This is a genomic window from Actinomadura sp. WAC 06369, assembly GCF_003947565.1.
Taxonomy (GTDB): domain Bacteria; phylum Actinomycetota; class Actinomycetes; order Streptosporangiales; family Streptosporangiaceae; genus Spirillospora; species Spirillospora rifamycini.
Map to the genome: position 1 here is coordinate 1 of NZ_QHJN01000035.1, position 55589 is coordinate 55589.

General features: G+C 74.2%; 45 protein-coding genes. 33 read left to right on the plus strand and 12 right to left on the minus strand.

Annotated elements, in window-relative coordinates:
- From DMH08_RS12250 to DMH08_RS12270, 5 genes are all read left to right on the plus strand, one after another.
- A partial coding sequence (locus tag DMH08_RS12250; RefSeq protein ID WP_125613819.1) for a protein kinase domain-containing protein occupies positions 1-1785 on the plus strand: 1785 nt, incomplete at its 5' end.
- A gap of 72 nt (positions 1786-1857) precedes the next feature.
- Positions 1858-4158 (plus strand): protein kinase domain-containing protein, encoded by a 2301-nt coding sequence (locus DMH08_RS12255; RefSeq protein WP_325052921.1) that lies wholly within the window; start codon positions 1858-1860, stop codon positions 4156-4158.
- A gap of 49 nt (positions 4159-4207) precedes the next feature.
- The gene (locus DMH08_RS12260; protein WP_125613824.1) at positions 4208-5557 is read left to right on the plus strand and encodes a hypothetical protein; all 1350 of its coding nucleotides are present in this window, start codon (positions 4208-4210) and stop codon (positions 5555-5557) included.
- A 299-nt stretch (positions 5558-5856) separates the two neighbouring features.
- Positions 5857-6636 (plus strand): electron transfer flavoprotein subunit beta/FixA family protein, encoded by a 780-nt coding sequence (locus DMH08_RS12265; RefSeq protein WP_034519400.1) that lies wholly within the window; start codon positions 5857-5859, stop codon positions 6634-6636.
- A 23-nt stretch (positions 6637-6659) separates the two neighbouring features.
- Entirely contained in the window at positions 6660-7610 is a 951-nt protein-coding gene (locus tag DMH08_RS12270) for an electron transfer flavoprotein subunit alpha/FixB family protein (RefSeq protein WP_125613827.1), read from the plus strand.
- A gap of 76 nt (positions 7611-7686) precedes the next feature.
- On the opposite strand, the gene DMH08_RS12275 is transcribed toward DMH08_RS12270, so the two are convergent.
- The 3 genes from DMH08_RS12275 to DMH08_RS12285 form a co-directional block, all read right to left on the minus strand.
- Positions 7687-9522 (minus strand): serine/threonine-protein kinase, encoded by a 1836-nt coding sequence (locus DMH08_RS12275; protein ID WP_125613830.1) that lies wholly within the window; start codon positions 9520-9522, stop codon positions 7687-7689.
- A 63-nt stretch (positions 9523-9585) separates the two neighbouring features.
- Positions 9586-10863, minus strand: a complete 1278-nt coding sequence (locus DMH08_RS12280; RefSeq protein ID WP_125613832.1) for an MFS transporter — start codon at positions 10861-10863, stop codon at positions 9586-9588.
- Positions 10864-11011: 148 nt separating this feature from the next.
- Positions 11012-11539 carry a TetR/AcrR family transcriptional regulator gene (locus DMH08_RS12285; protein ID WP_026403884.1) on the minus strand — a complete coding sequence of 176 codons (528 nt, stop codon included), beginning with the start codon at positions 11537-11539 and terminating at the stop codon, positions 11012-11014.
- 121 nt (positions 11540-11660) lie between these two features.
- Between DMH08_RS12285 and DMH08_RS12290 the strand changes: the two genes are divergently transcribed.
- Positions 11661-12836, plus strand: coding sequence for a cysteine desulfurase family protein (locus DMH08_RS12290; protein WP_026403883.1), 1176 nt, complete (start codon positions 11661-11663; stop codon positions 12834-12836).
- A 172-nt stretch (positions 12837-13008) separates the two neighbouring features.
- The gene (locus tag DMH08_RS12295; RefSeq protein ID WP_125613835.1) at positions 13009-13866 is read left to right on the plus strand and encodes a DUF1206 domain-containing protein; all 858 of its coding nucleotides are present in this window, start codon (positions 13009-13011) and stop codon (positions 13864-13866) included.
- Here the strand turns inward: DMH08_RS12295 and DMH08_RS12300 are convergent.
- Entirely contained in the window at positions 13854-14930 is a 1077-nt protein-coding gene (locus tag DMH08_RS12300) for a DUF695 domain-containing protein (RefSeq protein WP_026403881.1), read from the minus strand. The two genes, DMH08_RS12295 and DMH08_RS12300, sit on opposite strands and share 13 nt — an antisense overlap.
- A gap of 189 nt (positions 14931-15119) precedes the next feature.
- Between DMH08_RS12300 and mnmA the strand changes: the two genes are divergently transcribed.
- The 5 genes from mnmA to DMH08_RS12325 all read left to right on the plus strand — a co-directional run bounded on the left by mnmA (position 15120) and on the right by DMH08_RS12325 (position 22819).
- Positions 15120-16196, plus strand: coding sequence for a tRNA 2-thiouridine(34) synthase MnmA (gene mnmA / locus DMH08_RS12305; protein ID WP_026403880.1), 1077 nt, complete (start codon positions 15120-15122; stop codon positions 16194-16196).
- Positions 16197-16301: 105 nt separating this feature from the next.
- A complete protein-coding gene (locus tag DMH08_RS12310; protein WP_125613838.1) occupies positions 16302-17120 on the plus strand; it encodes an LLM class F420-dependent oxidoreductase in 819 nt (272 codons plus the stop codon).
- Positions 17121-17144: 24 nt separating this feature from the next.
- On the plus strand, positions 17145-18155 hold the full coding sequence (locus tag DMH08_RS12315) for a methionine synthase (protein ID WP_125613841.1): 1011 nt from the start codon (positions 17145-17147) through the stop codon (positions 18153-18155).
- A gap of 147 nt (positions 18156-18302) precedes the next feature.
- Positions 18303-20471 carry an NAD-dependent DNA ligase LigA gene (gene ligA, locus DMH08_RS12320; RefSeq protein ID WP_125613844.1) on the plus strand — a complete coding sequence of 723 codons (2169 nt, stop codon included), beginning with the start codon at positions 18303-18305 and terminating at the stop codon, positions 20469-20471.
- Positions 20472-20725: 254 nt separating this feature from the next.
- Positions 20726-22819 carry a putative bifunctional diguanylate cyclase/phosphodiesterase gene (locus tag DMH08_RS12325; RefSeq protein ID WP_026403876.1) on the plus strand — a complete coding sequence of 698 codons (2094 nt, stop codon included), beginning with the start codon at positions 20726-20728 and terminating at the stop codon, positions 22817-22819.
- Here DMH08_RS12325 and DMH08_RS12330 read toward each other — a convergent pair whose 3' ends face one another.
- Positions 22820-23059: a DUF6458 family protein gene (locus tag DMH08_RS12330; RefSeq protein WP_125613846.1), complete on the minus strand. Its 240-nt coding sequence runs from the start codon at positions 23057-23059 to the stop codon at positions 22820-22822.
- 158 nt (positions 23060-23217) lie between these two features.
- On the opposite strand from DMH08_RS12330, the gene gatC reads away from it, so the two are divergent.
- The 4 genes from gatC to DMH08_RS12350 all read left to right on the plus strand — a co-directional run bounded on the left by gatC (position 23218) and on the right by DMH08_RS12350 (position 27481).
- The gene (gene gatC, locus DMH08_RS12335) at positions 23218-23517 is read left to right on the plus strand and encodes an Asp-tRNA(Asn)/Glu-tRNA(Gln) amidotransferase subunit GatC (protein ID WP_026403875.1); all 300 of its coding nucleotides are present in this window, start codon (positions 23218-23220) and stop codon (positions 23515-23517) included.
- Positions 23517-25016 carry an Asp-tRNA(Asn)/Glu-tRNA(Gln) amidotransferase subunit GatA gene (gene gatA / locus DMH08_RS12340; RefSeq protein WP_125613849.1) on the plus strand — a complete coding sequence of 500 codons (1500 nt, stop codon included), beginning with the start codon at positions 23517-23519 and terminating at the stop codon, positions 25014-25016. Before gatC ends, gatA begins: the two co-directional genes overlap by 1 nt.
- Entirely contained in the window at positions 25013-26509 is a 1497-nt protein-coding gene (gene gatB / locus DMH08_RS12345; protein WP_267898538.1) for an Asp-tRNA(Asn)/Glu-tRNA(Gln) amidotransferase subunit GatB, read from the plus strand. Before gatA ends, gatB begins: the two co-directional genes overlap by 4 nt.
- An 84-nt stretch (positions 26510-26593) precedes the next feature.
- Positions 26594-27481 carry a class I SAM-dependent methyltransferase gene (locus DMH08_RS12350; RefSeq protein ID WP_125613851.1) on the plus strand — a complete coding sequence of 296 codons (888 nt, stop codon included), beginning with the start codon at positions 26594-26596 and terminating at the stop codon, positions 27479-27481.
- Between the two features lie 89 nt (positions 27482-27570).
- On the opposite strand, the gene DMH08_RS12355 is transcribed toward DMH08_RS12350, so the two are convergent.
- Positions 27571-28662, minus strand: coding sequence for a PQQ-dependent sugar dehydrogenase (locus DMH08_RS12355; protein ID WP_125613854.1), 1092 nt, complete (start codon positions 28660-28662; stop codon positions 27571-27573).
- 417 nt (positions 28663-29079) lie between these two features.
- On the opposite strand from DMH08_RS12355, the gene DMH08_RS12360 reads away from it, so the two are divergent.
- From DMH08_RS12360 to ilvC, 4 genes are all read left to right on the plus strand, one after another.
- On the plus strand, positions 29080-31923 hold the full coding sequence (locus DMH08_RS12360; protein ID WP_125613857.1) for a putative bifunctional diguanylate cyclase/phosphodiesterase: 2844 nt from the start codon (positions 29080-29082) through the stop codon (positions 31921-31923).
- A gap of 117 nt (positions 31924-32040) precedes the next feature.
- Positions 32041-33912: an acetolactate synthase large subunit gene (locus DMH08_RS12365; RefSeq protein ID WP_267898539.1), complete on the plus strand. Its 1872-nt coding sequence runs from the start codon at positions 32041-32043 to the stop codon at positions 33910-33912.
- A 5-nt stretch (positions 33913-33917) separates the two neighbouring features.
- A complete protein-coding gene (gene ilvN, locus DMH08_RS12370; protein WP_026403868.1) occupies positions 33918-34442 on the plus strand; it encodes an acetolactate synthase small subunit in 525 nt (174 codons plus the stop codon).
- A gap of 45 nt (positions 34443-34487) precedes the next feature.
- On the plus strand, positions 34488-35471 hold the full coding sequence (gene ilvC, locus DMH08_RS12375; RefSeq protein ID WP_026403867.1) for a ketol-acid reductoisomerase: 984 nt from the start codon (positions 34488-34490) through the stop codon (positions 35469-35471).
- A 117-nt stretch (positions 35472-35588) separates the two neighbouring features.
- Here the strand turns inward: ilvC and DMH08_RS12380 are convergent, their stop codons facing one another.
- Positions 35589-36398 (minus strand): hypothetical protein, encoded by an 810-nt coding sequence (locus DMH08_RS12380; protein ID WP_233617550.1) that lies wholly within the window; start codon positions 36396-36398, stop codon positions 35589-35591.
- Between the two features lie 141 nt (positions 36399-36539).
- Between DMH08_RS12380 and DMH08_RS12385 the strand changes: the two genes are divergently transcribed.
- From DMH08_RS12385 to DMH08_RS12435, 11 genes are all read left to right on the plus strand, one after another.
- Positions 36540-37160, plus strand: coding sequence for a PadR family transcriptional regulator (locus DMH08_RS12385; protein ID WP_125613860.1), 621 nt, complete (start codon positions 36540-36542; stop codon positions 37158-37160).
- A complete protein-coding gene (locus DMH08_RS12390) occupies positions 37157-37873 on the plus strand; it encodes an ABC transporter ATP-binding protein (RefSeq protein ID WP_026403865.1) in 717 nt (238 codons plus the stop codon). The genes DMH08_RS12385 and DMH08_RS12390 overlap by 4 nt, the downstream gene beginning before the upstream one ends.
- A complete protein-coding gene (locus DMH08_RS12395) occupies positions 37870-40491 on the plus strand; it encodes an FtsX-like permease family protein (protein ID WP_125613862.1) in 2622 nt (873 codons plus the stop codon). The genes DMH08_RS12390 and DMH08_RS12395 overlap by 4 nt, the downstream gene beginning before the upstream one ends.
- A gap of 48 nt (positions 40492-40539) precedes the next feature.
- Complete coding sequence (locus tag DMH08_RS12400; RefSeq protein ID WP_125613865.1) at positions 40540-42114, plus strand: DUF2079 domain-containing protein; 1575 nt, start codon at positions 40540-40542, stop codon at positions 42112-42114.
- A 274-nt stretch (positions 42115-42388) separates the two neighbouring features.
- Positions 42389-43048, plus strand: coding sequence for a hypothetical protein (locus DMH08_RS12405; protein WP_233617551.1), 660 nt, complete (start codon positions 42389-42391; stop codon positions 43046-43048).
- A 228-nt stretch (positions 43049-43276) separates the two neighbouring features.
- On the plus strand, positions 43277-44866 hold the full coding sequence (serA, locus tag DMH08_RS12410) for a phosphoglycerate dehydrogenase (RefSeq protein ID WP_125613868.1): 1590 nt from the start codon (positions 43277-43279) through the stop codon (positions 44864-44866).
- A 487-nt stretch (positions 44867-45353) separates the two neighbouring features.
- Entirely contained in the window at positions 45354-46061 is a 708-nt protein-coding gene (locus DMH08_RS12415; protein ID WP_125613871.1) for a (2Fe-2S)-binding protein, read from the plus strand.
- A 76-nt stretch (positions 46062-46137) separates the two neighbouring features.
- Positions 46138-47193: a 3-isopropylmalate dehydrogenase gene (locus DMH08_RS12420; RefSeq protein ID WP_125613873.1), complete on the plus strand. Its 1056-nt coding sequence runs from the start codon at positions 46138-46140 to the stop codon at positions 47191-47193.
- Positions 47194-47362: 169 nt separating this feature from the next.
- On the plus strand, positions 47363-48466 hold the full coding sequence (locus DMH08_RS12425) for a branched-chain amino acid aminotransferase (RefSeq protein ID WP_026403860.1): 1104 nt from the start codon (positions 47363-47365) through the stop codon (positions 48464-48466).
- A gap of 246 nt (positions 48467-48712) precedes the next feature.
- Positions 48713-50290: a citramalate synthase gene (gene cimA, locus DMH08_RS12430; protein WP_125613876.1), complete on the plus strand. Its 1578-nt coding sequence runs from the start codon at positions 48713-48715 to the stop codon at positions 50288-50290.
- Between the two features lie 33 nt (positions 50291-50323).
- Positions 50324-50605, plus strand: coding sequence for a GNAT family N-acetyltransferase (locus tag DMH08_RS12435; RefSeq protein WP_125613879.1), 282 nt, complete (start codon positions 50324-50326; stop codon positions 50603-50605).
- A 46-nt stretch (positions 50606-50651) separates the two neighbouring features.
- On the opposite strand, the gene DMH08_RS12440 is transcribed toward DMH08_RS12435, so the two are convergent.
- Complete coding sequence (locus DMH08_RS12440) at positions 50652-51011, minus strand: antibiotic biosynthesis monooxygenase family protein (RefSeq protein WP_125613882.1); 360 nt, start codon at positions 51009-51011, stop codon at positions 50652-50654.
- 43 nt (positions 51012-51054) lie between these two features.
- Positions 51055-52332: a Crp/Fnr family transcriptional regulator gene (locus DMH08_RS12445; protein ID WP_125613884.1), complete on the minus strand. Its 1278-nt coding sequence runs from the start codon at positions 52330-52332 to the stop codon at positions 51055-51057.
- Between the two features lie 344 nt (positions 52333-52676).
- Between DMH08_RS12445 and DMH08_RS12450 the strand changes: the two genes are divergently transcribed.
- Positions 52677-52940: a hypothetical protein gene (locus DMH08_RS12450; RefSeq protein WP_051301067.1), complete on the plus strand. Its 264-nt coding sequence runs from the start codon at positions 52677-52679 to the stop codon at positions 52938-52940.
- A 35-nt stretch (positions 52941-52975) separates the two neighbouring features.
- Here DMH08_RS12450 and DMH08_RS12455 read toward each other — a convergent pair whose 3' ends face one another.
- Together DMH08_RS12455 and DMH08_RS12460 are read right to left on the minus strand one after the other, a co-directional pair.
- Positions 52976-53656 carry a GNAT family N-acetyltransferase gene (locus DMH08_RS12455; RefSeq protein ID WP_125613887.1) on the minus strand — a complete coding sequence of 227 codons (681 nt, stop codon included), beginning with the start codon at positions 53654-53656 and terminating at the stop codon, positions 52976-52978.
- 133 nt (positions 53657-53789) lie between these two features.
- Positions 53790-54659 (minus strand): GntR family transcriptional regulator, encoded by an 870-nt coding sequence (locus tag DMH08_RS12460; protein WP_026403855.1) that lies wholly within the window; start codon positions 54657-54659, stop codon positions 53790-53792.
- Positions 54660-54886: 227 nt separating this feature from the next.
- Here DMH08_RS12460 and DMH08_RS12465 point away from each other — a divergent pair, with 227 nt between their 5' ends.
- Positions 54887-55072, plus strand: coding sequence for a hypothetical protein (locus tag DMH08_RS12465; protein ID WP_125613889.1), 186 nt, complete (start codon positions 54887-54889; stop codon positions 55070-55072).
- A gap of 323 nt (positions 55073-55395) precedes the next feature.
- Here DMH08_RS12465 and DMH08_RS40080 read toward each other — a convergent pair.
- On the minus strand, positions 55396-55589 hold a 194-nt coding region (locus DMH08_RS40080), incomplete at its 5' end, for a hypothetical protein (protein ID WP_158642296.1).

A 55589-nucleotide genomic window follows, 5' to 3' on the forward strand; every position in this document is an offset into this window, starting at 1 on the left:
CGCCGCCGGCTGGCCCGCGAGGTCGACTCGATGCGGCGCGTGCACAGCCCCCACGTCGCCGAGATCCTCGACGCCGACGTCACCGCCGAGCAGCCGTACATCGTCACCCAGTACGTCCCGGGCCGCACCCTCGAAGAGATCGTCGAGGAGCACGGCGCCATCGACGGGACCGACCTGCAGCGCCTCGCGGTCGGGCTGGCGTCCGCGCTGTCGGCCATCCACGGCGCGGGCATCGTGCACCGCGACCTCAAGCCCGCCAACGTCATGCTGATGGACGGCGGCGAGCCCGTCGTGATCGACTTCGGCATCGCGCAGGCGGCCGACGCGACGCGGCTCACCGCGACCGGCATGGTGATCGGCACGCCCGGCTACCTCGCCCCCGAGATCATCGAGGGCCACGAGGCGGGCCCGCACTCGGACGTGCACGCGTGGGCGGGCACGCTCGCGTACGCCGCGACCGGCCGTCCGCCGTTCGGCTCCGGCACCTTCGAAGCGATCTTCTACAAGATCATGTCGGGGAGCCCGGACCTGGAGGGCGTGCCCGCGCCGATCCTGCCGGTGCTGCGCGCGGCGATCGCCCGCGACCCGTCCGAGCGGCCCAAGGCCGTCGACCTCGTCCAGCTCACCCGGCGGCTGCACTTCGACTCCACCGTCACCGACCAGACCCGCGTCGACCGGCACTACCCCGGCGCGGCGGCGGGTGCGGCGGGGGCCGCGGGCGCGGCGGCGGGTGCGGCGGCCGCCGGCGCCGTCGGCGACGACCCCGACCAGGCCGGGCAGTTCACCATGCCCCCGGGCGCGGGGGAGGGCGCCGACCGGACGGCGACGCCGCCGCCGATGCCCGCGCCGGCGCCCGTCCACGCCCAGCCGAGCGACTTCGTCGGCCAGCTGCCCCCGGCGGCGCCGCCGCCCGCACCGCCGCCGCCCGAGTACGCGCCCGGACCGTACGACCGGTACGGGGCGCCCGACCAGTACGGGCAGTACGGGCCGCAGGGCGGGTACGCGCAGCCGTACCCGCCGCAAGAGGGCTACCCCGAGCCGTACCCGCCGCGCGGCCAGTTGCAGCGGCGGCCGCCCGAGCAGCCGCCGCAGCACGACCCGCGCGCGGCCCTGGACGAGCGCACCCGCGACGACCGCGCCCGCGAAGACCGTGCCCGCGAAAACAGGGAAGCGCGCAAGCCCTACGGCTGGTACCGGATCATCAGCTTCCTGGTCCTGGTCGCGCTGCTCGGCTTCGCGAACATCGCGCCGCTGCTCGCCGTCGGCGTCACCCTCGGCGGGGTGCTGGTGCTGCGGATGGCCGACAAGGCCGCCAAGGGCATGGAGGGACGGCAGACCCGGCGCGGCCCGCGCACCGGCGACGCGTTCGCGGCGGCGATGCGGACGCCGCTGCACCTGCCGGGCGCCCTCACCATGACCGCGCTGCTGTCGGCGCTCAGCCTGCTCGCGGGCGTCGTCCTGCTCGCGGTCCTGATCTTCGCGGATCCCGACATGACCGCCTCCCGGGCCATCGCCTGGTCGGCGATGCTGGTGATCGTGCTGATGTCGCTGGCCCCGGGCAGCGGCGCGCCGCGCCGGCAGCTCGCCCGGGTCTGGGGCGCGCTCATGCCGCGCGCCGAGGCCGCCCTCATCGGCGCGCTGATCATCGGGATCTTCGCGGCCGTGCTCGTCGGCCTGTCCCGCCAGCAGCCCCCGGACACCACACCGCTGGACGGAATGAGCCAGAACCTGGAGAGCCTGCGCAGCGATGTCCACGACCTCGTCTCCGGGATCCCGTTCGTCTGACGGAGCCTGGAGCCCCCCGCCGGGACGCGCGGGGACCTGCCCGCGGCGATCGGCCCCTACCGTCCGCTGGAGCTGATCGGCGCGGGGGGAATGGGGCAGGTCTTCCGCGCCACCGACCCGCGCGGCGGCACGTACGCCGTCAAGATCCTGCACCCGCACCTGGTGGACCAGGGCGACTCGCGGGCCCGGCTGCGCCGCGAGGTCGAGACGATGGGCCGGGTCACCACCCCGCGCGTCGCCGAGATCGTCGAGTTCGACGTGGACGCCCGCGTCCCGTACATCGTCACCCGGTACGTCGAGGGCCGCGCCCTCCAGGACGCCGTCCGCGAGGGGCGCGTCGCGAACGGCGCGGCGCTGTGGCGGATCGCGGTCGGGACGGCCGAGGCGCTGGAGGCCGTCCACCGCGCGGGCGTCGTGCACCGCGACATCAAGCCAGGCAACGTCCTGCTGGAGGGCGGCGAGCCGGTCGTCATCGACTTCGGCATCTCGCAGGGCGTGGACGACACCCGCCTCACCCGCACGGGCGCCCGCGCGGGCACGTGGCGGTACCTGGCGCCGGAGCTGCTGGAGGGCCACGACGCGGGCCCGGCCGCCGACGTGTTCGCGTGGGCGGCGACCGTCGCGTACGCCGCGACCGGCCGCGACCTGTACGACGCGCCGAACGACGCGGCCGTCTGCCTGCGGATCATCCGCGGCGACCACGACCTGGGCGACGTCCCGGCGGAGCTGCGGCCGCTGCTGGAGGAGGCGCTCGCCGCCGACCCCGCCGCCCGGCCGTCCGCGGAGCACCTGGTGCGGCGGCTGCGGGCGCTGCGCCCCGACTCGATCGGGCTGCGCGCGTCCGGCGGCAGCCAGCCGTCCGTGCGGGGGCCGGTCCGGTCGCGGCCGCTCGAACCGATCGGCCCGTACCGGCCGCTGCAGCGGCTCGGGCGCGGCGGCATGGGCGAGGTGTTCCTCGCCCGCGCCGACGACGGCCGGATGGTCGCGGTGAAGATGCTGCACGCGGCGCTGCCCGCCGAGTTCCAGGCCCGCGACCGGCTGCGCCGCGAGGTCGAGGCGATGCGGCGGATCAGCAGCCGGCACGTGGTGGAGCTGGTCGACCACGACCTGGACGCCGAGCAGCCCTACATCGTCACCCGGTACGTCGAGGGCACCTCGCTGCTGGAGACCGTCAAGGGCCGCGGGCCGCTGCCCCGGGACGGGCTGCTGCGGCTCGCCGGGGGGCTGGCGGAGGCGCTCGCGGCGGTCCACGCGGCCGACAGCGTGCACCGCGACGTCAACCCCGGCAACGTGATGCTGGTCGCGGGCGCCCCGGTGCTGATCGACTTCGGCATCGCGTACCTGTCGGGCGCGACGCGGCTGACGCAGGGCCCGATGGGGACGCCCGGCTACGTGTCGCCCGAGGTGCTGGAGGGACGCCCGTCGGGCCCGCCCACGGACGTGTTCGGCTGGGCCGCGACGATCGCGTTCGCCGCGACCGGGCGCCGCGCGTACGAGGCGACGAGCCCGGCCGCGTTCGTCCGCCGGGTGCTGACCGGCTGGCCGGACCTGGCGGGCATCGAGCCCGACCTGAAGGAGGTCCTGGAGGACGCGCTGGCCCGCGACCCCGCCGACCGTCCGGACGCGCAGGAGCTCGCCGCCCGGTTCGCGAACCCGGGGTCGATCGCGCCCCGGCTCAACCTGCGGCCCGCACCGAAGCCGCAGCCGCGGCCGGAGCCGGAGCCCGAACCGCGGCCCCGTCCGGCGCCGCGGCCCCCCGCCGACCAGGTCGTCGCGGGCCGCGCCGCGTTCGCCCGGTCGGGGTTCGCGCTGACGGTGTCGGTGATCGAGGTGTCGCTGGCGGAGGCGAAGCGGGAGCTGGTCGCCGCCGAGCGCGCCCACGCGATGGGCGGGTCGTGGATCGAGCACGGGCACGCCGCCAAGTACGCGCAGATGGCGCTGGCCGCGGCCGGGCGCGCGGCGCGCGACGCCCAGACCGGCACGGGCATCCCCGCGAACGGGCCGCGCCTCGCCGAGATCTACCGGGCCGCGAGCCTGTACGGCAGGCACGCGCAGGCCGTCCTGCAGAAGCAGCCCGTGATGCCGGGGCAGTTCGTGGACGTGCGGCGGGTCGTCGGGCTGCTGAACGGCGCCCGGTTCACCCGCGTCCGGTTCAAGGAGGGCTACGACCCGGCCGAGGTGGACGAGTTCGTCGCGCGGGCCCTCGGCTGGCTCACCGGCGACCGCCGCGCCCTCGCCGAGGTGATCGGCGCCGACGACGTCCGCGCCCGGACGTTCACGCTGCGCCGCCTCCGCGAGACCTACGTGAAGGCGGAGGTCGACGCGTTCCTCGCCGCGCTCGAGACGGAACTGCGCCGCACCGGCTACGCATGACCGCGCGGTCCGGGACGCGGGCGGCGGAGATCGGTAGGGTGCCGACCATATGATCGGCGAACACATCGGCCCGTACCGGCTGCTTTCCTCGCTGGGGGACGGGGCCGTCCACCGCGCCACCGGCCCGGACGGCCGCGACGTGGCGATCCGCGCGCTGCCCGCGGGCGCCGCGCCCGACATCGCGCGGATGCGGGAGGTGCGCAGCCCGTACGTGGTGGACGTCCTAGACGGCGAAGCCGCCCTTGACGCTGCCGGCGAAGCCGGCTGTGAAGCTGCCGGCGAAGCCGCCCTCGACGCGGCCGGCGCGGGCTACGTGGTGACGCGGCTGGTGCCGGGGCGGCCGCTCGCGGACGCCGTCGCGGAGCGGGGCCCGCTGCCGGGGGAGGCGCTGCACGGCCTGGCGCTCGGCCTCGCCAAGGCGGTCGCCGCGATCCACGGCGCGGGCCTCGCGCACGGCGACCTGCGTCCCGGGACGGTGCTGCTGGTGGACGACGCCCCCGTCGTCATCGACTTCGGGCTCGTCCCGGGCGCCGATCCGGCCGACGACGTCCGCGCGTGGGCCGCCGCGGTGCTGTTCGCGGCCGTGGACCCGGCCGCCGTCCCGGCGGGCCTGCGCCCGCTGGTGGAGGCCGCCGCGTCCGCCGACCGGGCGGCCCGCCCGACGTCCGCCGCGCTGGCCGCCGCGGTCGCGCGGCTGGAGCCGCCGCCCGGTGAGGGCCCGGCCGCGGCCGTCCCGCGCCCGGCGCCCGAGGCGATGCCCGCGCCGCCGGAGCCGGTCGCGCGGCCGGACGCGCCGCGGACGGAGACGGCGGGCGCGGGGACGGCGGGTGCGGGGGCGGCGGCGGACGCGCACCGGCTCGCCGTCGCGCAGGGCTGGGCCCGGCTGCTCGCCGCGATGGTCGTGGTGATCGCCGTGGGCGCCGCGATGATGATGCCGGTCGTCGGGCTGGTGCTGTCGCTGGCCGCGGTGACCTGGCTGCGCGCGGTCACGGCGGTGTCGTTCCGGGACTGGACGCTCGCGTTCGGCCGGACGCTGGCGACCGTCCCGTACGCGGCGGTGTGCACGGTCGCGGTGCCGCCCGCGCTGCTCGCCGCCACCGTGTTCGGCATCGAGATCGACGCGCTCGCCGCGTGCGCGTTCGGCGCGGGCGCGGGCGCGGCCGTGCTGTGGACGGCGCCGGGCGTGCGGGGGCCGCGGCGCAGGCTGGAGCGGATGTTCCTGCGGATCGCCGGGTCGCCGCGGACGATCGCGGGGCTCGGCGCGGTGCTCGCGGCGCTGACCCTGGCGGCGGTCGTGGGCGCGCTGTCGCTGACGCCGAGCTTCGCGCCGATGTACGGGCTGGCCGGCTGGCTGGAGAGCACCCTGGACCGGTTGCACGGCGCGTTCGACCGCTTCTGACGCGCCGCGGGGCCGTCCGGCGTGTGAGGTGCGTCACGTCCGATTTCTGAGTGAGACCGACATGCCGGGCGTCCCTCGGACGTGGGTAAGGTCTCACCACCTGGGATTTGCCGCTAGGCTACTCGCGGGTAACATTCGACTGGGCACGGCCGAAACGGGGACCCGGATCCGAAGGGCGTTCGGGTGTTTGGCAGGCTGTGACCAACGAAAACGCACGTCCGCGTCGACCCGTCATGGGCGGCGCCCCTCTGTCCGCTGCCCCAGCGGCCAACCGAGTGCAGGGAGGTCGGCCACCGGCCATGAACATCGTCGTCCTGGTGAAGCAGGTTCCCGATACGGAGAGCCCGCGCAAGCTGAAGTCCGATGACAGCACGCTCGACCGCGCTGCCGCGGACGGTGTCATCAACGAGCTCGATGAGTACGCCATCGAAGAGGCGCTGCGCATCAAGGAGGCCCAGGGCGGCGAGGTGACCGTTCTGACCATGGGCCCGGACAAGGCCACGGAGTCGATCCGCAAGTCGCTGGCCATGGGCGCCGACAAGGCCGTCCACCTCGTCGACGACGCCCTCACGGGCTCCGACGCGCTGCAGACGTCCTACGCGATCCAGCAGGCCCTCGGCCGCACCGAGTTCGACCTGGTCGTCCTCGGCTCGGAGTCCACCGACGCGCGCACCGGCGTGCTCGCCGCCATGCTGGCCGAGCGGCTCGGCGTCCCGCAGCTCTCGCTCGCCAACAAGGTCGAGATCGAGGGCTCGTCCATCAAGATCCAGCGGCAGACCGACTACGGCTACGACAAGGTCGAGGCGACCCTGCCGGCCGTGGTCAGCGTCGTCGAGAAGATCAACGAGCCGCGCTACCCCTCCTTCAAGGGGATCATGGCGGCCAAGAAGAAGCCGGTCGAGACGCTCGGCATCGCCGACGCCGGCATCGACGCCGCGCAGGTCGGCGTCGCGAACGCGGCCACCGAGGTGGTCGACTTCGCCGACGCCCCGCCGCGCGCGCAGGGTCAGATCGTCACCGACGAGGGCGACGGCGGCGCGAAGATCGCCGAGTTCCTCGCGTCGAAGAAGTTCGTCTGACCGGGGAAGGGGATTCAAGAACCATGGCTGAGATTCTCGTCCTCGTCGACCACGTCGACGGTGAGGTCAAGAAGGTCACCCTCGAGCTGCTGACGCTGGCGAACCGCCTCGGCGAGGCCGCCGCCGTATGGGTCGGCCCCGGCCACGAGAACGCCAAGGACAGGCTCGCCGAGTACGGCGCCGGCAAGGTCTACGTGGCGGCCGACGAGGAGCTCACCTCCTACGTCGTCGCCCCGAAGGCGGCGCTGCTCGCCCAGCTCGTGTCCGAGAAGTCCCCGGCCGCCGTGCTCGTCGCCGCCACCGGCGAGGGCAAGGAGATCGCCGGCCGGCTCGCGGTGAAGACCGGCTCCGGCGTGCTCACCGACGTCGTGGACGTCACCGACGGCTTCGTCGCCGAGCACTCGATCTTCGGCGGCGGCGTCATCGCGCACGCCAAGGTCCGGACCGGCACGCCGGTCATCGCGGTCCGCCCGAACTCCATCGCCCCCGAGGCGAACGCGGCCACCCCGGCCGAGGAGCAGGTGTCGGTGGCCCTGTCGGACGCCGACAAGGGCGCCAAGATCGTCGAGAAGGTCGTGCAGGAGAAGGGCGAGCGCCCGGACCTGACCGAGGCCGCGATCGTCGTGTCCGGCGGGCGCGGCGTCGGCGGCGCCGACAACTTCTCGATCATCGAGGGCCTGGCCGACTCGCTCGGCGCGGCCGTCGGCGCCTCCCGCGCCGCGACCGACGCCGGCTGGTACCCGCACTCGTTCCAGGTCGGCCAGACCGGCAAGACCGTGTCGCCGCAGCTGTACGTCGCGGTCGGCATCTCCGGCGCCATCCAGCACCGGGCCGGCATGCAGACCTCGAAGACCATCGTCGCCATCAACAAGGACCCCGAGGCGCCGATCTTCGAGCTGGTCGACTACGGCGTGGTCGGCGACCTGTTCCAGGTCGCGCCGCAGCTCACCGAGGAGATCAACAAGCGCAAGTGAGCGCCTGACGACTCTTCCCGGACGCCCCGGACGGTTCGCCGTCCGGGGCGTCCGGCCTTCCCGGGGGCGGCGGTGGTCACGACCGGGCGGGGGACGGGCTCCCGGCCGGGTACGGCACGGCGGCGAGCAGGTCCGGCTTCAGCAGGTCGCCGGCCTGCGCGTACGGGACGTTCGCGACCTTCTCCCCGCAGGCGCTCACGTAGCCGAGCGCCGCGGCGTGGAAGCCGACCCGGATCCCGGCGGGCGTCATCCCGACCGCCACCTGCTCCTCCCGCAGATGCTCGGCCCGGATCTCCTCGGCGAACCGGCTGCCGATCTCCGGCGGGCAGATCACCCCGCCCGGCAGGTGCGCCGCGACGAGCCCGTCGAGCGGCCGGACGCTCTCCGGAGCCGGGGCGCGGAACAGGTCGATCGGCCGGAACTCGGTGCCTTCGGCCAGGTCCACGGTCACCGCCCGCACCTGCTGCCACCCGGTCCCGACGTCGCCCTGCACGTTCGTGTCGTACCAGACGGACAGGAGACGGTCGTTGCGCAGCAGGACGGTCGGCCGGACGGTGGTCGTGACCGAGCCCGGCACCTGGGCGAGCCCTTCCCGGTGGCTCGCGAACATGCGGTCCAGCGGCGCGCGGACGGCGCCGTTGACCCGGTCCTGGAGCGCCCGGTCGCGGAACCCGGTGACCCGCACGACCTGCCCCTCCACCTGGAACGCCCCGCCCCCGCTCAGCGTCGTCGCCGGTACCTGGAGGGCCACGTTCTGGAAGGCGAGCCGCTGCGGCGGGGGCTCGTCCCCGGCGTCGGAGGCCGTGACGTACACCGCCGTCCCGCCGATCGCCACGGCGGCGGCGCCGCCCGCGACGGCCGCCGCGCCCTTGGCGCCGAGCGCCCCGAGGACACCCTTCCCGGCGGCCCCGGCCCCGGCCGTGCCCGCACCGCCCGCACCCGCGCCCGCACCGCCCGCGGCGCCCGCGGCGCCCGCACCGGACGCGCCCGCCGCACCGGCCGCGGCCGTCCCGGACGCCGCCGCGCCGCCGGAGCCGAGGCCCAGCGCGGTCAGCGGGAACAGCATCGACAGCGCGGCGGCGGTCGTCGCCAGCGTGCGCACGCCGCGCCCCTCCCAGTCCGGGCCGTACGCGGCGGCCGCCGCGCCCTCCAGCTCGGCCACGAACGCGGCGGCGCCGTGCGGGCGGTCCCACGGGTTCTTCGCGAGCCCGCTCTCCACCAGCGGCCGCAGCGGCTCCGGGACGTCCTCGACCGGGATCGGCGCGGTCAGGTGCCGCCCCATCAGCCCCGCCGGGTCCTCCGCCGTGAACGGCCGCCGCCCGGTGACGCACTCGTAGAACACGCACGTCGCCGCGTACACGTCGGTGGCGGGGGAGGCGGGCTCGTCGCGCCACTGCTCGGGCGCCATGTAGACGGGCGTGCCCGACCGCCCGGCCTCGCCCGCGTCGACCGCGATGCCGAAGTCGATGAGCTTGCTCAGCCCGTCGCCCCGGACGATCACGTTCGCCGGCTTGTAGTCGCGGTGCACGATCCCGACGTCGTGCGCGGCGGCCAGCCCCAGCAGCGAGCCCTTCAGCAGCGCCAGCGCCGCCTCCGGCGCGAGCGGCCCGCGCTCGGCGAGGACCTCCCGCAGGGACGCGCCGTCCACGGCCTCCATGACGATCGCCGCGCCCTCGCCGGTCTCGACCAGCCCGTACAGGCGCGCGACGTACGGGTTGCGCAGCCGCCGGAGCAGCTCCGCCTCCGCCCGGAACCGGACCCGGAAGCCCGGGTCGGCGGCGAGCCCGTCCGCGAGGTACTTGATCGCGGCCGGCAGCCCCGTGGCGTCGTGGCGGGCCAGCACCACCCGCCCCTGCGCGCCCTCGCCGAGCACGCGAAGCTCGCTGTACTCCGGAACCCGCCATCCGCTCATCGGTCATCCCTTCTGGCCCGGCCGCGCCCTCGTACGGGCCAGAAGGGGTTATACAGGATTCCTTCAGGCGGCGACCGGCTTCGGCGCCGCCTCGCCCCCGGCGGCCTCGTTCCCGGCGGCCTTGTTCCCGGCGGCCTCGTTCCCGGCGGCAGGCGCGTCCGCGCCGTCCCGCCCGGGGACGTACGGCGCCGCGGCCAGGTCGGCGCCCTCGCCCAGCGGGACGAACCGGGCGCCGGCCGCGATCAGCAGCGCGAGCACGACGACCACGCCGACGCCGAGCCGCAGCGACGTCGCGTCCGCGAGGAACCCGACCACGACCGGGCCGAGCAGCAGCCCGCCGTAGCCCATCGCGCCGACCTGCGCGACCGCGGCGGCCGGACGGTCCGGCGCGGCGGTCCCGGCCAGCGAGATCGTCGTCGGGACGACCACGCAGACGACCAGGCCCGTCAGGAAGAACCCGGCGATCGCCACGTGCGCGGTCGGCGAGAGCACCACGAGCGCCATTCCGGCGGCGGTGCCGAGACCGGCTCCCGCCAGCAGCCGCCGCGTGCCGATCCGCATCCGGACGCGGTCGCCGACGAGCCGCCCGATCAGCATCGCCAGCTCGAACACGGGGTACCCGAGCGCCGCCAGCGACTCGGTCGCGCCGAGTTCGTCGTGCAGCATGAGGCTGCTCCAGTCGGCGATCGACCCCTCGGTCATGAACGCGATGAAGCCCAGCACGCCGATCAGGTACACGGCGGCCGGCAGCCGGCGGCGCCGCCCGCCCGTCCCGGCCTCGGCGGGCGCGTCCGGGTCGGGCAGGTAGGTGCGGCCGAGCGCGAGCCCCGCGGGCAGCGCGAACAGCGCGGCGAGCAGCACCGTCGCGGTGAAGCCGAGGCCGAGCGCCGCCGTCGCGACCCCGACCAGCCCGCCGGACATCGCGCCGATGCACCAGCCGGCGTGCATGCCGCTCATGATCGACCGCCGGTACGCCTGCTCGACCACGCTGGCCTGCGCGTTCATCGCGATGTCGGTGATCCCGAACGTCATCCCGAACGCCGCGACGGCGGCGAGCAGCGACCAGTAGGTGGGGGCGAGCGCCACCGCGGCGTACGCCAGCGCGGTCAGCGGCAGCGCCACCCGCAGCGCGCCCCGGCTCCCGGCCCGCGCCATCACCCCCCGCAGCGCCTGCATGGCGACGACCGCGCCGAGGCCCCAGACGAGGACGACGATGCCGACCTCGCCCTCGGACGTCCCGAACTTCTCGGCCAGCGCGGGCATCCGCGCGACCCAGACACCGGTGAGCAGACCCGCGAGGGCGAACGTGAGGAACGTCCCGGTACGGGCGCGGAGCAGCATGGTTCACCTCTTTCCGAACTCGGCGGGGCGGAGGGCCCCGGACGTGCGCCCGGCCGCGCGCGGGCGCGGCCGGGAACCGGACGGTCGATGATGTGGAGCGTTCCAGGGGGCCGCGGACGGCCCCGGCGCCCCCGGGGGGCGGGCGGTGCTAGCCGAGCAGGTCGAGCAGCCGCCGTTTCAGCGCCGCGAGCTGGTCCTCGTCGTACAGCTCGGGCGCGTGGCTCACGACCTCCCACAGGCCCTCGGCCGCCAGCCGGACCACCGTCGCGGCGACCGGGTCGGCGTCCTCGTCGGACGCGCGGCCGTGCCAGCGGCGCATGGCCTCGTTCAGCGGCTCGGCCTGCTCCGGGTCGGTCGCGGCGGCCGTGATGGCCGACCAGCGCCGGTAGGCCCGGGCCTCGCCGGCGAGGATCTCGAAGGTCGCCTCGACGTACGCGCGGCTGTAGGCGCCGGGCGTCCCGTCGTCCTTGCCCAGGTACGCGGCGATCAGGTCGTCGAACTCCTCGATGACCCGCGCCACCATCGCCTTGACGAGCGCGTCCTTGGACGGGAAGTGGTACAGCAGCCCGCCCTTGCTGACGCCGGCGCGGTCGGCGACCGCGGTGAGCGTCAGCGCCTGCGTGCCGTGCTCGGAGAGCACCGCCTCCGCGGCGTCCAGAAGGGCATGCTTCGTCATGGCCACTCCACTGTACCGACCGGACGGTACAGTTGCCAACCGGCGCTCCCACCGGGGCATTCCCGCAACCGCGCGGCCACCTGCGGGGAACACCGCGCGCGCGGATACTGTTGACGCCGTGGTGACCTACCTCGACCATGCGGCGACGACCCCCATGCTGCCGGAGGCCGTTGAGGCGATGACGGCGCGGCTGCACGAGCTCGGCAACCCGTCCTCGCTGCACGCCGTCGGCCGCACCGCCCGCCGCGTCGTGGAGGAGTCCCGCGAGCTGATCGCCGAGGCGTTCGACGCCCGGCCCAGCGAGGTCGTGTTCACCTCGGGCGGCACCGAGTCCGACAACCTCGCCGTCAAGGGCCTGTACTGGGCCCGCCGCGCCGCCGACCCCGCCCGCACCCGCGTGCTGGCCTCCGCCGTCGAGCACCACGCCGTCCTCGACTCGGTGCGGTGGCTCGCCGACCACGAGGGCGCCCGGGTCGACTGGCTCCCCGTGGACGAACTGGGGCGCGTCCGCCCCGCGACCCTGCGGGACGCGCTCGGCGACGGCTCCGACGTCGCCCTCGCCACCGTCATGTGGGCGAACAACGAGGTCGGCACCGTCCAGCCGATCGCCGAACTCGCCGCGGCCGCCCGCGAGCGCGGCGTCCCCCTGCACACCGACGCCGTCCAGGCCGCCGGGACCCTCCCCGTGTCGTTCGCCGCGAGCGGCGTCCAGGCCCTCACCCTCACCGGCCACAAGCTCGGCGGCCCGCTCGGCGTCGGCGCGCTCCTGCTCGCCAAGCCCAAGGAGCCGCTGCACCTCGACCCCGTGCCCCTCCTGCACGGCGGCGGCCAGGAGCGCGACGTCCGCTCCGGCACCCTCGACACCCCCGCCATCGCCGGCTTCGCCGCCGCCGTCGAGGTCGCCGCGCGGCGCCGCGCCGCCGAGGCCGACCGCCTCGCCGCCCTCCGCGACCGCCTCATCGAGGCCGTCCGCGCGGCCGTCCCCGACGCGGTCCTGAACGGCGACCCCCGCGACCGCCTCCCCGGCAACGCGCACTTCTCCTTCCCCGGCTGCGAGGGCGACGCGCTGCTCATGCTGCTGGACGCCCGCGGCATCGCCTGCTCCACCGGTTCGGCGTGCTCGGCCGGCGTGTCGCAGCCCAGCCACGTCCTCACGGCGATGGGCGCCGGTCCCGAGCGCGCCCGCGGCTCGCTCCGCTTCACCCTCGGCCACACCTCCACCGAGGCCGACGTCAAGGCCCTCGCCGACGCCATCGGCCCCGCCGTCGAACGGGCCCGCCGGGCCGGCCTGACCTGACCGCCCGCACCTGACCCGCCCGCACCTGACCCGGCCGCACCTGACCTGCCGCCGGTGACCGCCGCCGGACGGCGGCCTCCCGGCCCCGCCCGCCGTCGGGCCAGGTTTGAGCATCGCCTCCTCGGGGACGGCTTTGCCGTTCGTTGACCGAGGATTGCGAGGACCGAGAGCGATGGCGAGCGTGGCGGACGGCGGCGCGGTGCGGAACGCGGGACGCAGGGCGGCGGGACACCCGTGGTTCCACCGGCTGTCCCGGGTGGGGCTGGCGGCGCGCGGGTTCCTGTACGTGCTGATCGGGGTGCTGGCGCTCCAGATCGCGTTCGGGAACGGCGGCGAGGAGGCCGACCGGAGCGGCGCCCTGACGACCGTCGCCGACAAGCCGGGCGGGACGGTCGTGCTGTGGCTCATGACGGCCGGGTTCGCCGCCCTCGCGCTCTGGCAGTTCGCGGAGGCGCTGTACGGGCGCCCCGTCCCGGACGGCCACAAGGCGCACGAGCGGCTCGGATCGGCCGGGCGCGGGCTCCTCTACGCGGCCGGGTTCGCGGCGATGCTCGGATTCATGCTCGGGCACCAGGGCGCGTCGAGCGACCAGCAGTCCAAAACGTTCACGGCGCGGCTGATGGCCGAGCCGGGCGGGCGCTGGCTCGTCCTCGCGGTCGCCGCCGGGTTCGTCGGCGTCGGCGGGTACGTCCTGTACGCCGCCGCGCGCCGCAAGTTCCTGGACGAGCTCAAGGTCGGTCAGATGGGGCGGCGCGCGCGCCGCGCCGTCGAGCCGCTCGGGGCGGTCGGCAACGCGGCGCGGGGGCTGGTGATCGGCGCGGCCGGGGTGTTCCTCGGCTACGCGGCGGTCAGCTACGACCCGGGGAAGGCGCACGGGCTGGACGGCACGCTCCGCGAGTTCGCCGGGACGCCCGCCGGGGCGTGGGGGCTCGTCGCCGTCGCCCTCGGCGTGGTGGTCTTCGGCGTGTACTCGTGCTGCGAGGCGCGCTGGCGGAAGGTGGAGGCCGTCCGGCCCGGTCAGGGCCGGTAGGGGGCCAGCGCCTTCCAGCCGGGGTCGTTGGTCGAGGAGACCTTCGCCTTGCCCTCCGCCCAGCCCGCGGCGAGCTGGTCGAGGTCGCCGACGACGCCCGAGTCGGGGTCGGCGTACAGGTGGAAGACGCGCAGGCCGTCGCCCGTCTCCCGCACGGCCAGCACCGCCCGGTCGCCGAGCTTGGCGAGCTTCTTCTCGAACGCGTGCAGCGCCCCCGAGGACGGCTCGACCGGCAGCCGGTCGGGGTTGCTGTGCCGGTACGGGACGGTGATCGCGACGTGCAGGTCGCAGAGCGGGTAGTCCTGCCGGTGCAGGGGGAACCGCGCGCCGACCCGGGCGGGATGGCCGCGCGGCGTGCGGCCCTCGCCGCTCAGCCAGGCGGGCTCGCCGAACGGCTCGGCGACCTGCTCGACGACCGCGCCGAGCATCGCGGGCGGCAGCGCGTCGATCGGCGCCTCCATCGCGATCGTCACCTCGCCGACCCAGCGGGCCACGTCGTCCTCGCCGAGCGCCCAGTCGAGGACGTGCGACGCGACCTGCCGCTGCTGCTCCTCGGGGACGAACAGGAAGTCGGGATGGTACGCGGTGATGTGCACCTTCGCTCGTCCGGCGTCGGCCCGCATGCCGAGCCGCACGTACTCCAGGTCGAACTCGTGGTCGCCGAGGACGAGGTCCTGGGAGAGCATCTCCGGGTCGGCCTGGCGGGCGGGGTGGAAGCTCCAGTCGCCGGACGTCTTGGGCGCGGCCCGCACCCACCGCTCGGCGAGGCCGCGCAGCTCGGCGTCGCCGCCGCCGGTCAGCGTCAGCGAGGGCGCCCGGTCCTCGGCGCCGCCGATCTCCCACTGCAGCCCCGGATGGATCCTGTGGACGCGGCGGGACAGCTCCTCGACGATGTCGGCCGACAGCCCCTCGCCCGGCGGCTCGCCCGGCTCCTGCTCGTCCGTCGGACCGGCCGCCAGCGACGACTCGATCGTCGGGCGCGCCTGGCCCCACCATTCCCAGAACTCGCCGACCGCGGGCGGTGCGGTGGCGGACGTGTCGCGCGGACGGCGGAAGATTCCCACCTGTACGTCTCTTCCTTGTCGTGGGGTGACGGGGTCCGGGCCTTCACGGAGCCCGCAGCGTAACCCTACGCGAGCCGCCGGACGATCCGTCGCCGCGTCCCCGCGGCGTCCTGTTCGTCCCGCGGCGCGCCCGTCCGCGCCGTTAACCCGATGTGGGCGGGGCCCCGCAGCGCGTACGCTCGAAGGACTATGACTCTGCGCGTACTCGCCGCCATGTCGGGCGGCGTCGACTCCGCCGTGGCCGCCGCCCGCGCCGCCGAGGCCGGGCACGACGTCACCGGCGTCCACATGGCCCTGTCCAGCAATCCGCAGTCGTACCGGACGGGCGCGCGCGGCTGCTGCACCCTGGAGGACTCCCGGGACGCCCGCCGCGCCGCCGACGTGATCGGCATCCCGTTCTACGTCTGGGACCTCGCGGAGCGCTTCCACGAGGACGTCGTCGAGGACTTCGTCAGCGAGTACGCCGCGGGCCGCACCCCGAACCCGTGCCTGCGCTGCAACGAGAAGATCAAGTTCGCCGCGCTGCTCGACCGCGCGACGGCCCTCGGCTTCGACGCTGTCTGCACCGGCCACTACGCCCGGCTGGAGGACGGCGTCCTGCGCCGCGGCGTCGACGCGGGCAAGGACCAGTCGTACGTCCTGGCCGTGTGCACGCCCGAGCAGCTCGCGCACGCGCTGTTCCCGCTGGGCGACACCGCGAAGGCCGACATCCGCCGCGAAGCCGAGCGGCGCGGCCTCCAGGTCGCCGACAAGCCCGACAGCCACGACATCTGCTTCATCGCCGACGGCGACACCCGCGGCTTCCTCGCCGAGCGCCTCGGCACCGCGAAGGGCCCGATCGTCGACGCCGACGGCAACGAGGTCGGCGAGCACGACGGCGCGTACGCGTACACGATCGGGCAGCGCAAGGGCCTGCGCATCGGCACCCCCGCGCCCGACGGGCGCCCCCGCTACGTCCTCGACATCTCGCCGGTCACGAACACCGTCACCGTCGGCCCCCGCGAGGCCCTCGACGTCCGCGAGATCACCGGCGAGCGCCCGATCTGGCTGAGCGAGCCCCCCGCCGGGCCGTTCGGCTGCCAGGTGCAGCTCCGCGCCCACGGCGAGGTCCACGACTGCACGGCCGAACTCGACGGCGACGTCCTGCGCGTCCGCCTCCGCGCCCCCGCGCGCGGCGTCGCGTCCGGCCAGGCCGCCGTCCTGTACGAGGGCGACCGGGTGCTGGCCTCCGCGACGATCGCCGAGACCGCCCGCGTCCCCGCCTGACCGCCCGTCCGCGGAAGCGGGGCCGCCGTCCCGGACGCCCGCGGCCGGTGGCGGCGGGACGCGCCGTCAGTACGATGCGGCTCTGGCGAGTCTCTGGAGGGTGCCGTGAAGTTCGGTGTGTCCACGTTCGTGACCGATGAGGGCATCGCGCCGGCGGCGCTCGGGCGGGCGCTGGAGGAGCGCGGGTTCGGGTCGCTGTTCCTGGCCGAGCACACGCACATCCCGGTGAAGCGGGAGTCGCCGTGGCCCGGCGGCGCCGAGCTGCCCCGCATCTACTACCGGACGCTCGACCCGTTCGTCGTCCTGTCGGCGGTCGCGAGCGTGACGGAGCGGCTGCGGCTCGGCACCGGGATCGCGCTGGTCGTCCAGCGGGACCCGATCATCCTGGCGAAGGAGGTCGCGTCCCTCGACCTGGTCTCCGGCGGGCGCGCGGTGCTCGGCGTCGGCGCGGGCTGGAACCGGGAGGAGATGCGCAACCACGGCACCGAGCCGAAGACCCGGATGCGGCTGCTGCGCGAGCGCGTGCTGGCCGTCAAGGAGCTGTGGACGAGCGAGGAGGCGGAGTTCCACGGCGAGTTCGTCGACTTCGACCCCGTGTTCAGCTACCCCAAGCCCGTCCAGGACCCGCACCCGCCCGTGCTGATCGGCGGCGCGGGCCCGACCACCTTCGACCGCGTCGCCGAGTTCGGCGACGGCTGGATGCCGATCTACGGACGCGGCACGGACGCCCTCGCCGCGCAGATCGCGGAGCTGCGGAAGCGCGCGGGACGGCGCGTGCCGGTCACGGTGTTCGCCGCGCCCGGCAAGCCCGAGGCCGTCGCGGCGCTCGCGGACGCCGGAGCGGACGAGGTGCTGTTCAACCTCAGGACCGAACCGGAGGACGAGACCCTCCGCCACCTCGACCGCCTCGCGCGCCTGCTGTGATCGCGCGCCGCTAGGCTTTGCCGCGTGAACGACTATCCGTGGGGGGCCGGGGCGGCGACCGGGGTGGGCTCGTATCCGGGCGACGATCCGGAGGAGGTCCTCCGGACCGTGCTCGGGGAGGTGCCCGAGCTGCCGCACCTGCCGGAACTGCCCGCGCGCGGCCCCGGCGCCGACATGGTCGGCCGGTCCGCCGGCCTGCTGGTGGACCTGCCGGTCCACCTCGAGCCGTCCGGGTGGCGGTTCTCCGACCGCCCCGGCCGCGACACCGTCCGCACCCGCGACCACCTGGCGCGCGACCTCGACGTGCTGGAGGAGGTCGCGGGGACGCACGACGGGCCGTTCAAGGTCCAGGTGTGCGGCCCGTGGACGCTGGCGAGCACCATCGAGCTGCGGCACGGCGACCGCGCGATCAAGGACCCGGGCGCCGTCCGCGACCTGGCCGCGTCGCTCGCCGAGGGCGTGGCGGCGCACGTCGCGGACGTCCGGCGGCGCCTGCCCGCGGCCCGCATCCTGCTCCAGCTGGACGAACCGGCCCTGCCGGCGGTGCTCGCGGGAACGGTCCCGACGGCGAGCGGGTTCGGGCGCCTGCGCGCGATCGAGGAGCCGGTCGCCGAGGACGTCCTGCGGCGGACGATCGACGCGGCCTGCGCCGACGGCGCCGCGTACCCGCTCGTCCACTGCTGCGCCCGGAACGTCCCGTACGGGCTGCTGCGCCGCGCGGGCGCGCAGGCGCTCTCGATCGACCTGCGGCACGTGCCGAGGCGCGACGACGACGCCGTGGGGGAGACGATCGACGCGGGCGTGGGCCTGCTCCTCGGCGCGGTCCCGGCGACCGACGCGGCCCTGCCGCCGCTGCGCGCGACGGCCGAGCCGGTCCGCGAGCTGTGGCGGCGGCTCGGGTTCCCGCCCGCGCGGCTGGCGCGCCAGGTCGTCGTCACGCCCGCCTGCGGGATGGCGGGAGCCTCGCCCCGGTACGTCCGGGAGGCCCTGAAACGCTGCCGCGACACGGCGCGGATGCTGTTCGAAGCCGCCTGACCGCCGCCCCGGGGCATAGCCCTGCGGAGCGGAGGGTGGCGGTCAGGCCGCTTTTGCCGGGGGGTGGGGGTCGTCCCCCCACAGTGACCTCGAAGAGTAGGGCGCGCCCCCTGCCGGAATGTCGGTGGCAGCGGGGAAAATAGGGGCATGACCACGAGCGATGGTGTTCCCAGCGAGGCACGGCAGCGGCATCTGGAGCTGAGCGAGCGGATCGACGAGGGCAACTACCGCTACTACGTCCTCGACCGGCCCACGCTCTCCGACGCCGAGTACGACCGCATGATGCGGGAGCTGGGGGAGCTGGAGGAGCGGCACCCCGAACTGGTCACGCCCGACTCGCCCACCCAGAAGGTCGGCGCGCCGATCACCACCGACTTCGCGACCGTCGCGCATCGGGAGCGGATGCAGAGCCTCGACAACGCGATGAACGCCGACGAGCTGCTCGCCTGGGACGAGCGCGTCGTCAAGGAGGTCGGCGAGGTCGCGGGCTACCTGTGCGAGCTGAAGATCGACGGCCTGGCGATCGCGGTGACGTACGAGCGGGGGCGGTTCGCCCGCGCCGTCACCCGCGGCGACGGGCGCACCGGCGAGGACGTCACGCACAACGTGCGGACGATCGCCGACCTCCCGGGCCGCCTCGCGGGGGACGGCTGGCCGGGCGTCCTGGAGGTCCGCGGCGAGGTCTTCCTGCCCGTCGAGGGGTTCGAGCAGGTCAACACGGCCCAGGTCGAGGCGGGCAAGGAGCCGTTCGCCAACCCGCGCAACGCGGCGGCCGGGTCGCTGCGGCAGAAGGACCCGCGGGTCACCGCGAAGCGGCCGCTCGGCATGCTGGTCCACGGGTTCGGCGCCTGGGAGGGCGGGACGCGGCCGCAGAGCCAGTCCGGGGCGTACGAGCTGATGCGCGCGTGGGGCCTGCCGGTCAGCGACCGGTACAAGGTCGTCGGCGGGATGGACGCCGTCCGCGAGTACATCGCCGAGTACGGCGAGCACCGGCACGACCCCGCGTACGAGATCGACGGGGTCGTGGTGAAGGTCGACCAGTTCGCGCTGCAGCGGCGGCTCGGCTCGACGAGCCGCGCGCCGCGCTGGGCGATCGCGTGGAAGTACCCGCCGCAGGAGGTCAACACCCGGCTCCTCGACATCAAGGTCGGCGTGGGCCGGACCGGCCGCGTCACCCCGTACGGGGTGATGGCCCCGGTGAAGGTCGCCGGGTCGACGGTCGAGCGGGCGACGCTGCACAACGCGGGCGAGGTCGTGCGCAAGGGCGTCCTGATCGGCGACACGGTCGTCCTGCGCAAGGCCGGGGACGTCATCCCGGAGATCGTCGCGCCCGTCACGGCCCTGCGGGACGGCTCGGAGCGCGAGTTCGCCATGCCGACGCACTGCCCGGAGTGCGGCACCGAGCTGGCGTACGAGAAGGAGGGCGACGCCGACATCCGCTGCCCGAACGCCCGGTCGTGCCCCGCGCAGCTGCGGGAGCGGCTGTTCTTCGTCGCGAGCCGCAACGCGCTCGACATCGAGGCGCTCGGGTACGTCGCGGCGACCGCGCTGACGCAGCCGCTGGAGCCGGCCGACCCGCCGGTGAAGAACGAGGGCGACCTGTTCCACCTGACCGTGGACGAGCTGCTGCCGATCAAGAGCCTGGTGCTCGACCCCGACAGCGGCACCCCGAAGATCGATCCGAAGACGGGGGAGCGGAAGGAGGTCACGTTCTTCGCCAACAAGGAGGGGGAGCCGAAGAAGACGGTCGGCGTCCTCTTCGAGGAGCTGGAGAAGGCGAAGAAGCAGCCGCTGTGGCGGGTGCTGGTGGCCCTGTCGATCCGGCACGTCGGGCCGTCCGCCGCGCGCGACCTGGCCCGCGAGATGGGCTCGATCGACGCGATCGCGAACGCGACCGAGGAGGAGCTCGCGGCGGTCGACGGCGTCGGCCCGACGATCGCGGCGTCGATCACGTCCTGGTTCGCGGTCGACTGGCACCGCGAGATCGTCGACAAGTGGCGCGCGGCGGGCGTCCGGATGGAGGACGAGGGCGCCGCGGGCCCGCGCCCCCTGCAGGGCGTCACGGTGGTGATCACCGGTTCGCTGGAGGCGTACAGCCGCGACTCGGCGACCGAGGCGGTGCAGCGGCTCGGCGGCAAGGTGTCGGGGTCGGTGTCGAAGAAGACGGGGTTCGTGGTCGTCGGTGACAGCCCCGGGTCGAAGTATGACAAAGCGATGAAGCTCGGCGTGCCCGTCCTGGAGGAGGACGGCTTCCGGGTTCTCCTGGCGGACGGGCCGGAAGCGGCCAAAAAAGTCGCTGTCAGTGCGGAAGAGTGACGAAATGTGGTTGACCGGGGCCCACCAGCTTTGCGTTACTCAGGGGTACACTTTCACTACCCACCGGAGAGGGGCGGGCGCGACCCGGGCATAACGGAACGTACGCAACCGGTTTCGCGAAGTTCGTCGGAGGTCGTACTCTCCCTCTCATCACGACACACCTGAATCACCGGACGTATCACCCGGGGGTGTCCCCGCGGTACGGCACGTCCGGTTCCGGGGGACGTCCCCCGCGAATCCCCCCGAGGATGGTGATGAAGGACCCGAACAACACGCGGAACACGGCGCCGCGCCGCGGTTCCCCGTTGTGGATCTACATCGTCGTCGTCATCGTGCTGGGCATCGTGGCGGGCGGCTCCGCCTTCGCCGGGCTCACCGGTCCCGACCTGGACGCGCTCCTCGGCAACCCCGTCTTCTGGATCCTGGGCTGCTTCATCGTCTTCGGCGAGATGCGGCCGATCATCACCCCGGGCTCCACCGAGAACAACGGCGCCACGACCTCCACCACGTTCGCGTTCGCCGCGCTGCTGTACGCGGGCCTCCCGGTCGCCGCCGCCCTCCAGGCCGTCGCGGTCGTCACCTGCGGCATCTTCCGCGGCCGCACCACGCACCGGATCGCGTTCAACGTCGCCCAGTACACCCTCAGCCTCGGCGCCGCCCAGCTCGCGCTCGCCCTCACCGGCGACCTCGCGACCCCGTCCGCGCTCTGGGTGCCGGACGGCTCCGACCTGCCGGCCATCGCCCTCGCCGGGACCGTCTACTTCATCTGCAACGACACGCTCGTCGGCGCCGCCGTCGCCCTGCACGAGCGCGTCTCGCTGCTGAAGGCCATGCGGTTCGACTTCGGCTACCAGGTCCTGGTCCACCTCGCGCTGCTCGGCCTCGCCCCGCTGATGGTCGTCGCGATGGACCGCTCGGCCGCGTTCGTCCCGCTGATCGTGCTGCCGTTCATCGCCGTGTACCTGAACGCGTCCGTGTCCGTCCGGCGCGAGCACCAGGCCCTGCACGACGCGCTCACCGGGCTCCCGAACCGCAAGCTGCTGATCGTCCGCACCGAGGAGGCGCTCGCCGAGGCCCGCGGCGAGGACGCCCACCGGCACCTGCGCGGGCGCCGCCGCAAGACGGCCGAGCCGCCCCGCCGCGCCGGGCTGTTCCTGCTCGACCTCGACCGGTTCAAGGAGGTCAACGACACTCTCGGGCACCCCACCGGCGACCGCCTCCTGCAACTCGTCGCGCACCGGCTCACCCACAGCGTCCGCCCCGGCGACCTCGTGGCGCGCCTCGGCGGCGACGAGTTCGCCGTGCTGCTGCCGACCGTCCGCGACGAGGACGCCGCCCGCGAGGTCGCCGCCCGACTCCGCGCCGCGCTCAGCGAGCCCGTCCGGCTGGACGGCCTGTCGTTCGACCTCGAGGCCAGCGTCGGCATCGCGCTGTTCCCCGACCACGCCCCCGACTTCGAGCTCCTGCTGCAGCGCGCCGACGTCGCCATGTACAACGCGAAGGAGTCCCGCACCGGCGTCGAGGTGTACTCCCCGCAGAAGGACCGCAACTCCCCGGCGCGCCTCACCATGCTCGGCGACCTGCGCCGCGCCGTCGACCGCTCCGAGCTGGAGCTCTTCTACCAGCCGAAGGTCTCCCTCCGCGACGGCCAGCTCGTCGGCATGGAGGCGCTGCTGCGCTGGCGCCACCCCGAGCAGGGCCTCCTCGAACCCGAGGCGTTCCTGTCCGTCGCCGAGCAGACGTACCTGATGCGCTCCATCACCCACCACGTCGTCGAGGCCGCCCTCGCGCAGACCGCCGCCTGGTGGCGGGAGAACCTCGCCGTCCAGGTCGCGGTGAACGCCTCCGGCCGCGACCTCCTCGACACCGGCCTCACCGAGACCATCGAGGAGGGGCTGCTGGCCCGCGGGCTGCCCACCGCCGCGCTCCAGCTGGAGATCACCGAGCGGATCCTGATGAACGAGCCCGCGTACGCGTCCGACACCGTCGCCGCGCTCGCCGAACTCGGGATCCCGCTCAGCCTGGACGACTTCGGCACCGGCTACTCGTCCCTCGTGCGGCTCAAGCGGCTCCCCGTCGAGGAGATCAAGATCGACGCCTCGTTCGTCCGCCGGCTCACCGAGTCGTCCGACGACGCGGTGATCGTCCGCTCGATCGTGGACCTCGTCCGGACGCTCGGGCTGCGCTCCGTCGCCGAGGGCGTCGAGGACCCGCAGACCGCGAGCGCCCTCCGCGAGATGGGCTGCGACGCCGCTCAGGGCTGGCACTTCGGCCGCCCGATGGACGCCGAGACCGCCACCGAGTGGCTCCGCCGCCACATGGACCGCGCCCCCGAGCCCGCGGCGTGATCAGTAGCGGCGGGGGCCGTCCTCGTAGTAGCGCTCCTCGCGCACCGCGGGCGGGGGGCGGCGGTCGACCGCGCGGCGCGCGGACGCGATGCGGACCAGGCCGATGACGAGGCCGATCAGGCCGCCGACCATGAGGATCACGCCGACCAGCCGGATGTCGACGCCGCTGAGGTCGAAGTCGACCGCGTAGGCCAGGACGGCCCCTACGATGATCAATGCGATGCTGCCGCCGATGGTCACGTCGGCTCCTCTCGTCGTCCAAGGGGGACCAACGAGAGATTCCCTCCAGGGGAGGTTGAAACGGCGCGCCGGGTCCCGCCAGCGCAATCCGGTCGGGCGGAGAGGGCCCGACCCATAGGATGGGACCCAACCCAATCGAATCCAGGAACGGTTTACTCATGTCCGCCATCACCCGTGACGAGGTGGCGCACCTCGCCCGGCTGTCCCGGCTGGCGCTCGGCGACGATGAGCTCGATCATCTCGCGGGCCAGCTCGACCAGATCATCTCCGCGGTATCGCGGGTGCAGGAGGTCGCGGCGGAGGACATCCCGCCGACCTCGCACGCGCTGCCGCTGACCAACGTCTACCGGGCCGACGAGGTCCGGCCCTCCCTGCCGCCGGAGCAGGCCCTCGCGGGCGCCCCGGCCGCCGAGGAGCAGCGCTTCCGGGTGCCGCGGATCCTGGGGGAGGAAGCCTGATGAGCGAGCTGGTCAGGAAGGGCGCCGCCGAACTCGGCGAGCTGATGGCCGCGGGCGAGGCGTCCGCCGTCGAGGTCGCCGAGGCGCACCTCGACCGCATCGCCGCCGTCGACGGGCGCGTGCACGCGTTCCTGCACGTCGACCGCGAGACGACCCTCGCGCAGGCCCGCGCGATCGACGAGCGCCGCGCGGCGGGGGAGGAGCTCGGCCCGCTGGCCGGCGTCCCGATCGCGCACAAGGACGTCTTCACCACCCGCGACATGCCCACCACCGCCGGGTCCCGGATCCTCGAGGGGTGGCGGCCGCCGTACGACGCGACCGTGACGGCCCGCCTGCGCGAGGCCGGGCTCGTCATCCTCGGCAAGACGAACATGGACGAGTTCGCCATGGGCTCGTCCACGGAGAACAGCGCCTACGGCGTCACCCGCAACCCGTGGGACCTCGAGCGCATCCCGGGCGGCTCGTCCGGCGGGTCGTCCGCGGCGGTCGCCGCCTACGAGGCCCCGCTGTCGACGGGCACCGACACCGGCGGCTCGATCCGGCAGCCCGCGGCGGTCACCGGCATCGTCGGCGCGAAGCCCACCTACGGCGGCTCGTCCCGGTACGGGATCATCGCGTTCGCGTCGTCGCTCGACACGCCGGGCCCGTTCGCCCGCAACGTCCTCGACGCGGCGCTGCTGCACGAGGCGTTCAGCGGCCACGACCGGATGGACTCGACCTCGGTCGACCGCCCCGTCCCGCCCGTCGTCGAGGCGGCGCGCCGCGCGGACGTCAACGGCCTGCGCGTCGGCGTCGTGAAGGAGTTCGCCGGGGACGGCTACCAGCCCGGCGTCACGGCCCGGTTCGACGAGACCGTCGAGCTGCTGGAGTCGCTCGGCGCGAAGGTCGTCGAGGTCTCCTGCCCGAACTTCACGTACGCGCTGCCCGCGTACTACCTGATCGCCCCGTCGGAGTGCTCGTCCAACCTGGCCCGGTTCGACGCCATGCGCTACGGCCTGCGCGTCGGCGACGACGGCACCCGCAGCGCCGAGGAGGTCATGGCGCTGACCCGCGCCGAGGGCTTCGGGCCCGAGGTGAAGCGGCGGATCATGCTCGGCACGTACGCGCTGTCGTCCGGCTACTACGACGCCTACTACGGCAAGGCGCAGCAGGTCCGGACGCTCATCAAGCGCGACTTCGAGGCCGCGTTCGAGCAGGTCGACGTGCTGATCTCGCCGACCACGCCGACGACGGCGTTCCCGATCGGCGAGCGCGCCGACGACCCCATGGCCATGTACCTGGCCGACCTGTGCACGATCCCGTCGAACCTCGCCGGGAACGCCGCCGTCTCGGTGCCGTGCGGGCTGGCCGACGGCCTGCCGGTCGGCCTGCAGATCATGGCCCCGACCCTCGGCGACGACCGCGTCTACCGCGTCGGCGCCGCCGTCGAGCGCGCCCTCGAGGACCGCTGGGGCGGCCCGCTGCTCAAGCAGGCCCCGGAACTGGTGGAGGCAAAGTGACCACGGCGACCTTCATGCCCTACGAGGAAGCGCTCGCGAAGTACGAGCCGGTGCTCGGGATCGAGACGCACATCGAGCTGGGCACCGCGTCGAAGATGTTCTGCGGCTGCCCGACGGCGTTCGGGGCGGAGCCCAACACGCAGGTGTGCCCGGTGTGCCTCGGCCTGCCCGGCGCCCTGCCGGTGACGAACCACGCCGCGATCGAGGGCATCGTCAAGATCGGGCTCGCGCTGAACTGCGACATCGTGGAGTGGTGCCGGTTCGCCCGGAAGAACTACTTCTACCCGGACATGCCGAAGAACTTCCAGATCTCGCAGTACGACGAGCCGCTCTGCGTCGACGGCCACCTGGACGTCGAGGTCGAGGGCGAGACGTACCGCATCGAGATCGAGCGCGTCCACATGGAGGAGGACACCGGCAAGTCGCTGCACGTCGGCGGCAGCACGGGCCGCATCCACGGCGCCGAGTTCTCGCTCGTCGACTACAACCGCGCGGGCATCCCGCTGGTCGAGATCGTCACCAAGCCGATCGTCGCGACCGGCGACCGCGCGCCCCTCGTGGCCCGCGCGTACGCGACGGAGCTGCGCGAGCTCGTCCGCTCCCTGGGCGTCTCGGACGTCCGGATGGAGGAGGGCTCGATGCGCTGCGACGTCAACGTGTCGCTGATGCCGCGCGGCGCCGACGAGTGGGGCACCCGCACCGAGACGAAGAACGTCAACTCGCTGCGCTCGGTCGAGCGGGCCGTCCGGTCCGAGATCGAGCGGCAGGCGGGCGTCCTGTCCGAGGGCGGGCGGATCGTGCAGGAGACCCGCCACTTCCACGAGGACACGGGCGGCACCACCAGCGGGCGCAGCAAGGAGGAGGCGCAGGACTACCGGTACTTCCCCGAGCCCGACCTGGTGCCGATGGCGCCGTCGCGGGAGTGGGTCGAGGAGCTGCGCGCGTCGCTGCCCGAGCTGCCCGCCGCCCGCCGCGCCCGCATCCAGCGGGAGTGGAACCTGTCCGACCTCGAACTGCGGGACGTCGTCAACGCGGGGGCCGTCGACCTCATCGAGTCGACGATCGCCGCGGGCGCCGACGCCGCGGCCGCCCGCAAGTGGTGGATGAACGAGCTGTCCCGTCGCGCGACCGAGCAGGGCGTCGAACTGGCCGACCTGCCGATCACGCCGGAGCAGGTCGCGCGCGTCCAGGCGATGATCACCGCCGGCGAGCTGAACGACAAGCTGGCCCGGCAGGTCTTCACCGGCGTCCTCGCCGGCGAGGGCGCCCCCGACGAGGTCGTCGCGGCGCGGGGCCTCAAGATCGTCAGCGACGAGGGCGAGCTGAACTCGGTCATCGACCAGGTGATCGCGGACAACGCCGACGTCGCCGACAAGATCCGCGCGGGGAAGGTCGCCGCCGCCGGCGCGCTCGTCGGCGCCGTCATGAAGGCGACCCGCGGCCAGGCCGACGCGGGCCGCGCCCGCGAGCTGATCCTGGCGAAGCTGTCCTGACGCCCCGCCGCCCCGCGGCTCCGCGCCGCGGGGCGGCGGAAAACCGATGGCCCGCCCGGCACGCCGCCGGTTAGCGTCGCGCGTGTGATCCATCAGCACCCGCTGGCCTACCTGCTCGGCATCGAGGGCCTCGCCCTCCTGCGCGCGTTCACCGGCGAGCACGACCGCGCGTTCGTCGAGGCGCGCCTCGGCGAGGTCCGGCGCCTGCTGGACGACCCGTCCCTGCGGCACGCCGTGGACGCCGAGCGCGTCGACGTCGTGGACGGCTACCGCTCCTGGGCGCCCGCCTACGACGAGGGCGCCAACGCCGCGTTCGACGTCGAGGCGCCCGTCCTGGCGGAGATCCTGGACACGATCCCGCCGGGCGTCGCCCTCGACGCCGCCTGCGGCACCGGCCGCCACACCTCGCTCCTCGCCCGCCGCGGCCACCGCCCCATCGGCGTGGACGCGTCGCCGGACATGCTCGCCCGGGCCCGCGCCCGCGTCCCGGAAGCGTGCTTCGTCCGCGGCGACCTGCACCGCCTGCCGGTGCGGGACGCCTCGGTGGACCTGGTCGTGACCGGGCTCGCCCTCATGCACGTCCCGGACATCGCCCCGGTGCTGGCCGAGTTCGCGCGCGTGCTGCGTCCGGGCGGCGACCTGGTGGTCTCGGACGTGCACCCGGACCACGTCGCGCGGGGCTCGGTCCCGCCCGTCCGGGACGCCGAGGGCCGACCCGGACGCTTGGTGGCGCACCGGCACACGGTGGGCGACCACGTCCGCGCCGCGCTCGGCGCGGGCCTGGAGGTCCGCCGCTGCGAGGAGCCCGTGCCGCCCGCCCCGCCGCGACCGGAGGGCCCGCCCCCGGCCGGTCCGGGCCCGTGGGACGTGTGGCCGTGGTCCCTCGCGCCGCTCGTCCCGGACGCCGCGGCCGCCGCGGCGGCCGGCGTCCCGGCGATCCTGCTCCTCCACCACCGCCGCCCCGCCTCCTGACGGTGCGGGACGGCCGCGGCCGCGGGATCGGCGGTTTCGGGCGGTGGATACCTCGGCGATGGGATCGTCCGCAATGGGGGTTCTGTGGATTATGGGAGTGGGACGGTGAGGATTCGGTCGTCCGAATCCGCGGGGTCGCCGCGACCGTCGCGGTTGCTCGTGGTGACCCAGAGGGTGCCGTCCGGGGCCCGGACGGCCGCCCGCAGGCGGCCGTACTCGCCCCGCAGGCGGGCGCGGGGCTCCCCGGCGCCGCCGTCCGCCAGCGGGACCTCCCAGAGGCGCTCGCCCGCGAGCGCGGCGGCCCACAGGGAGCCGTTCGCGTAGGCGAGGCCGGACGGGGACGCCTCGTCGGTCGTCCAGGTGACGAGGGGGTCGACGAACTCGTCGTCGGGCGAGCCCTCGCCCTCGACCTCGGGCCAGCCGTAGTTGCCGCCCTTCTCGATCAGGTTCACCTCGTCGAACTCGTTCTGGCCGAACTCGGTGGCGTAGAGGCGGTTCCGGTCGTCCCACGCGATGCCCTGCACGTTGCGGTGGCCGTAGGACCAGACGCGGTTGCCGAACGGGTTGCCGGGGGCCGGGGCGCCCTCGGGGGTGACGCGGAGGATCTTGCCGCCGAGGGAGTCGCGGTCCTGCGCGAGGGACGGGTCGCCGACCTCGCCGGTCGTGACGTAGAGCATGCCGTCGGGGCCGAACGCGAGGCGTCCGCCGTTGTGGTTCGAGCCCTTCGGGATGCCGGTGACGACCGGCTGCGGGTCGCCGAGCCGTCGTCCGTCGTAGGCGGCCCGGACGACGCGGTTGTCGTCGGCCGCGGTGTAGTACAGGTAGACGAGGCGGTCGTCGTCGAACGCGGGGGACACGGCGACGCCGAGCAGGCCGCCCTCGCCGAGCGGGTCGACGCCCGGGACCGTGGCGACGGCCGAGGTCTCGCCGGACGGGGCGACGCGCAGGAGCCGGGCGCTCTGCCGTTCGGTGACGAGGGCGTCGCCGCCGGGCAGGAACGCCACGGCCCACGGCACCTCGAGGTCCGTCGCCACGGGGCGGACGGACCCCGCCGGGGCGGACGGACCGGGCGGCGGGCTCGCGGAGCCGCCGGAGCCGCCGGAGCCGCCGCCCGAGGAGCAGGCGCCCAGGGCGAGCACGGTCGCCAGGACGGCCGCCGGGACGGTCGGGTGCTTGCGCATGATGGGCCTCCCGCGTCCCAGGATGGCACGACCGGGGCGAGCCGGACACGGAAATGGTCACTGTGCGTGATCCGGGGCATCGGTGACGATCGTGTTTCGGTCTCCTCAAACGTGTTCTTCACATGGTGCTTCGCCGCGCTTCGTCGCCGGGTGGACGCACTCCCTCAATCGCTCCGTGACCTACGGAACGTACATTGGGCGTCACGGTGATCCCGCATCGCAGCGACGGAGCTGATCTCCGGCCGGCGCAGCCGACACGCTCGCCGCCGGCCCCGCGCCGACCCTGCGCGGGGGCACGATCCTCGACCCTCCAGGCGTTATCGGGCCGGTGAGGGTGCGGACCCCGAATTCCCCGGCGCGCTGCGGTCGCGCGCCCGGACCGAGCGCTCCAGGCGGGGCGGGAAGGGACACGGCGCGATGAGCGGCGAGAACGCCACGCGGATGCCGCCGCGTGCCCTGCCGGTCGTCATCGCCGCGATCGTCGGCGTGCTGTACGCCGTCGGCTCGCTGGCGGGCTGGGGCGGCACGGCGTTCATCACGTGGGCCGAGGCGGGCGCGGCGGGCGCCGCGGCGGTCTCCCTGCTGGCGTCGGCCGGACGGCCCCGCGGCGGGGACGGCGACGGCGCGAGCGGCCTGCGGCGGCTGTCGGCGGGCGGGATCTGGCGGGCGTCCATGCGCTGGTACGGCATCGCCGCGTCGTGCTGGTTCCTCGGCGCGGTCGGCAGCGCCCTCGCCGACTACGCGAGCCGCAGCGCGCTGTCCCTGTCGGTACCGGACCTGTTCTACCTGCTCGCCGTGGTCGCGCTGGTCGTGGGGCTGGTCGTCCCGGTGAGCCCGCCGCGGGACGTGGGGACGTGGCTGCGGTACGCGGCCGACACGTACGTGTGCGTCTGCGGGCTGTTCGTCCTCGGCTGGGTCGCGGTCTTCAGCACCCTGTACCACCGGTCGGGGGAGACGCCGACCGAGTTCCTGCTCGAACTGCTGTACCCGCTGATCGACATCGCGCTGGTGTGCGGGGCGCTGCCGTTCGTGCTGGGGGCGGCGCGGGGGCACCGCCGGCCCGCCTGGATGGGGTACGGCGCGCTGGCGGCGTTCGCGATCGCCGACATCGTGACGACGTTCGTCCGGCTGCACGGCGGCGCGCCCGCCGAGGACCCCGCCGACATCCTGCGGCTCGCCGGGCTGCTGCTGCTGATGCTCGTCCCGTGGACGGAGCCGGTGCCGGAGCCGACCGACGACCTCCCGCCGGACGCCGACGTGGCGCGGGCGGACGACTCCGGGGCGCGGCGCGGCCGGATGATCGGCCCCGGGATCGCCCCGGCGGCGGTCGCCGCGGCGGCCGCGCTGTTCATCGCGGGCCACACGCTGACCGGGCGGCACGGGATGGAGCCGGTCGTGCCGCTCGTGGCGGGGTCGGCGACGCTGGTGCTGCTGGCGCGGCTGGCGGCGCTGCTGCGCGAGAACGACCGGCTGCGCCGGGAGGTCGAGGCGGGCGAGCAGCACTTCCGCGCCCTGTCGGAGAGCATCGACGACGCCGTCCTGATCTGCGACCTGGACGCCACCGTGCAGTACGCGAGCGCGGGCGCCCTGCGGACGTACCACTACGGGGCCGACGAGCTGGTCGGCCGGCCGCTGCTCGACCTCGTCCACCCGGAGGACCTGCCGCGGCTGGAGGAGGTCTTCACCGAGTTCCTGGAGGCCGAGGACGGGTTCCTCGGCGAGGACGTCCTGCGCGTCTCGTGCCGGGTCCGCGCGGCCGACGGCACGTGGCTGCCGACGGAGTCGACGGTGTCGCGCTACAGCGGCGGGTCGTCCGGGCGGCTGCTGGTGACGACCCGCGACCTCAGCGAGCAGGCGGCGCTGCAGCGGCAGGTCGCGCACCTGACGTTCCACGACGGCCTCACCGGGCTGCCGAACCGGTCGTTCTTCGAGGAGCGGACCCGGGAGCTGCTGTCCCGGCAGCGGACCGGCGACAAGATCGCGGTGGTGTTCGTCGACCTGGACGGCTTCACCGACGTGAACGACTCGGCGGGGCACGCGGCGGGCGACCAGGTGCTGGCGCAGGCCGCGCGGCGGCTGCGCGGCAACGTGCTGGCCGACGACACGGTGGCGCGCTGGGGCGGCGACGAGTTCGCGGTGCTGGTGCAGCTCCCGTCGGACGAGCGGGAGACGCAGGCGACCGTCGAGCTGGCGGGGCGGCTGCTGCGGGTGCTGTCGGCCGACCCGTACCAGGTCGGCGGCAAGCAGATCGCGCTGACCGCGAGCGTCGGGATCGCGTTCGCCGGGGACGACGAGCGGCCGCCCGGCCGCGGCGCCGACCCGGGGCGGCTCGTCCGGCGCAGCGCCGCGGACCTGCTGCGCAACGGCGACCTGGCGATGGCGCGCGCCAAGGAGATGGGCGGCGGCCGGGTCGAGGTGTACGCGCCGCACATGCACGCCGACGTCGTCCGGCGGCTGGAGCTGGGCAGCGACCTGCAGCGGGCGCTGGCCGAGGAGCAGTTCGCGGTGGAGTTCCAGCCGGTGGTGGACCTCGCGACGTCCCGGGTGACGGGCGTGGAGGCGCTGCTGCGCTGGTGGCGGGGGAGCGAGGCGGTGCCGCCGGAGGAGTTCATCGGCCCGGCCGAGGAGGCGGGGCTGATGCTGCCGCTCGGCGACTGGGTGCTGCGGGAGGCGTGCCGGGAGGTGGCCCGCTGGCGGGCGGACTCGTGGGACGTCGGCCTGTCGGTGAACTTCACCGCCCGGCAGATCGGCGCGCCACGGTTCGTGGAGACGGTCGCGGCGGTGCTGGAGGAGTCGGGCCTGCCGCCGCACGCCCTCACGCTGGAGGTGCGGGAGGAGGTGCTGGTCGACGACGGGACGAACGTGGAGCGGCTGGAGGCGCTCCGCGACCTCGGCGTCCGGCTGGCGATCGACGACTTCGGCACCGGCTACGCGTCGCTGGCGTACCTCGGGCGGCTCCCGGTGGACGTCATCAAGATCGACCCGTCGTTCGTCGCGGGGCTCGGCACGGACGAGACGAGCACGCTGCTCACCCGCACGATCGTCCGGCTGGGCAGCGACCTCGGGCTGACGGTGGTGGCGGAGGGCATCGAGCGGCCCGAGCAGCTCGAGCTGCTGCGGGAGATGGGCTGCCCGCGCGGGCAGGGGTTCCTGGTGGCGCGGCCGATGGCGGCGGGGCGGGTCGAGTCGCTCGTCCGGACGAACCTGGCGGGCGGCGGGGACGACGTCAGCGGTGAGATCCCGCTGCCGCTGCCGGGGTGAACCCCGCCACATTCCGTCTCATATGGTGAGACAATGTGTTCAAGGATTTGACCGGCGGGCGCACATCGGCGAAAGTGGGGCCCGTGCAGAGCATCTCCACCATCATCCTCGTAGTACTTGGTCGGCGCGCAGGCTGACCGAGTCCTAACGTCCTGCGCGCCTCCCCTCGACCGCCATACGGCGGCGGGGGTTTTTTGTTGCCCGGCGAGCCCAGTCTCTCTCCCCAAGGAACCGCAGATCATGACGACCGAACAGATGACGGGAGCCCAGGCGCTGGTGCGCGCACTGGAGAACGTCGGCGTCGACACTGTGTTCGGCATCCCGGGTGGCGCGATCCTCCCGGCCTACGACCCGCTCTTCGACTCCGCGAAGCTCCGCCACATCCTCGTCCGGCACGAGCAGGGCGCCGGACACGCCGCCCAGGGCTACGCGATGGTGACCGGCAAGGTGGGGGTCTGCATGGCCACCAGCGGGCCCGGCGCCACCAACCTCGTCACCGCGATCTCCGACGCCTACATGGACTCCGTGCCGATGGTGGCGATCACCGGACAGGTCGCGACGTCGCTGATCGGGACCGACGGGTTCCAGGAGGCCGACATCGCCGGCATCACGATGCCGATCACCAAGCACAACTTCCTGGTCACCGACGCCCGCGACATCGGCCGCACGATCGCCGAGGCGTTCCACATCGCGAGCACCGGCCGCCCCGGGCCCGTCCTGGTCGACATCGCGAAGGACGCGCTGCAGGCGACCGTCGGGTTCGAGTGGCCCGTCGCCCTCCAGCTCCCCGGGTACCGGCCCGTCACCCGGCCGCACTCCAAGCAGGTCCGCGAGGCGGCACGGCTGATCGTCGAGTCGAAGCGCCCGGTGCTGTACGTCGGCGGCGGCGTCCTGAAGGCGGGCGCGTCCGCCGAGCTGAAGGTGCTGACGGAGCTGACCGGCGCGCCGGTCGTCACCACGCTGATGGCGAAGGGCGCGCTGCCCGACAGCCACCCGCAGCACATGGGCATGCCCGGCATGCACGGCGGCGTCGGCGCCGTCGGCGCCCTGCAGCGCGCCGACCTGCTGGTCACCCTCGGCGCCCGCTTCGACGACCGCGTCACCGGCAAGCTCGACGGGTTCGCGCCGCACGCCAAGGTCGTCCACGCCGACATCGACCCCGCCGAGATCTCCAAGAACCGGCACGCCGACGTCCCGATCGTCGGGGACGCCCGCGAGGTCATCGCCGACCTGATCGTCGCCGTGCAGAACGAGCACGCGGCGGGCAAGACCGGCGACTACGCCGACTGGTGGCGGCAGCTCGACGCGTGGCGCGAGACCTACCCGCTCGGGTACGACGCCCCCGCGGACGGGTCGCTGTCGCCGCAGCAGGTCATCGAGCGGATCGGGCAGATGGTCGGGCCGGACGCCTACTACGTCGCGGGCGTCGGGCAGCACCAGATGTGGGCCGCGCAGTTCATCAAGTACGAGCGGCCCGGCGCGTTCCTCAACTCCGGCGGCGCGGGCACGATGGGCTACGCCGTCCCGGCCGCGATGGGCGCCAAGGTCGGCGCGCCCGACACGCAGGTGTGGGCGATCGACGGCGACGGCTGCTTCCAGATGACCAACCAGGAGCTCGCCACCTGCGCCATCGAGGGCATCCCCGTGAAGATCGCGGTGATCAACAACGGTAACCTCGGCATGGTCCGGCAGTGGCAGACGCTCTTCTACAACGAGCGCTACTCCAACACGAATCTGCACGCCGCGAAGCGGATTCCGGACTTCGTGAAGCTCGCGGAGGCGTACGGTTGCGTGGGGCTGCGCTGCGAGCGGGCGGAGGACGTCGACGCCGTCATCACCAAGGCGATGGAGATCAACGACGCGCCCGTCGTGATCGACTTCGTGGTGCACCAGGACGCCATGGTCTGGCCCATGGTCGCCGCCGGCACGACCAACGACGACATCAAGATCGCCAGGGACATGGCCCCCGACTGGGAGAACGGAGACTGACCCCGATGAGCCTGCACACCCTCTCGGTGCTGGTGGAGAACAAGCCCGGCATCCTCGCGCGGGTCGCGGCGCTGTTCTCCCGGCGCGGCTTCAACATCGAGTCGCTCGCGGTCGGCGTCACCGAGCACCCCGACATCTCCCGGATGACGATCGTCGTCAACGTCGAGAGCCTGCCGCTGGAGCAGGTCACCAAGCAGCTCAACAAGCTGATCAACGTGCTGAAGATCGTCGAGCTGGACCAGTCGGCGTCCGTCCAGCGCGAGCTCGTCCTGGTCAAGGTGCGCGCCGACGCCGAGACCCGGTCGCAGGTCCTGGAGACCGTGAACCTGTTCCGCGCCAAGGTCGTGGACGTCGCCCCGGACGCGGTGACGATCGAGGCCACCGGCAACCGCGACAAGCTCGACGCCTTCATCCGCGTCCTCGAGCCGTTCGGCATCAAGGAGCTGGTGCAGTCCGGCATGGTGGCCATCGGGCGCGGCGCGCGCTCCATCACCGACCGCTCGCTGCGGGCCATCGAGCGCAGCGCGTGACCATAGAAAACCGACACTCTGAAAGGCAGCAGCACTGTGGCTGAGATGTTCTACGACGACGCCGCCGACCTGAGCGTGATCCAGGGCCGGCACGTGGCGATCATCGGCTACGGCAGCCAGGGGCACGCGCACGCGCTCTCCCTGCGCGACTCCGGCGTCGACGTCCGGGTCGGGCTCCGCGAGGGGTCCCCCAGCCGGGAGAAGGCGGAGGCCGAGGGCCTGCGCGTCGTCACCCCGGCGGAGGCGGCCGAGGAGGCCGACCTCATCATGCTGCTGGCTCCCGACCACCACCACCGGGAGATCTTCGAGAAGGACATCAAGCCCGCGCTCGTCGAGGGCGACGCGCTGTTCTTCGGCCACGGCTTCAGCATCCGCTACGACCTGGTCCAGCCGCCGGAGGGCGTGGACGTGGCGATGGTCGCGCCGAAGGGCCCCGGCCACCTCGTCCGCCGCCAGTTCGTCGCGGGCCGCGGCGTCCCGGTGATCGTCGCGGTGGAGAAGGACGCGTCCGGCAACGCCTGGCCGCTGGCCCTCGCCTACGCCAAGGCCATCGGCGGCCTGCGCGCGGGCGGCATCAAGACGACCTTCACCGAGGAGACCGAGACCGACCTGTTCGGCGAGCAGGCCGTGCTGTGCGGCGGCGCGTCCGAGCTGGTGAAGGCCGGGTTCGAGGTGCTGACCGAGGCCGGCTACCAGCCGGAGGTCGCCTACTTCGAGGTCCTGCACGAGCTGAAGCTGATCGTCGACCTCATGTACGAGGGCGGCATCTCCAAGATGTACTGGTCGGTGTCCGACAACGCCGAGTACGGCGGCTACCGCAGCGGCCCGCGCGTGATCACGCCGGAGACCAAGGCCGCGATGAAGAAGATCCTCGGCGAGATCCAGTCCGGCGAGTACGCCAAGGAGCTGGTGGACGAGTTCGAGAGCGGCCAGAAGAAGTTCAGCGAGTACCGCGAGAAGATGGCCGAGCACCCGGTCGAGAAGACGGGCGCCGAGCTGCGCCCGATGATGAGCTGGCTGAACGACTGAGCCGGCCGGCCGGGCCGGCCGCGCGGCCGCACCGGCGAACGACCGAGCCGACGCCCGGACGGTGGCGTCGGCTCGGTCCGTTCCGGGCCCGGCGCGTCTTCCGGGCGGGGCGGTGCGTCAGCGCAGCAGGCGCCGCAGCAGCCGGGTGACCGGCGACAGGTTCTCCTGATCCCGGCCGACCACCAGCGCGAGGTAGCCGCCGCGGGTGAAGTAGAGGGTGACGTCCTTCGCCCCGACCGCCCGCCGCTGCGGGCCCGTCCGGACGCCGTCGGGCCGGACGGCCCCGAACCGCGCCTCCCGCCGGACGCCGAGGGCCGTCGCCGCGATGTGCACGTCGTACCGTCCGGGCTCGATCGCGGCCGGGTCGGCGAGCAGCTCGAAACCGCCGGGGACGCCGGTCCGCGGGGCGGTGGGGAGGCGGTGCTCGCGGCCGGTGGTGCGCTCCCGCAGCAGGATCTCGGCGGACGAGCGGTCGGTCGCGACGCGCTGCAGCCGGGCGGCGCCGCGGAGCCGCACCCGGCGGCCCTGCCAGTCGGCGCCGTCGAGCCGGTGGTCGACGCCGACCTCGCCGGTGATGTCGACGTCCTGCCGGGGGACGCCGCGCAGGAACGGGTACATCGCGTAGATCCGGCCGCCGACCACCACCGCGCCCGCCGGGCCGCCCTCCACCTCGTCGCGGATCAGCCGCTCCAGTTCGTCGAGCAGGTCGTGCTGGACGCAGAACGCGCGCAGCCGCGCCGACGCGGGCAGCCCCGCGCGGACGACGTCGTCGAGCCCGTCCGGGCCGATCAGCCGGCGGGTGCCCTCGACGAGCCGGGCGCGCTGCATGGGGTCGAGCTCCAGGAACCGGTGGTCGTACACGCGCAGGACATCGCGCAGGACGCTGATCGAGACATCGGTCGGGACGCTGATGCTGTCGGACGTCACGGTGCCCTCTCCTGATCGCCGGGAACTTCGGTCACGGTAAGCCACCGTTCGATTTCGCACAGTAAAAATCTCAGGACCCTATCTCCTCGGATGCATACTCGGTATTGCCTAAGGCATACGCGGTATGCATACTTCGTAGGCATGTCGATCCGTCATGGCCTCCTGGCACTGCTGTCCCAGGGGCCCCGCTACGGCTACCAGCTGCGCACCGAGTTCGAGACGTCCACGGGCGCGACCTGGCCCCTCAACATCGGCCAGGTGTACTCCACCCTCTCCCGCCTGGAACGGGACGAGATGGTCACCCGCGTCGGCGCCGACGACGAGGGCCGGTTCGTCTACCGGATCACCCCGGCGGGCGCGGACGAGGTGCGGCGCTGGTTCGCCACCCCCGTCGCCCGCGCCGACCGGCCCCGCGACGAACTCGCGATCAAGCTGGCGATGGCCGTCACCGCGCCCGGCGTGGACGTCCGGGGGGTCGTGCAGGCCCAGCGCACCGCGACGCTGCGCTCGCTGCAGGACCTCACCCGCCTCAAGGCCGGGCCGCCCGCCGAGGACCCCGGCCAGAGCGACCACGCCTGGCGGCTCGTCCTCGAATCCATGATCTTCCAGGCGGAGGCGGAGGTCCGCTGGCTCGACCACTGCGAGGCGTACGTCGCCCGCGCCGTCCCGTCCGTCCCGTCCGTCCCGCCCGCCGGGCCCGCCGAGCCCGCGCCGGACGCGGCCGACGCCGGCCCGTCCGTCCAGGGGAAGGCGCGCCGGTGAGCGTCCTGTCCATGCGGGGCGTGACCCGCGACCACGGGACGGGCGCCGCGCTCGTCCACGCGCTGGCCGACGTCGACCTGGACGTCGCCGAGGGCGAGTTCGTCGCGGTGATGGGCCCGTCCGGCTCCGGCAAGACGACCCTGCTCACGCTCGCGGGCGGGCTCGACGCGCCGAGCGCCGGGCAGATCCTCGTCGCGGGCGCCGACCTCGCCCGGCTGAAGGCGTCCGGACGGTCGGCGCTGCGCCGCCGCGGCATCGGGTACGTCTTCCAGAACCTCAACCTCATCCCCGGCCTCACCGCCGCCGAGAACGTCATGCTGCCCCGCGAACTGGACGGCGTCCGCACGCGCCGGGCCCGCGCGGAGGCCCGCGCCGCGCTGGCGGAGGTCGGCGTCACCGACCTCGCCGACCGGTACCCCGACGAGATGTCCGGCGGCCAGCAGCAGCGCGTCGCGATCGCCCGCGCGCTCGTCGGCGACCGGCGGCTCGTCCTGGCCGACGAGCCGACCGGCGCGCTCGACAGCCGCACCGGCGACGACGTCATGCGCGTCCTGCGGCAGCGCTGCGACGCGGGCGCGGCCTGCCTGATGGTCACCCACGAGTCAAGGCACGCCGCCTGGGCCGACCGGGTGGTGTTCCTGCGGGACGGCCGCGTCGTCGACGCCACGCCGTCCCGCGTCGGCCCCGAGTCCCTCCTGCGGGAGGTGCCGTGAGCCCGGTCAGGGCGGCGCTGCGCATCGCGTGGCGGGACGCGCTGCGCGCCAAGGGGCGTACGGCCCTCATCATGTGCATGGTCGGCCTGCCCGTCGCGGCCGTCGTGGCGCTCGGCGCGGTCTGGCAGACCTCGGGGTGGTCGCCGCGCGAGTCGCTGCCGCACGAACTCGGCACGGCCGACGCCCGCCTGGCCGGCGTCGCGCACGGGCCGGTCGAGCAGCACCCCCTCCTCCCCGATTACATGGTGAAGAAGAGGCAGGACGAGCCCGACACGGAGCGGAGCCGGACGACGGCGGAGATCACGCGCGCGGTCACCGCCGTGTACGGCCCGGACGCCCGGGTCCTGCCGATCGACCGCGCCTCGACGACCTGGCTCCGGACGCCGCGCGGCTTCCTGTTCACCGACCTCGTCCAGGTCGACCTGCGCGACCCCCTGGCCCGCGGGATCCTCGACGTCACCGCCGGACGGGCGCCCGGCGCGGCGGAGGAGGTCGCGCTCACGGAGGGGCTCGCGGACCGCTTCCCGCTCGGCTCGACCGTCCAGATCGACCGCGAGGGCACCGCGAAGCGCGTCGTCGGGCACGTGCGCGATCCCCGGTCGCCCGACCGGCGCGTCGCGGTCGTCCTGCCCGGCGCGGTCCCCGGCGCCGGGGAGGCGGGGACGGAGTGGCTGATCGGCACCGGCCGTCCGGTCACGTGGAAGGACGTCACCGGGTTCAACCGGGACGGCATCACGGTGCTGTCCCGCGCGGTGGTGGAGGACCCGCCGCCCGCGTCGGCGGTGTCGCCCGAACTCTCGGTCGACAGCAACATGGACGACCCCGCCACCATCGCGACCGTCGCGCTGGCCGTCGCGATGATCCTCCTCGAGATCGTCCTGCTCGCCGGCCCCGCGTTCGCCGTCGACGTCCGCCGGCGACGGCGCCTGCTCGCGCTGCTCGCGGTCACCGGCGGCGGCCCCCGGCACCTGACGACCGTGGTCCTCGCGGGCGGGCTCGTGCTCGGCGGGGCGGGCGCGCTGGCCGGGACGCTGGTCGGCCTCGCCGTCACGGCGGCGGCCCGCGCGATCGTCAACGCGGCGGGCGGCACGGCGTGGGGCCCGTTCGAGGCGCCGTGGCCCGCGGTCGCCGCGACGGCGCTGCTCGGCGCCGCCAGCGGCCTGGTCGCCGCGTACGTCCCGGCCCGGCAGGCCGCCCGGATGGACGTCGTCGCCGCGCTCGCCGGCCGCCGCGACACGGGCGGCGCGCGGGGCCGCCGCGGCCGCCCGATCGCGGGCGCCGTCCTGGTGGGGGCCGGAGCGCTCGGCAGCCTGGTGGGGGAGCGGACGTTCGGCGAGTTCGGGGCGGCCTTCGGCGCGGCCGCCGTCATCATCGGCGGCGTCCTGCTCGTCCCCTGGCTGGTCGGGGCGACGGGCCGGGTCGCCGGCCGGCTGCCGGTGCCGCTGCGCCTCGCCGTCCGGGACGGCGCCCGCAACCGCGCCCGCACCGCGCCCGCCGTCGCCGCGATCATGGCGGCGGTGGCCGGGGCGACCGCGCTGGCCGTGGGCAACGCCTCCGACCTGCGGCAGGAGCGGATGGACTACACGCCGCTCTTTCCGGTCGGCTCGACACTGGTCACGCCGCCCCGGGAACAGGGCGACGCCGTCCGGACCGCGGTCGAGCGCGAACTGCCCGGCGTCCCACTGGTCGAACTGCGGACCCTGCCCGACGACGACTCGGTCTGTCCCGGCGCCTCCGACTGTCCCTCGGTGTCGTTCCGGACGGACCCGGTCCCCGGTGAGCGGTCGCTCGCCATGGGGCCCGTCGTCGGCGGAGCCGCCGAGGCGCGGATGCTGCTCGGCCGGACCGACCCCCGGGTCGAGGCGGCGCTGGCCGCCGGGAAGATCGTGCTGTTCGCCGCCCGTCCGCCCTCGGACGGGACGACGACGGCCACCGTCTCGGTGTGGCGCGACGGCCGGAGCACGGTCCGCGAGAAGGTGCGGGACCTGCCGGCGACCGCCGTCACGGAGAAGGCGCCCGTCGACGCCCTGGTGCCGCCGGCCGCCGCCGAGCGGATCGGGCTCTCCCCGCGGCTCACGGCGTTCGGGATCGACCGGGCCCGCCACCGGGTGACCGAGGCGGAGCAGGGCCGGCTGGCCGAGGTGGTCGCGGGCCTGGGCAAGGGCGACGCGGCCATCCACGAGACGGGCAACGTCCGGGTCGAACGCGGATTCAACCGCTCCGACGAACCGGTGATGCTGGCGCTGGCCGCCGCGGCGGCCGTCCTCGCCCTCGGCGGGGCGCTGATCGCGACCGGCCTGTCGGCCGCCGACGCCCGGCCCGACCTCGCCGTCCTCGCCGCGGTCGGCGCCCGGCCGCGCACCCGGCGGCTGCTGGCGGCGGGCCAGGCGGCGTACATCGCCGTGCTCGGCTGCTGGCTCGGGATCGCCGCCGGTCTCGTCCCCGGCATCGCCGCGTCCCGCTCGCTCACCGACACCGGGGCGGCGCACGGTACCGTCCTCGCCGTCCCCTGGGCGCTGCTCGCCGCGATCGGCGTCGGCATCCCGGTGCTCGTGGCCGCCGTGGCGGGGCTGTGCACCCGCTCGAAGCTCCCCATGACGCGCGTCACGGGCGAGTAGCCGCGCCGAGCGAAGCCACGGGCCGGCGCTGCTGATAGCGTCCGGCTCGTGGCTGAGGGGGTTACGGCCGGCGGGGGAGCGGGCACCCTCGACCGTGCGCCGGCGGGCCGCGCCGGACGGGACGCGCGCCGCCGCTTCGCCGCGCGCGGGCGCCGCCTGCTCGCCCGCGCCCGCGCCCGCTCCGGCGTCCTCGCGACGGCGCTGGTCGCCGCGGCCGTGTACGCCGCGTACTCGCTGCTGCGCCTGCACGCCTTCCGCGCGAGCAGCTACGACCTGGTGATCTTCGACCAGGCGGTCCGCTCCTACAGCGGGTTCGGGCCGCCGGTCGCGCTCGTCAAGGGCGTCCACAACGGCTTCGGGCCCGACTTCTCCGTCCTCGGCGACCACTTCTCGCCGATCCTGGCCGTCCTCGCACCGCTCTACTGGATCCACGACGGCCCCGGCACGCTGCTCGTCGCGCAGGCCGTGCTGTTCGCCGCCGCGATCGTCCCGATCTGGCGGTTCACCGCGCGGCGGCTGGGCCCGGCCGCCGCCTACTGCGCGTCCGGCACGTACGCGCTGTCGTGGCCGGTCGCCGAGGCGCTCGCGTTCGACTTCCACGAGGTCGCGTTCGTCCCGCTCCTGTCGGCGCTGCTCATCGAGCGGCACGACGCCGGACGGCGCGGGCAGGCGGCGGCCCTCGCGGTCCTCCTGCTGCCGGTCAAGGAGGACATGGGCCTCCTGCTCGCCGGGTTCGGCCTCTACCTGCTCACCCGCCCCGGCGAGCGCCGCTCCGGCGCCGTCCACATCGCGGCCGGGCTCGCCGCCACCTGGGCGGCCTCCCGGTTCCTCATCCCGGCGTTCGGCGGGGACGACGACTACTACTGGGCGTACGGCGCGCTCGGCCCCGACCTGCCGGGCGCCGCCGCGCACGCGCTCACGCACCCCTGGGACGTCCTGGCGCTGCTGGGCGACCCGCCCGCCAAACTCGTCATGATGCTGCTGCTCGCCGCGCCGCTGCTGCTGCTCCCGCTGGCGTCGCCGCTGACGCTCGCCGCGGTCCCGCTGCTCGCGGAGCGGATGCTGGCCTCCGGATTCGAGAACTGGTGGCAGACGCGGTACCACTACAACGCGTTCATCATCGCGGTCCTCGTCCTGGCGGCCGTGGACGGGGCGGTGCGGCTGCGCGACCGCTTCCGCGCGGCCCGCCGCGGGCCGCGCGCCCTCCCCGCCGCCGCCCTGCTGGCCGCCGCGGCCGCCACCGTCCCGTTCTTCGCGTTCGGCGAACTCGCCGACCCGTCCCTCTACCGGCGCGACGCGCGCGCACAGGCCGCGGCGGCCGCGGCGGCGCACGTCCCGTCCGGGGCCCTCGTCGAGGCGGCGAACAACGTCGGCCCGGCGCTCAGCGCCCGCGCGCACGTCCTGCTGCTGGACCGCTGGCCCCGCAACGCGCCGTGGGTCGTCGCCGACGTCGGGCGCCGGACGTTCCCGTTCCGCTCCGTGCACGACCAGCGCGTCCGCGTCCAGGGGCTGCTGCACCTCGGGTACCGGGAGGTCTTCCGGCGGGAGGGGTACGTCGTCCTGCACCATCCCGGCCGCCCGCCCACCGGCAATTTCGGACGGCCGTCCACGACATCGGGATGATCCTCCGGTCAGAATGACCGTGAAGGTGTCGGAAAGGTAAATCTGCCTATCATTTTCGCCAGGACTGCCTGATACTTGAGGAAGTCGTGACGGCCGCGTCCGGCGCGGGCGGCGCAGTCCGCGAAACCGCCGGTCACGCTGCCGGAGCGAGGGCAGGGGCGGAGCACGGAGCGAGGCCGGCGACGGTCCGCGGCAGGCGCGGAATTCCGCCACCGCGCGCCGATGCCGCGGGTGGGAAATACCCGGCCCGGAGAAGCGCGGCGCGGGGTGGGATATGTCGAGTGGTCACGGCGCGCGGCCCCCGGACGTCCGGCGCTTCGACACCTGCGGCCGGGCGTGGATCGCCGTCCTGCGGCACGTCTGGTCCGCCGGCGAGGCCGGCATGGCCGACCGCGGCCCCGTCATCGAAGGCCCGCCGCTGCTGTTCGAGATCGCCGCGCTGAGCCGCGACGACCCGATCCTGCGCGAGCACGGCGACCGCTCCCGCCTCGCCCGTCCCGCCGGGGAGGACGGCCGCCCCGGCGGGCGGGAGGGCGCGTCCGGCGGCGGGGCCCGCCCGGACGCCGATCAGATCCGCTGGGTCGTCGACCTGCTGCGCGCCCGCCCCTGGACCACCAGCGCCTGGATCTCGCTCGCGGCGCCCGGCGAGGCCGGCGCCCCGACCGCCCCGACCGCGCCACCCGCCCCGACCGCGCTGGCCTTCCGCATCCGCGGCTGCCTGCTCACCCTGACGGCGATGTTCCGCGCGCAGAACGTCCACCGCGCCTACCTCGCCTACCTCCCGCTGCGCGAGGTCCAGCTCCACGTCGCCGAACGGCTCGGGCTGCCGTCCGGCCCGCTCCGCGTCTTCGTCGACGTCCCGCACCTCGCCGTGGCGGACGCCGACCGCGTGGCCGCCATCCTCGCCTCTCAGCCCGAACCCAACGCGGTCTGACCCGTCCGGACCCGGCCTGACCCGTTCGGACCCGTTCGGACCCGTCCGGGACCCGGCCGGTCCTTGACCGACCCGGACAAAGGGGAGTTACCGGCGGGTGTTTCCCCGTGCGCGATGACCGGACGCGGCGAGGGATAGACTCGCCGACGGGGCGAGCGCACGACGAGGTGACTCGCGACTTCAGCTGCACGACCGCCCGCACATCCGACTTTCGAAGGACCGTTTCCCTTGAGCAAGCCCGTCGTCCTCGTCGCAGAAGAACTCTCTCCCGCCGGCATCGCCGTGCTGGAGTCCGACTTCGAGGTCCGCCACGTCGACGGAAGCGACCGCGAGCAGCTGCTGCCCGCGGTGGCCGACGTCGACGCGCTGATCGTCCGCAGCGCCACCAAGGTCACCGCGGAGGTGTTCGGGCACGCCGCGAAGCTGCGCGTCGTCGCCCGCGCCGGCGTCGGCCTCGACAACGTCGACGTCGAGGCCGCCACCAAGGCCGGCGTCATGGTCGTGAACGCGCCGACGTCCAACATCGTCACCGCCGCCGAGCACGCCATCGCGCTGCTGCTGGCCACCGCTCGGAACGTGCCACAGGGCCACGCCGCGCTCAAGCAGGGCGAGTGGAAGCGGTCCAAGTACACCGGCGTCGAACTGCAGGGCAAGACCGTCGGCGTCCTCGGCCTCGGCCGCATCGGCGTCCTCGTCGCCCAGCGCCTCGCCGCGTTCGACATGAACGTGATCGCGTTCGACCCGTACGTGCAGGCCGCCCGCGCCGCGCAGCTCGGCGTCAAGCTCGTCACCCTCGACGAGCTGCTCGCCGAGAGCGACTTCATCACCGTGCACCTGCCGAAGACCCCCGAGACCCTCGGGCTCATCGGCGACCGCGAGCTGCACCAGGTCAAGCCGAGCGTCCGCATCGTCAACGCGGCCCGCGGCGGGATCGTCGACGAGCAGGCCCTCGACCTCGCGATCAAGGACGGCCGCGTCGCCGCCGCCGGCCTCGACGTGTTCAGCAGCGAGCCCTGCACCGACAGCCCGCTGTTCCACCACGACAACGTCGTGGTCACCCCGCACCTCGGCGCCAGCACGCACGAGGCGCAGGAGAAGGCGGGCACGCAGGTCGCCCGCTCGGTGAAGCTCGCGCTGTCCGGCGAGTTCGTCCCGGACGCCGTCAACGTGCAGGGCGGCGCCGTCGCCGAGGACGTCAAGCCCGGCCTCCCGCTCGCCGAGAAGCTCGGCCGGATCTTCACCGCCCTCGCCGGCGGCGTCCCGGTCCGGCTCGACGTCGTCGTCCGCGGCGAGATCGCCGAGCACGACGTCAAGGTGCTCGAACTGGCCGCGCTCAAGGGCGTCTTCGTGGACGTCATCGAGGAGGCCGTCACGTTCGTGAACGCGCCCCTCCTGGCGCGCGACCGCGGCGTCGAGGTCACCCTCACCACCAGCGAGGACAGCCCCGACTGGCGCAACGTCGTGCAGGTGCGCGGCACCATGGCCGACGGCGCCGTCGTGTCGGTGTCCGGCACGCTCACCGGGCCCAAGCACGCCGAGCGGCTCATCGAGATCAACGGCTACAACATGGAGCTGGTCCCGACCGCGCACATGGCGTTCTTCTCCTACGAGGACCGCCCCGGCATCGTCGGCGCCGTCGGCAAGCTGCTGGGCGACGAGCAGGTCAACATCGCCGGCATGCAGGTCGGCCGGGACGAGAAGGGCGGCCGCGCGCTGATCGCCCTCACCGTCGACTCCGCCATCCCGGCGCAGCTCGTCGACGCCATCAAGGCCGAGGTCGGCGCCGACATGGGCCGCCGCGTCGACCTGGACGGCTGACCCCCGACCACCGCCGAGGGGCGGGCGCCCGGCACCGCGCCGGACGCCCGCCCCTCCGCCTTTGCGTCTCGCGTACTGAGATTTTCGGCCACCTGTCGGGACACCGCGCGGCGGTGCGGGTACCGTTGCAGGGAGTATGCGGCGCTTCGTGGTAACCCTTCGCTGCCGCAGCGGGGCCTGATCATCGGCGGGCCGGCCCGCTGCGGAGGCAGCCCACGGCCATGAGTCCGATGCCGCGCCGGACCGTGCGAACCACGGCCGCCGGCGGCCCGCACGCCGACCGCTCAGCGAAACCGGAGAACTCCCATGGACAGCACCACCGCGCCCGCCGCCCAGCCCGCCGCCGACGACGCCCGCGACGAGGCGGCCCGCGCCCTGCAGATCGCCCTGGACCGCCGCGACAACGGCGGCCACCCCACCCGCTGACCCGCGCCTCCGGCGCCTCCCGAGGTTGCCGGGCACCCGCGCGGGGCGGCAGGCTCGGGGCATGACGTCGAGTCCCCGCGCGGTCGCGGAGCCCGCCGAGCCGGACGAGGTCGCCGGCGTCCTGCGGGACGTCGCGCGCCTCGGCCCGTACTTCGAGATCCGCACCGACCCGGCGGAAGGGGCCGACCCCACGTGGCGGCCGTTCCCCGAGACCGACCGCGCGCGGCTCGCCGACCTGACCGCCCGGTACGCCGAGCGGCTCGGCACCCCCGAGCACCGCGTGGCCGCGTCCGTCCTGTTCCAGGGGCTCGCGTCCCGGGTGTGGTCCCCGGCGGTCGCGGCGGCGGCGCGCGGCGTCGTGCCCGACCTCGCCGGGCTGCACTGGCGGTGGACGCCCGGCGCGCCCGTCGCCCTCCGGCTCGCCGCGCCCGCCGGGTGGCGCGCCGCCGGGACGGACGGCGCCGCACGGCTCGTCCACGACCAGGTCGTCGCCCGGACCCTCGCACCGCTCCGCGACGCGCTGGCGGGCGTCGTGCGGCTCGCCGACGGGCTCGTGTGGGGCAACGCCGCGTCGGCGCTCGCCGGGAGCCTGAGCGTCGGCCCGCGCGACGCCGCGCGGGCGGCGCTCGTCCGGGCGCTGCTGGCGCTCCCGCCGCTGGACGGCACCGGCGGGTTCGGCCCCGCGGGGTTCGTCCGGCGGAGCTGCTGCCTGTACTACCGGGTGCCCGGCGGCGGCATGTGCGGCGACTGCGCCCTGCTCGGGCGCTGACCGGCCGCCCGGCCCGGAGTGCCCGGAATGCGAGATGGAAGCCCATGCAGTGAGACGTTTGCAGTAGAGTGCGCGCATGGCATCGCGCAGCATCCGTCTGGCCGTCATCCCCGGTGACGGGATCGGCCCCGAGGTGGTCGCCGAGGGACTGAAGGTCCTCGAGGCGGTCGCGCCGTCCGGCGGCCTGAAGTTCGAGCAGACCACCTACGACCTGGGCGCCGCCCGCTGGCACCGGACGGGCGAGACGCTGCCCGACACGGTCCTCGGCGAGCTGCGGGAGCAGGAGGTCATCCTGCTCGGCGCCGTCGGCGACCCCAGCGTGCCGAGCGGCGTGCTGGAGCGCGGGCTCCTGCTGCGGACCCGGTTCGAGCTCGACCACTACGTCAACCTGCGCCCGGTCAAGCTGTTCCCGGGCGTCGCGACGCCGCTCGCGGGCATCACCCCGGACGACATCGACATGGTCGTGGTCCGCGAGGGCACCGAGGGCCCGTACACGGGCGTCGGCGGCGTCCTGCGCAAGGGCACCCGGCACGAGGTCGCGACGCAGGAGAGCGTCAACACCGCCTTCGGTGTCGAGCGGGTGATCCGGTACGCGTTCGAGGTGGCCGCGTCGCGCCCGCGCAAGCACCTGACGCTCGTCCACAAGGACAACGTCCTCACCTTCGCCGGCGACCTCTACCAGCGGACGCTCAAGCGCGTCGGCGCGGAGTACCCGCAGGTCACGACCGCGTACACGCACGTGGACGCGGCCACGATGTTCTTCGTGAACGACCCGGGCCGGTTCGACGTCGTCGTCACCGACAACCTGTTCGGCGACATCATCACCGACATCGGCGCCGCCATCGCGGGCGGCATCGGCCTGGCCGCGTCCGGCAACGTCAACCCGGACCGGACGGCCCCGTCGATGTTCGAGCCCGTGCACGGCAGCGCCCCCGACATCGCGGGGCAGGGCAAGGCCGACCCGACCGCCACCATCCTGTCGGTCGCGATGCTGCTCGACCACGTCGGCGCCGGCGACGCCGCGCGCCGGGTCGAGCGGGCGGTGTCGGACGACCTGGGCGAGCGCGGCGCGCTCGGCGCCCGGTCGACCGCGCAGATCGGCGACGCGATCGCCAAGCGAGTATCCGGCTAGGGGCGCGCCTCCTGCCGGAACTGGGACACTCCGGGCGTGCCATGCGGCGCGCCCGGTTTTCCGTGTGCGCCGTTACCGAGGAGTCACCTCCACGAAGTACGACAATAAGGACTAAAGACGCCTATGCGGCGATGGGGCCGCACCGGCGATCCGCGAGAGGACAACCGCGATGAGCAGCAACCTGGACTTCGAGATCACGCTCACCGACCGGCCCGCGTCGGCCGCCGAGCGCGAGCGCGTCCTGGCCGACCCGGGCTTCGGCCGGTACTTCACCGACCACATGGTCACGATCCGCTACTCGGCGGACCGCGGCTGGTACGACGCGAAGCTCGAACCGTACGGGCCGATCCCGATGGACCCGGCGTGCCAGGTGTTCCACTACGCGCAGGAGCTCTTCGAGGGCCTCAAGGCGTACAAGCAGCCGGACGGCTCGATCGTCACGTTCCGCCCCTACATGAACGCCGCGCGGATGAACCGGTCCGCCAAGCGGATGGCGATGCCGCAGATCCCGGACGAGCTGTTCGTCCGCGCCTGCGAGCTCCTCGTCGGCACCGACCGCGCGTGGGTCCCGGACACCGAGGGGCACAGCCTCTACCTGCGCCCGTTCATGTTCGCCACCACCCGCGCCCTCGGCGTCAACAACCCGGCCAGCGAGTTCCTGTTCATGGTCATCGCCTCGCCGTCCGGGCTGTACTACCCGCGCGGCATCAAGCCCGTCTCGGTGTGGCTGTCGCAGGACTACACCCGCGCCGCCCCCGGCGGGACGGGCGAGGCGAAGTTCGGCGGCAACTACGCGGCGTCCTTCGCCGGGCAGGCCGAGGCCGTCGAGCAGGGCTGCGACCAGGTCGTCTGGCTCGACGCGGTGGAGCACCGCTGGGTCGAGGAGGTCGGCTCGATGAACCTCATGTTCGTCTACGGCTCCGGCTCGGACGCGCGCATCCTCACGCCCGCGCTCACCGGCACCCTGCTCGCCGGCATCACCCGCGACTCCATGCTCAAGCTCGCGCCCGACCTCGGCATCCAGGCCGAGGAAGGCAAGATCAGCATCGACGAGTGGCAGGCGGGCTGCGCGTCCGGCGAGATCACCGAGGTGTTCGGCTGCGGCACCGCCGCGATCATCAGCCCGGTCGGGCACGTCAAGGGCCACGACCGCGAGTGGACGATCGGCGACGGCGAGCCCGGCGAGATCTCGATGCGGCTCCGCGAGGAGCTCATCGGCATCCAGTACGGCACCCGCCCCGACCCGTACGGCTGGGTCCACAAGATCGTCTGATCCGAGGCGCGCCGGGGCGGCTCCGGCCGTCCCGGCCCGCGCCGCGCGTCTCGGCATGTGGGATCACGTTCTCAGCATTGGGTCGGGTGTGGCACACTGGGTGCATCATGCGCCACAGCCTCGTGATTATCGGCTGGCGCGCCGGCATCTGACGGGACATCGCCGGCGCGCAGACCTCTCACGTCCGTGAGGGGTCTTTTTTGTGTCCTGGCGCCGATCCGCCCATATCTGGGGGTTTCCGAAACCATGCAAGCTGACGCTTTCCACGTCTACGACACCACGCTGCGCGACGGCTCGCAGCAGGAGGGGCTCAACCTCTCCGTGGCCGACAAGCTCGCCATCGCGCGGCACCTGGACGACCTGGGCATCGGCTTCATCGAGGGCGGCTGGCCGGGCGCCAACCCCAAGGACACCGAGTTCTTCAGGCGGGCTCAGACCGAGCTGGACCTGAAGCACGCGCGGCTCACCGCGTTCGGCGCGACCCGCCGGGCCGGGGTGAAGGCGGCCGACGACCCGCAGGTCGCCGCGCTGCGCGAATCCGGCGCGTCCGTCGTGACCCTGGTCGCCAAAAGTCACGACAGGCACGTCGAGCTGGCCCTCCGCACCAGCCTGGAGGAGAACCTCGCGATGATCCGCGACACGGTCTCCCACCTGCGTGCGGAGGGCCGACGCGTCTTCCTGGACGCCGAGCACTTCTTCGACGGCTACAAGGCGAACCGCGCGTACGCGCTGGAGGCCGTCCGCACCGCCGCCGAGGCCGGCGCGGACGTCGTCGCGCTGTGCGACACCAACGGCGGCATGCTGCCGGACGAGCTCGCCGACGTCGTCCACGAGGTCGTGTCCCTCGGCGTGCGGGTCGGCATCCACTGCCACGACGACTCGGGCTGCGCGGTCGCGAACTCGCTCGCCGCCGTGCAGGCCGGCGCGACGCACGTCCAGGGGTGCGCCAACGGGTACGGCGAGCGCAGCGGCAACGCGAACCTGTTCACCCTCGTCGGGAACCTCCAGCTCAAGCGGGGGATGAGCCTGGTGCGGGACGACCAGCTCGCCGAGATGACCCGGATCGCGCACGCGGTGTCCGAGGTCACGAACGTGACGCCGAGCTCGCAGCAGCCCTACGTGGGCCTGTCGGCGTTCGCGCACAAGGCGGGCCTGCACGCGTCCGCCGTCAAGGTCGACCCGGACCTGTACCAGCACATCGACCCGGCGGCCGTCGGCAACGACATGCGGATGCTCGTGTCCAGCATGGCCGGGCGCGCCTCGGTCGAGCTGAAGGGCCGCGAGCTCGGCTACGACCTGTCCGGCGACAAGGCGAAGGCCGTCGTCGACCGCGTCAAGGAGCTGGAGTCGACCGGCTACACCTACGAGGCCGCCGACGCCTCCTTCGAGCTCCTCCTGCGCGAGGAGCTGACGGGCGTCCGGCAGCGGCACTTCGAGGTCGAGTCGTGGCGGTCGATCGTGGAGCGCCGTCCGGACGGCTCCATGATCAGCGAGGCGACGGTGAAGCTGCACGCCAAGGGCGAGCGGATCATCGCGACCGGCGAGGGCAACGGCCCCGTCAACGCCCTCGACAACGCCCTGCGCATCGCGCTGGAGCGGCTGTACCCGGAGCTGGCGCGGCTGGAGCTCGTCGACTACAAGGTCCGCATCCTGGAGGGCGCCCACGGCACCGACGCCCGCACCCGGGTGCTGGTCGAGTCGGGCGACGGCACGCGCGAGTGGGGCACGGTCGGCGTCGAGGACAACGTCATCGCCGCGTCCTGGCAGGCCCTCGAGGAGGCCGTCACCTACTGCCTGCTGCACGCCGGCCACGAGGTCGGCTGACCGCCGGGCCCGCGGGTCGGGGATGATCGGGACATGAGCACCGACGTCAGCGACAACACCGCCGAGCAGCGCTACGACATCACCGTGGACGGCGCCCCCGCCGGCTTCGCCGAGTACGAACCGGGGGAGGGCGTCGTCATGTTCACGCACACCGAGATCGACCCGGCCTTCAAGGGGCAGGGCGTGGGCGGCGCGCTGGCCAGGGGAGCGCTCGACGACGTGCGCGCGCGGGGCCTGCGCGTCGTCCCGCTGTGCCCGTTCATCAAGGGGTGGATCGAGAAGCACCCCGACTACCAGGACCTCGTGGCCCGCTGACGTTCCGGCGGCGTCCGGCCGCCCGGGCCGGACGCCGCCGGGCCGTTCAGGAGTCGGCGGGCTTCGGGGCGGCGCTCTGGACGACCTCGAAGCTCCACAGTTCGGCGCCCGCGGCGGCCGGGCCGCCGTGCCCGTGCCCGTGCCCGTGGCCGGCGGGGCGGTCCTTCGCGGCCTCGGCGTGGCCGCGCTGGAACGCCTGGCTCTCGGTCCAGCGCTGGAAGTCCTCCTCGCTGCGCCACTTCGTGTAGACCAGGTACCGGTCCTGGCCCTCGACGGGGCGCAGCAGCTCGAAGCCCTCGAACCCCTCGGCCGACTCCACCAGGCCGGCCCGGCCGGCGAACCGGCGCTCGATCTCCTCGCGCATCTCCGGGTTCACGGTCAGGACGTTGATCTTCACGACGGACACGCGGGTCTCCTTCGGCTCGGGTGCTTGCTCCCCCTGCATCGTCCTACATCGCCTGCGGCCACGACGCCCCGCCCTCCAGGGTGAGCCACGCCGACAGCCGCGCCTCCTTCACCCGGACCCGGACGCGCGCGTACCGGCCGGGGTCGACGAGACCCGGCCCCGAGCGGATCACCGAGTCGTAGACGAAGTCGGACGCCACGAACGCCAGGTCCGCGCCCGTCTCGGCGGCCCGGCGCTTCACCGCGGGGGCGTCCACGAGCCGCCGGGCGGTGATGATCGCGATGCCGGAGACGCCGCGGTCGCCGCGCTGCACCGGCCCCACGTGCAGCGCCGCGCGGAGCCGGAGCCGCGTCGCGTCCGCCGCGCACCGGTTGTGCCGCCGCAGCGACGCCGCGAGGTGCGCGAGCATCGGGTCCACGACCCGCTCGGTCGGGATGGTCGGCGGGACCACGATCAGCGCGCCGTCCCCCCGGTCCTCCTGGTAGAGCCGGGAGAAGTCGATGCCGGACGCCGCGAACGCCGCGTCCAGCCGCTCGTACATCGCCTCCACCACCACGCGCCGGTCGGCGTCGGTGCGCCGCGGCGAGCCGAACCCGGTGATGTCGGTGACGAGCACCGAGCAGTTGCCGTTCGTCCAGTCCGGCGGGGCGGGCCCCCGGTCCTCGGTCTGCCGCCGGTACACCTGCCGTTCGAGGACGGCCCGGACCCGGGGGTGCTCGGCCAGGAACCCGGCGAACGCCTCGGCCGGGACCCGCAGCGCCGCCACGTCGCCCTCCGTGGTCACCGTGGCGGACCGGTCCCGGACGAGCAGCGCCGCGCGCTCGCCGACCAGTTCGCCCGGCCCGCGGAACGCCAGGATCCGCTGGTCGATCCCCTCCCGCACCCACACGCGCGTCCAGCCGTCGAGGATCACGATGGCCTCGTGGGCGGGCCCGCCCTCCTCGCACAGCGCGTCCTCCTTGCCGTAGACGTGCCCGCGCCCGCGGGCGAGCAGCGCGCGGCGCTCGTCCGGGGCCAGCGCGCCCCAGAACGTCGTCTCGGCGTAGCGGCCCCCGGCGGGTTCCATGGGCCGCGGGGCGGCCACGATGTCGGTGCCCGGCGCGGGCTCGGGTTCGGGCGCCCCGGCCCGCAGGTACTGGACGACCGCGTTCGTCAGGGCGGCCGCCGGCAGCGACAGGAACGCCAGGACGCCCACGACCGCCGCGCCCGGCGAGCCGTCCAGCCCGTACCCCAGCACGACCCCGAACAGCGTCACGGGCGTGGTCACCTGCGCGCTCAGCAGGCCCGGGCCCGCGCGTCCACCGTTTCGTCGAGTCCTCACGATGCTTCCTTCCCCAAGGAAGGCCCGGCCCGCTCCCGCCGGCTCCTCGGCACTCGTCGGATGCCCCACGTCCCACGCTCAGGCTAAGACGCGATGCAGCGAATCACCATACATTTGATGCGCAAAAGGTGGTGAATGTTGGCTAACCTGATGGCGACAGTACGACGACGAGGGAGGGCGGCCGGGTTTCCGTGCGGCCGGGACAGGGCAAATCCCCCTGTACACCCTTTTCCGGGGCAGGGGACGGCTGGTCGAGGGCTGCACATCGGCCTTACGGCGTCCGGCCGAGCCCCCGGCGTCGGACGGAGCCGCCCCTCGCTCTCCGGATTGGAGATGAGCAGGTCATGAGCAACGCTCGAGCCGACGAGAACGCCCCCGAGGTCCGCGCGGAGGCGGTCCCGCAGGGCGAGCGGGTCACGATCAACCTCACCGGCAAGGCCGTCCAGGCCCTGCAGCGGCTCCAGGAGATGACCGGCTACAACAAGACCGACTGCATCAACCGGGCGCTGATCATCTCCGCCGAGATCGAGCGGATGTCGCGCGAGCCGGGCGCCGTCTACTGGCGCGAGACCCCCGACAGCGACCTGATGCTCGTCCGCTTCGTCTGACCCCGCGCCCCGGCCGCCTCGGCACGGGAAGGTCCTCAGGAGCCCTGCGGCTCCCGGGCGGCCTCGCGGATGCGCGGCAAGGCGGGCTCCGGGCCGATCGGCTTCTCGAACACCGCGCCCGACGGCGACCGGTCGCTGGTCGTCCGGGTCGCGATGTGCTGGAACCCCTGCTCCTTGTAGTAGCCGTGCAGTTCGCCGTTGTCCGACCAGACGTCGATCCTGATGAGCCGCGCGGTCGGCAGCATCGACCGCCCCTTGCGGCCCGCCCAGTCGATCAGTTCGGCGCCCAGCCCGGCGCCCGCGTGCCCGCGCTCGATGACGAGCCGGTGCAGGTAGACCGCGTCGATCTCGCGCTCGCGGGCGGTCCACAGCTCCTCGTGGCCGACCAGCCTGATGGTGACCGTACCGATGGGTTCCGTGCCGAGGGGGTCCCCGCCGAGGGGATCCGTGCCGAGGGGATCCGTACCGGGGGCCTCCTCGAACAGCAGCCAGGTCTCGGCGTTCAGCAGCCCCTCGTACACCCGTTCGCGGCGGCCGTCCGGGTTCGGCCACGGCCGGTTCCACTGGCGCGTCGCGGGCTTCTCCGCCCGGAGCCATGCCGCGGCCCCGTCGATGAGCCCGAGGACGACGTCGAGTTCGTCCGTGCGGGCGGGGCGGATGCGGTAGCTGGGAAGTGGGATCCGGCGGCGTTGACGGGTCCCGGTGTCAGTGTCCACGTGCTCCTGCGCTCCGAGAGTGAACCGCCCCCGTCGCCCGGGCCCGCCGGGAGCCGAGGCTGCCGGCGGACGGCCGGGGCACGGGAGGCGTGCGGTTGGGTGCGGGTGCCGGCGGGCCGGTCCGCGCGGCGCGTCAGCCGTCGTCGTCGTCCGGTGACACGATGCGCGACCCTCCCTGGCCGGGCCGCAGGAGGACGTCCTCGGGAACGTCTCCCGCGTTGTAGTGCAGGCGGGTCCGGTCCGCGGGCCAGACCGTCACGGTGAGACGGAAGGCCCGGCCGCTCTCCGAGTACGCCGTTCGGACGGTCTCGAAGACCACGTCGGCGGCCGAGTCGCCGAGGCTGAAGAAGTACTTCTCGTTCTCGTCCGGAACGCGCGCCCGGATCTCGTCGTGGAAGCCGACCTCGGTGTAGCCGAGGGTCTCCTTCAGGTAGGCGACCGCGCCCTCGGGGATGTTGCGCGGCTTGAGCAGCCGGGACGCCCCCGCGGTCGCGAACTCCAGCGGATAGAAGGACGTCTGCATCGCCCACGGGCGCCCGTCGAGGTGGAGGAGCTGGTGCCGGGAGATGAACTCGGTGTCCTCGTCCGTCTGCAGGTACCAGGAGATGACCTGCGACCCTTCCTGGATCTCCACCTTGACGGGAGAGACGGTCACCTTCCGGCCCGCGGGGATGAACGCGTCCCGGTTGTACCACTCGCCCTCCCCGCCGCCGGGCGCCAGGCCCAGCGCGGTGGCGGACAGGGTGACGTGGTCCGCCTGCGGGCGGTCGACGACGAACGTGCCCTTGCCCTGCTCGGAGCGGACGGCGCCCTGCCTCTGCAGCCAGGCCAGCGCCTCGCGGACGGTGTTGCGCGCGACGCCGTACTGCAGTTCGAGGTCCTTCTCCGGCGGCAGCCGCCGCCGCCCGCCGGCTCCGTCGCCGGGCGCGAGGTCGCCGCGCTCGATGCGCTGGAGCAGGTCGTCGGCGACGTCGCGCCACCGCGGAGGCGTCGTGCGGGCCATGGTTCCGCTCCTTCCGACCTGACGGCCTGCCGACGTCCGGCTACGAACCGGACATCAGGTACCGAACAAGCTCTTCCCCGCCCACATGTTTGCAACCTCTAAAAAGGGTAACACTGTTGGTGAGAGACTTGTTGGTACAAGTCAACGAGATGAGATCTCGGAAAAGCGTAGCAGGCGGCGGTGTCCCTGAAGAGGCACCTCCCGAATGCGCGGAGAAGGAGGACAGCATGGCCGTCGTCTACCTGTGGGTTCTCGTGCCGACGCTGCTGTTCGTGGCCATCGCGCTCTATGTCGTGTTCGCCGGGTGGACCAGCAGGAACGTGGTCTTCCGCGCCGGCGGCTCCTCGCGCACGGCGCCCCTGGTCAACGTGGTGCGCCGGGACGAGCGCGAGCCGGAGCGCACCACGGCGTGACCGCCCGTCGAGGCGGGCGGGCCGCTCGGCCGAAGGAGAGTGCACAGTGGAAGAGAGCCGGTTCGGTGAGCTGCCGACCGCGCGGGCGCACCCGCGGCTGGTTCTGACGCCGGTGCGGGAGGCGGCGCCGTTCCCCGGGGCGTGCCCCGGCGCGGCCGTCGGCGTCGTCCGTCCACTGCGCGTCGTGCCCCCGGCGGAACGGCGTTCCCGCAATTGGAGTTCGATCAGGGAAATGAGGCTTCCCGCCGCTTCGCGCGCGGTGCGCGAAAGGCGGGCCCTGGGGGTCTCGGTCGTGGTGGGGCCGGTCGTGGGCGCGACCGTCGTCATCGCGCCGAGAATGGTCGCCGCCGCGCGGCGATGGACGTCCCGCCGGTCGTCCCCGGCCGGGGGCGGCGGGCGGGGCGCGGCCCGGCCCGGCGCTCCGGCGGGACGAACCCGACCATCCCGACGCCCCAGGGCCGCCCGCCGAGCCGGTCGGCGGTGTCGCGCAGCAGCTCCGCCACCGCGTCGCCGCCCA

Excerpts from the sequence above, each read along its gene's own strand:
- mnmA (WP_026403880.1), top strand. The coding sequence starts at position 15,120 with ATGACTCTGCGCGTACTCGCCGCCATGTCGGGCGGCGTCGACTCCGCC.
- ilvN (WP_026403868.1), top strand. The coding sequence starts at position 33,918 with ATGAGCCTGCACACCCTCTCGGTGCTGGTGGAGAACAAGCCCGGCATC.
- DMH08_RS12275 (WP_125613830.1), bottom strand. The coding sequence starts at position 9,522 with ATGAGCGGATGGCGGGTTCCGGAGTACAGCGAGCTTCGCGTGCTCGGC.
- DMH08_RS12460 (WP_026403855.1), bottom strand. The coding sequence starts at position 54,659 with ATGGCCCGCACGACGCCTCCGCGGTGGCGCGACGTCGCCGACGACCTG.
- ligA (WP_125613844.1), top strand. The coding sequence starts at position 18,303 with ATGACCACGAGCGATGGTGTTCCCAGCGAGGCACGGCAGCGGCATCTG.
- DMH08_RS12405 (WP_233617551.1), top strand. The coding sequence starts at position 42,389 with ATGTCGAGTGGTCACGGCGCGCGGCCCCCGGACGTCCGGCGCTTCGAC.
- DMH08_RS12450 (WP_051301067.1), top strand. The coding sequence starts at position 52,677 with ATGAGCAACGCTCGAGCCGACGAGAACGCCCCCGAGGTCCGCGCGGAG.
- DMH08_RS12325 (WP_026403876.1), top strand. The coding sequence starts at position 20,726 with ATGAAGGACCCGAACAACACGCGGAACACGGCGCCGCGCCGCGGTTCC.
- gatA (WP_125613849.1), top strand. The coding sequence starts at position 23,517 with ATGAGCGAGCTGGTCAGGAAGGGCGCCGCCGAACTCGGCGAGCTGATG.
- DMH08_RS12435 (WP_125613879.1), top strand. The coding sequence starts at position 50,324 with ATGAGCACCGACGTCAGCGACAACACCGCCGAGCAGCGCTACGACATC.
- DMH08_RS12415 (WP_125613871.1), top strand. The coding sequence starts at position 45,354 with ATGACGTCGAGTCCCCGCGCGGTCGCGGAGCCCGCCGAGCCGGACGAG.
- DMH08_RS12260 (WP_125613824.1), top strand. The coding sequence starts at position 4,208 with ATGATCGGCGAACACATCGGCCCGTACCGGCTGCTTTCCTCGCTGGGG.
- DMH08_RS12355 (WP_125613854.1), bottom strand. The coding sequence starts at position 28,662 with ATGCGCAAGCACCCGACCGTCCCGGCGGCCGTCCTGGCGACCGTGCTC.
- DMH08_RS12360 (WP_125613857.1), top strand. The coding sequence starts at position 29,080 with ATGAGCGGCGAGAACGCCACGCGGATGCCGCCGCGTGCCCTGCCGGTC.
- DMH08_RS12295 (WP_125613835.1), top strand. The coding sequence starts at position 13,009 with ATGGCGAGCGTGGCGGACGGCGGCGCGGTGCGGAACGCGGGACGCAGG.
- DMH08_RS12270 (WP_125613827.1), top strand. The coding sequence starts at position 6,660 with ATGGCTGAGATTCTCGTCCTCGTCGACCACGTCGACGGTGAGGTCAAG.
- DMH08_RS12420 (WP_125613873.1), top strand. The coding sequence starts at position 46,138 with ATGGCATCGCGCAGCATCCGTCTGGCCGTCATCCCCGGTGACGGGATC.
- gatC (WP_026403875.1), top strand. The coding sequence starts at position 23,218 with ATGTCCGCCATCACCCGTGACGAGGTGGCGCACCTCGCCCGGCTGTCC.
- ilvC (WP_026403867.1), top strand. The coding sequence starts at position 34,488 with ATGTTCTACGACGACGCCGCCGACCTGAGCGTGATCCAGGGCCGGCAC.
- cimA (WP_125613876.1), top strand. The coding sequence starts at position 48,713 with ATGCAAGCTGACGCTTTCCACGTCTACGACACCACGCTGCGCGACGGC.
- DMH08_RS12465 (WP_125613889.1), top strand. The coding sequence starts at position 54,887 with ATGGCCGTCGTCTACCTGTGGGTTCTCGTGCCGACGCTGCTGTTCGTG.
- DMH08_RS12385 (WP_125613860.1), top strand. The coding sequence starts at position 36,540 with ATGTCGATCCGTCATGGCCTCCTGGCACTGCTGTCCCAGGGGCCCCGC.
- DMH08_RS12280 (WP_125613832.1), bottom strand. The coding sequence starts at position 10,863 with ATGCTGCTCCGCGCCCGTACCGGGACGTTCCTCACGTTCGCCCTCGCG.
- DMH08_RS12265 (WP_034519400.1), top strand. The coding sequence starts at position 5,857 with ATGAACATCGTCGTCCTGGTGAAGCAGGTTCCCGATACGGAGAGCCCG.
- DMH08_RS12425 (WP_026403860.1), top strand. The coding sequence starts at position 47,363 with ATGAGCAGCAACCTGGACTTCGAGATCACGCTCACCGACCGGCCCGCG.
- DMH08_RS12285 (WP_026403884.1), bottom strand. The coding sequence starts at position 11,539 with ATGACGAAGCATGCCCTTCTGGACGCCGCGGAGGCGGTGCTCTCCGAG.